At 45.1% G+C, this 57,671-nt stretch carries 42 protein-coding genes and 6 tRNA genes (1 of these 48 cut by a window edge); 24 read left to right on the top strand and 24 right to left on the bottom strand.

Annotated features, from left to right (window positions below):
* On the bottom strand, nucleotides 1-969 hold the 5' portion of the coding sequence (locus tag LZZ85_RS16265) for an efflux RND transporter periplasmic adaptor subunit (protein WP_237874148.1). It extends 234 nt beyond the left edge of the window; 969 of the gene's 1,203 nt are visible here — the first part of the coding sequence; it begins with the start codon at nucleotides 967-969; its stop codon lies off the left edge, out of view.
* A gap of 162 nt (nucleotides 970-1,131) precedes the next feature.
* Nucleotides 1,132-1,737, bottom strand: a complete 606-nt coding sequence (locus LZZ85_RS16260; protein ID WP_237874145.1) for a TetR/AcrR family transcriptional regulator — start codon at nucleotides 1,735-1,737, stop codon at nucleotides 1,132-1,134.
* A gap of 780 nt (nucleotides 1,738-2,517) precedes the next feature.
* Between LZZ85_RS16260 and LZZ85_RS16255 the strand changes: the two genes are divergently transcribed.
* The gene (locus LZZ85_RS16255) at nucleotides 2,518-3,498 is read left to right on the top strand and encodes an ankyrin repeat domain-containing protein (RefSeq protein WP_237874143.1); all 981 of its coding nucleotides are present in this window, start codon (nucleotides 2,518-2,520) and stop codon (nucleotides 3,496-3,498) included.
* Between the two features lie 79 nt (nucleotides 3,499-3,577).
* Here LZZ85_RS16255 and LZZ85_RS16250 read toward each other — a convergent pair whose 3' ends face one another.
* Nucleotides 3,578-4,306, bottom strand: coding sequence for a LytR/AlgR family response regulator transcription factor (locus LZZ85_RS16250; protein WP_237874142.1), 729 nt, complete (start codon nucleotides 4,304-4,306; stop codon nucleotides 3,578-3,580).
* Nucleotides 4,307-4,607: 301 nt separating this feature from the next.
* Between LZZ85_RS16250 and LZZ85_RS16245 the strand changes: the two genes are divergently transcribed.
* On the top strand, nucleotides 4,608-5,369 hold the full coding sequence (locus LZZ85_RS16245) for a LytR/AlgR family response regulator transcription factor (protein ID WP_237874140.1): 762 nt from the start codon (nucleotides 4,608-4,610) through the stop codon (nucleotides 5,367-5,369).
* Nucleotides 5,370-5,429: 60 nt separating this feature from the next.
* Here LZZ85_RS16245 and LZZ85_RS16240 read toward each other — a convergent pair whose 3' ends face one another.
* A complete protein-coding gene (locus LZZ85_RS16240; RefSeq protein WP_237874138.1) occupies nucleotides 5,430-6,536 on the bottom strand; it encodes a sensor histidine kinase in 1,107 nt (368 codons plus the stop codon).
* A gap of 166 nt (nucleotides 6,537-6,702) precedes the next feature.
* Here LZZ85_RS16240 and LZZ85_RS16235 point away from each other — a divergent pair, with 166 nt between their 5' ends.
* Nucleotides 6,703-8,208 (top strand): M56/M15 family metallopeptidase, encoded by a 1,506-nt coding sequence (locus LZZ85_RS16235; protein ID WP_237874129.1) that lies wholly within the window; start codon nucleotides 6,703-6,705, stop codon nucleotides 8,206-8,208.
* Nucleotides 8,209-8,267: 59 nt separating this feature from the next.
* Here LZZ85_RS16235 and LZZ85_RS16230 read toward each other — a convergent pair whose 3' ends face one another.
* The 8 genes from LZZ85_RS16230 to LZZ85_RS16195 all read right to left on the bottom strand — a co-directional run bounded on the left by LZZ85_RS16230 (nucleotide 8,268) and on the right by LZZ85_RS16195 (nucleotide 20,709).
* Nucleotides 8,268-9,329, bottom strand: a complete 1,062-nt coding sequence (locus LZZ85_RS16230; protein WP_237874121.1) for a hypothetical protein — start codon at nucleotides 9,327-9,329, stop codon at nucleotides 8,268-8,270.
* On the bottom strand, nucleotides 9,329-9,727 hold the full coding sequence (locus tag LZZ85_RS16225; RefSeq protein WP_237874119.1) for a hypothetical protein: 399 nt from the start codon (nucleotides 9,725-9,727) through the stop codon (nucleotides 9,329-9,331). The genes LZZ85_RS16230 and LZZ85_RS16225 overlap by 1 nt, the downstream gene beginning before the upstream one ends.
* A gap of 5 nt (nucleotides 9,728-9,732) precedes the next feature.
* Entirely contained in the window at nucleotides 9,733-13,296 is a 3,564-nt protein-coding gene (locus LZZ85_RS16220) for a hypothetical protein (RefSeq protein ID WP_237874117.1), read from the bottom strand.
* 3 nt (nucleotides 13,297-13,299) lie between these two features.
* Nucleotides 13,300-15,072, bottom strand: a complete 1,773-nt coding sequence (locus LZZ85_RS16215; RefSeq protein ID WP_237874114.1) for a hypothetical protein — start codon at nucleotides 15,070-15,072, stop codon at nucleotides 13,300-13,302.
* 10 nt (nucleotides 15,073-15,082) lie between these two features.
* Complete coding sequence (locus LZZ85_RS16210; RefSeq protein ID WP_237874112.1) at nucleotides 15,083-16,375, bottom strand: hypothetical protein; 1,293 nt, start codon at nucleotides 16,373-16,375, stop codon at nucleotides 15,083-15,085.
* A gap of 10 nt (nucleotides 16,376-16,385) precedes the next feature.
* Complete coding sequence (locus tag LZZ85_RS16205) at nucleotides 16,386-18,776, bottom strand: cell division protein FtsA (protein WP_237874105.1); 2,391 nt, start codon at nucleotides 18,774-18,776, stop codon at nucleotides 16,386-16,388.
* 168 nt (nucleotides 18,777-18,944) lie between these two features.
* The gene (locus LZZ85_RS16200; RefSeq protein WP_237874098.1) at nucleotides 18,945-19,661 is read right to left on the bottom strand and encodes a LytR/AlgR family response regulator transcription factor; all 717 of its coding nucleotides are present in this window, start codon (nucleotides 19,659-19,661) and stop codon (nucleotides 18,945-18,947) included.
* On the bottom strand, nucleotides 19,648-20,709 hold the full coding sequence (locus tag LZZ85_RS16195) for a sensor histidine kinase (protein WP_237874097.1): 1,062 nt from the start codon (nucleotides 20,707-20,709) through the stop codon (nucleotides 19,648-19,650). The genes LZZ85_RS16200 and LZZ85_RS16195 overlap by 14 nt, the downstream gene beginning before the upstream one ends.
* A 232-nt stretch (nucleotides 20,710-20,941) precedes the next feature.
* On the opposite strand from LZZ85_RS16195, the gene LZZ85_RS16190 reads away from it, so the two are divergent.
* Complete coding sequence (locus tag LZZ85_RS16190) at nucleotides 20,942-21,349, top strand: DoxX family protein (RefSeq protein WP_237874091.1); 408 nt, start codon at nucleotides 20,942-20,944, stop codon at nucleotides 21,347-21,349.
* 261 nt (nucleotides 21,350-21,610) lie between these two features.
* Here the strand turns inward: LZZ85_RS16190 and LZZ85_RS16185 are convergent, their stop codons facing one another.
* From LZZ85_RS16185 to LZZ85_RS16165, 5 genes are all read right to left on the bottom strand, one after another.
* Nucleotides 21,611-23,080: a RagB/SusD family nutrient uptake outer membrane protein gene (locus LZZ85_RS16185; protein WP_237874088.1), complete on the bottom strand. Its 1,470-nt coding sequence runs from the start codon at nucleotides 23,078-23,080 to the stop codon at nucleotides 21,611-21,613.
* Between the two features lie 18 nt (nucleotides 23,081-23,098).
* Nucleotides 23,099-26,161 carry a SusC/RagA family TonB-linked outer membrane protein gene (locus LZZ85_RS16180; protein ID WP_237874085.1) on the bottom strand — a complete coding sequence of 1,021 codons (3,063 nt, stop codon included), beginning with the start codon at nucleotides 26,159-26,161 and terminating at the stop codon, nucleotides 23,099-23,101.
* A gap of 203 nt (nucleotides 26,162-26,364) precedes the next feature.
* Entirely contained in the window at nucleotides 26,365-27,819 is a 1,455-nt protein-coding gene (locus LZZ85_RS16175) for a TlpA family protein disulfide reductase (RefSeq protein ID WP_237874083.1), read from the bottom strand.
* 15 nt (nucleotides 27,820-27,834) lie between these two features.
* Nucleotides 27,835-28,596, bottom strand: coding sequence for a LytR/AlgR family response regulator transcription factor (locus LZZ85_RS16170; protein ID WP_237874081.1), 762 nt, complete (start codon nucleotides 28,594-28,596; stop codon nucleotides 27,835-27,837).
* Nucleotides 28,596-30,332: a sensor histidine kinase gene (locus LZZ85_RS16165; RefSeq protein ID WP_237874079.1), complete on the bottom strand. Its 1,737-nt coding sequence runs from the start codon at nucleotides 30,330-30,332 to the stop codon at nucleotides 28,596-28,598. The genes LZZ85_RS16170 and LZZ85_RS16165 overlap by 1 nt, the downstream gene beginning before the upstream one ends.
* 339 nt (nucleotides 30,333-30,671) lie before the next feature.
* Between LZZ85_RS16165 and LZZ85_RS16160 the strand changes: the two genes are divergently transcribed.
* Genes LZZ85_RS16160 through LZZ85_RS16150 form a run of 3 tightly spaced genes read left to right on the top strand, consistent with a single transcriptional unit; the run spans nucleotide 30,672 to nucleotide 32,596 of the window.
* Nucleotides 30,672-31,454, top strand: coding sequence for a metallophosphoesterase family protein (locus LZZ85_RS16160; protein WP_237874069.1), 783 nt, complete (start codon nucleotides 30,672-30,674; stop codon nucleotides 31,452-31,454).
* A gap of 15 nt (nucleotides 31,455-31,469) precedes the next feature.
* Nucleotides 31,470-32,126, top strand: a complete 657-nt coding sequence (locus tag LZZ85_RS16155) for a hypothetical protein (protein ID WP_237874068.1) — start codon at nucleotides 31,470-31,472, stop codon at nucleotides 32,124-32,126.
* Between the two features lie 50 nt (nucleotides 32,127-32,176).
* A complete protein-coding gene (locus LZZ85_RS16150; RefSeq protein WP_237874066.1) occupies nucleotides 32,177-32,596 on the top strand; it encodes a DoxX family protein in 420 nt (139 codons plus the stop codon).
* Between the two features lie 49 nt (nucleotides 32,597-32,645).
* On the opposite strand, the gene LZZ85_RS16145 is transcribed toward LZZ85_RS16150, so the two are convergent.
* The 3 genes from LZZ85_RS16145 to cphA all read right to left on the bottom strand — a co-directional run bounded on the left by LZZ85_RS16145 (nucleotide 32,646) and on the right by cphA (nucleotide 36,820).
* Complete coding sequence (locus tag LZZ85_RS16145) at nucleotides 32,646-33,152, bottom strand: DUF6756 family protein (protein ID WP_237874055.1); 507 nt, start codon at nucleotides 33,150-33,152, stop codon at nucleotides 32,646-32,648.
* Nucleotides 33,153-34,031: 879 nt separating this feature from the next.
* Nucleotides 34,032-34,102: transfer RNA gene (locus LZZ85_RS16140), tRNA-Gln, on the bottom strand.
* A gap of 96 nt (nucleotides 34,103-34,198) precedes the next feature.
* Nucleotides 34,199-36,820, bottom strand: coding sequence for a cyanophycin synthetase (gene cphA / locus LZZ85_RS16135; RefSeq protein ID WP_237874053.1), 2,622 nt, complete (start codon nucleotides 36,818-36,820; stop codon nucleotides 34,199-34,201).
* A gap of 231 nt (nucleotides 36,821-37,051) precedes the next feature.
* On the opposite strand from cphA, the gene LZZ85_RS16130 reads away from it, so the two are divergent.
* Nucleotides 37,052-38,344 carry an aminotransferase class V-fold PLP-dependent enzyme gene (locus tag LZZ85_RS16130; RefSeq protein WP_237874045.1) on the top strand — a complete coding sequence of 431 codons (1,293 nt, stop codon included), beginning with the start codon at nucleotides 37,052-37,054 and terminating at the stop codon, nucleotides 38,342-38,344.
* A 137-nt stretch (nucleotides 38,345-38,481) separates the two neighbouring features.
* Complete coding sequence (locus LZZ85_RS16125) at nucleotides 38,482-39,798, top strand: APC family permease (protein ID WP_237874043.1); 1,317 nt, start codon at nucleotides 38,482-38,484, stop codon at nucleotides 39,796-39,798.
* Nucleotides 39,799-39,800: 2 nt separating this feature from the next.
* Here the strand turns inward: LZZ85_RS16125 and LZZ85_RS16120 are convergent, their stop codons facing one another.
* Nucleotides 39,801-40,715 carry an OmpA family protein gene (locus LZZ85_RS16120; protein WP_237874041.1) on the bottom strand — a complete coding sequence of 305 codons (915 nt, stop codon included), beginning with the start codon at nucleotides 40,713-40,715 and terminating at the stop codon, nucleotides 39,801-39,803.
* A 148-nt stretch (nucleotides 40,716-40,863) separates the two neighbouring features.
* Here LZZ85_RS16120 and LZZ85_RS16115 point away from each other — a divergent pair, with 148 nt between their 5' ends.
* Nucleotides 40,864-41,760, top strand: a complete 897-nt coding sequence (locus LZZ85_RS16115; RefSeq protein ID WP_237874039.1) for a cyanophycinase — start codon at nucleotides 40,864-40,866, stop codon at nucleotides 41,758-41,760.
* Nucleotides 41,761-41,836: 76 nt separating this feature from the next.
* Here LZZ85_RS16115 and LZZ85_RS16110 read toward each other — a convergent pair whose 3' ends face one another.
* Both LZZ85_RS16110 and tyrS read right to left on the bottom strand, forming a co-directional pair.
* Nucleotides 41,837-42,487 (bottom strand): alpha/beta hydrolase, encoded by a 651-nt coding sequence (locus LZZ85_RS16110; RefSeq protein ID WP_237874038.1) that lies wholly within the window; start codon nucleotides 42,485-42,487, stop codon nucleotides 41,837-41,839.
* Nucleotides 42,488-42,563: 76 nt separating this feature from the next.
* Nucleotides 42,564-43,841, bottom strand: a complete 1,278-nt coding sequence (tyrS, locus tag LZZ85_RS16105) for a tyrosine--tRNA ligase (protein WP_237874036.1) — start codon at nucleotides 43,839-43,841, stop codon at nucleotides 42,564-42,566.
* 358 nt (nucleotides 43,842-44,199) lie between these two features.
* On the opposite strand from tyrS, the gene LZZ85_RS16100 reads away from it, so the two are divergent.
* The 3 genes from LZZ85_RS16100 to LZZ85_RS16090 all read left to right on the top strand — a co-directional run bounded on the left by LZZ85_RS16100 (nucleotide 44,200) and on the right by LZZ85_RS16090 (nucleotide 51,644).
* Nucleotides 44,200-45,333 (top strand): putative type IX sorting system protein PorV2, encoded by a 1,134-nt coding sequence (locus LZZ85_RS16100; RefSeq protein ID WP_237874035.1) that lies wholly within the window; start codon nucleotides 44,200-44,202, stop codon nucleotides 45,331-45,333.
* A gap of 26 nt (nucleotides 45,334-45,359) precedes the next feature.
* Nucleotides 45,360-50,420, top strand: coding sequence for a putative type IX secretion system sortase PorU2 (gene porU2 / locus LZZ85_RS16095; RefSeq protein WP_237874027.1), 5,061 nt, complete (start codon nucleotides 45,360-45,362; stop codon nucleotides 50,418-50,420).
* A 138-nt stretch (nucleotides 50,421-50,558) separates the two neighbouring features.
* On the top strand, nucleotides 50,559-51,644 hold the full coding sequence (locus LZZ85_RS16090) for an acyltransferase family protein (protein ID WP_237874018.1): 1,086 nt from the start codon (nucleotides 50,559-50,561) through the stop codon (nucleotides 51,642-51,644).
* Here the strand turns inward: LZZ85_RS16090 and LZZ85_RS16085 are convergent.
* The gene (locus LZZ85_RS16085; RefSeq protein ID WP_237874011.1) at nucleotides 51,641-52,243 is read right to left on the bottom strand and encodes a riboflavin synthase; all 603 of its coding nucleotides are present in this window, start codon (nucleotides 52,241-52,243) and stop codon (nucleotides 51,641-51,643) included. The genes LZZ85_RS16090 and LZZ85_RS16085 overlap by 4 nt on opposite strands.
* A gap of 238 nt (nucleotides 52,244-52,481) precedes the next feature.
* On the opposite strand from LZZ85_RS16085, the gene rpsU reads away from it, so the two are divergent.
* From rpsU to nusG, 11 genes are all read left to right on the top strand, one after another.
* A complete protein-coding gene (gene rpsU / locus LZZ85_RS16080) occupies nucleotides 52,482-52,679 on the top strand; it encodes a 30S ribosomal protein S21 (RefSeq protein ID WP_237874009.1) in 198 nt (65 codons plus the stop codon).
* Nucleotides 52,680-52,885: 206 nt separating this feature from the next.
* Nucleotides 52,886-53,788 (top strand): tyrosine-type recombinase/integrase, encoded by a 903-nt coding sequence (locus LZZ85_RS16075; protein WP_237874001.1) that lies wholly within the window; start codon nucleotides 52,886-52,888, stop codon nucleotides 53,786-53,788.
* A 150-nt stretch (nucleotides 53,789-53,938) separates the two neighbouring features.
* Nucleotides 53,939-54,238, top strand: a complete 300-nt coding sequence (locus tag LZZ85_RS16070; protein WP_237873994.1) for an HPF/RaiA family ribosome-associated protein — start codon at nucleotides 53,939-53,941, stop codon at nucleotides 54,236-54,238.
* Between the two features lie 393 nt (nucleotides 54,239-54,631).
* A tRNA-Thr gene (locus tag LZZ85_RS16065) sits at nucleotides 54,632-54,704 on the top strand.
* 6 nt (nucleotides 54,705-54,710) lie between these two features.
* Nucleotides 54,711-54,793: transfer RNA gene (locus LZZ85_RS16060), tRNA-Tyr, on the top strand.
* A gap of 112 nt (nucleotides 54,794-54,905) precedes the next feature.
* Nucleotides 54,906-54,981 (top strand) — tRNA-Gly (locus LZZ85_RS16055).
* 70 nt (nucleotides 54,982-55,051) lie between these two features.
* A tRNA-Thr gene (locus tag LZZ85_RS16050) sits at nucleotides 55,052-55,123 on the top strand.
* Nucleotides 55,124-55,317: 194 nt separating this feature from the next.
* A complete protein-coding gene (gene tuf / locus LZZ85_RS16045) occupies nucleotides 55,318-56,505 on the top strand; it encodes an elongation factor Tu (protein WP_237873993.1) in 1,188 nt (395 codons plus the stop codon).
* 90 nt (nucleotides 56,506-56,595) lie between these two features.
* Nucleotides 56,596-56,666 (top strand) — tRNA-Trp (locus LZZ85_RS16040).
* 115 nt (nucleotides 56,667-56,781) lie between these two features.
* On the top strand, nucleotides 56,782-56,979 hold the full coding sequence (gene secE, locus LZZ85_RS16035; RefSeq protein WP_237873992.1) for a preprotein translocase subunit SecE: 198 nt from the start codon (nucleotides 56,782-56,784) through the stop codon (nucleotides 56,977-56,979).
* Nucleotides 56,979-57,566 (top strand): transcription termination/antitermination protein NusG, encoded by a 588-nt coding sequence (gene nusG, locus LZZ85_RS16030; RefSeq protein ID WP_237873991.1) that lies wholly within the window; start codon nucleotides 56,979-56,981, stop codon nucleotides 57,564-57,566. The genes secE and nusG overlap by 1 nt, the downstream gene beginning before the upstream one ends.
* Nucleotides 57,567-57,671: the final 105 nt, after the last annotated feature.

The raw sequence follows: 57,671 nt of genomic DNA, 5'->3' as shown, positions 1-57,671 counted from the left end.
TTCCTGTGGAATGGCAAGGGCTGTATTCATTGCGTGTGGGACACGAATACGGCCCGTATTCCCAGAGCGAAGCAGCCCGTCTTTATTTTCGAAAGTTGCGCGGAAGCTGATCGTTCCGCTGTTGTTATTGAACTGACCTGTTACCGTTTCAACTTTTCCTTTTAACGGATAGATCGATTCGTCCGCCATTACCAGCTCCACTGCGGGGAATTGTTTGATCTTTTCTTCCACTGTTTTACCGGCAAACTCCTGTGTAAATGAAAGGAAATCCTTTTCAGTAAAGGAGAAGTATGCATAAACATCACGTACAGAGGATACAACCGTTAATGGATTCAGCGTGCTGACGCCAACAAGGCTTCCTGTACGGAAAGGAATTCTTCCTACATATCCTTCAACCGGAGCGTGAATAGTTGTATAACCTAGATTGATCACAGCACTTTGCACGACTGCTTCCGCCTGCGCAACCTGCGCTGCTGCGGCATCATGTACAGCCTGTGCTGTTTTCAATTGAACATCTGATACGATGTTATTCTGAACCAGCGGAGCCAGTTTGGAAACATTGATCTCAGCATTCAGAAGGTTTGCTTTTGCACTTGCAAGGCTTGCACGTGCGGTATTCAATTGTTCCTGGTAAGGACGGGTATTGATCTGAAAGAGTGCCTGACCTTTTTTTACATAAGCACCTTCATCAACCAGGATCCTGTCAAGATAGCCATCCACCTGAGGACGTATTTCGATATCCTGGCTTCCTTCGAGCGAGGCATTGAATTCCTGGTAAGTTGTAGCAGGCGCTTGTTGAAGCGACACTACAGGTAATGCCGGAGCAGCTTGTTGCCCTGCTGGTGCACCGGCAGATGAATTGCAGGCGTATAATGCAGTTGCGACGATAAGGCCCCAAATGAAAATGATCAGATTCCGTGTCGCTGGAGACGCGGTGTTGCGGGTTTGGTTGTTGACTTTTTGTTGCATAACACTGTTATTAAGGAAAGCGGGGTCACTTTCCAGTTACTGAATAATTGACTAAAAAATTTGGATCTGCACCCGAGGGTGGGCGGTTGCAGGCTGGCTGACAATCAGTTATAACGTCACTATCTTTCCTAACATCGTTAACCTTTCGGGCAAAAAAAAGGGCTATCCCTTCAGGTTCCTGATAAATCCATCAATAGCATCGTCGAGTACCATTTTGTTTAATTCATCCGCAACTTCGGCGGTATTCGCGGTCATTTTTATTGAGATTAATCCGTGCATCACAGACCAGAAAGTGTGGTATTTCAAACAACCATTGATCTGCTTATTTGTATTCTCTGCGAGCAGTCTGGAGATAGGCTCCATAACTAGATCGCGGAAGGTGATCGTCCCCGGCAGGCACTTATCGGTTTCACAACAGGCGATGCCGAGACCAAACATCAACTGATAATATTCTTTATTCCTGAAAGCAAAGTTCCAGTATGCATCGGCCATTGCTTTTAATTGTTCGCCAGGTTCTTCGGTCGTTTTCTTCGCTTCTTCCATTTTACTGGCAAGAAGGTTGAAACCCTGCTTACCGAATTCCAGCAGGATGGCTTCTTTATTAGCGAAGTGATCATAGATGACGGGGACGCTGTATTCAATCGCGTCAGCGATCTTGCGGATAGACAGAGACTGCCATCCTTCTTCACGAACGATGTTCCAGGCTGTTTCCAGTATACTGGACCTTACCTCATCTTTTTGTCTTAAACGTCTTTCTGCAATTCCCATATCTCTTGTGTTTTACCTAACACCGTTAGCAAAGTTAATGTTGTTTTTAAGTCCGAAACAAATTTTTTTACAAAAATGGGGTGTTAAAAATTTGTTTAGGGACTTAAGGTATTGAAAGCTAATATAATGCCCCTTTTTTAATTTTGGGGAAACTGATACGTGGGGGTAGAAGATTTTATGGAAGTGTTTCGCAAGCCGTGACGGTTGGAGCCCTGCCGGGCCTGAATTAAACCAATTTGCCCGAAACCTTAACAGGGGGCCCTTGCCGGAGCAGTGTTTCGGGGGAGATTCTCAAAATGCCGATCTACTTTTTCATATTGATGCAAAAAAGTAGCACCCTCCTGCGCTGTGGTCGACATAGAAAAGAACAAGGCTGAGGAAAATATGGCTAGAAATGGAGAGCAAGGCGTCTGTAGAAAAAAGAATTCGCCGGAAAATATTCAGGGTTGATTGCTGTGCCGGCTAAGGCAACTTTTTGCCACTTCGCTCTTTAGTTTCCTGTATAAAGAATGGTGCACTATCGTTGCGACCGGGAAAACTTGCTTCAGGAAGCAAATTTCTAAGGTCCACTGGTTCTTGACTTTTATAGCTTCCAGCAACTTTTTGTTGACAGCTTTGCTGATTGGTTTTTCATCAAGTATTTGTTAGGCGAGGATAAATCAAATAAAACTGTTTCTGTTATTATTACCCAAGTAATGCTAAATTAGCCGTATTACAGCATTAAGGTTACTGCAATGCAAGTGTAGTGTGTCATTTTAAAACAGACCCGAAATTCAAGACATGATACAACCAAACGATTTAAAGCGGGACTTGCCAATGAAACTTTCCAATGATGTACTTTCTACCACGACAAAAGTGTGGGAAGTTTTAGCTGCAAGTAAGGTTGGTGACTTGTACACAGTAAAGAAAATGGTTGAAGAATGCCCGGAATTAATTTATGCCCAATACAACTACACTCCCCCTATTCATTTTGCTGTACGGGAAGGGCATATAGATTTAGTCAGATTTTTATTGGCACATGGAGCACATGATGCTCGATATAAAATTTATCCCTTCCAGGAATCACTGCAAGTTGTTGCACAAGATAGAGGCTACAATGAAATCGTAGCCTTATTGAATGAATATGCTGCCGACAGCTCATTGCATAAATTCAAAGGTGACAACGGAGAAATTTTTTATAACAGAACGGAAGAACAAAAAGAATTTGAAAAAGCAGTTTATGAGGAAGATTTGGAAAAGACAGAGGAAATTTTGAAACGATATCCAGAACTTGTAAATGATGAAACTTATTTTTGGGGTGAGGGGATTTTAACTTTCGCTGCAAAAGAAAACAATCGTGCAATGATTGACTTGTTGACAAGCTATGGTGCAAAAGTTCCTGACATACTTAAATGGACACAGTTTTATTATTTTGAGCATGACGACGGTGCAGCCTGCATGATGGAAAAAGGAATGAACGCTAATACAATGAGTTGGCATCATGTTACCATTCTTCATGATATGGCGCAGAAAGGAAATTCATACAAAGCGGAACTACTTTTAAAACACGGTGCTGACATAAATGCACTTGATGAAGAATATCAATCCACGCCGTTAGGAATGGCGGCAAGATGGGGATATACTGCCATGGTGCAATACTTCCTTACTCAAGGTGCTGATCCAGGCAAAGCAGGTGCAGTGTGGTCTACACCACTGGGATGGGCAAAGAAAAGAGGACATGCAGAAATTCAACAAATCCTGACAAAGGCAGGCGCAAAATAATTGAAAACTTTACCTGTGCTCACATGGGCCCCGCAAACTTTTGCAAACACCTGCAAGATCAATGCTAAGGAATGGCTCCCTAGTACATCATCTTCCTGATGTTATCCGTATAACTTTTGCTCACCTTAAATAATTGCTGCGTTTTCAATACAAGATAAGTATCACCATTCTCGCGGTATACTTCATGGATCTGATTGATGTTGATGATATGCGAACGGTGAATACGTGTGAAGTTAGAAGGATTCAATTTTTGCTCAATGATGCTTATGCCGAAATTACTCAGGTAGTTTTTGTCGTTTGTAAAGACGCGTGTATAATCCTTTTCAGCTTCAAGATAGGTGATATCAGAAATATGTATGCTGATCATCTTATTGCCGTTCTCAAGGAGGATCTTGTCATAATAAACACTGCCGGTGCTTTGTGCAAGATTCTGGATGCTTTCCGTGGAATTTCCCTGGCGAATTATTTTACTAAGGGCTTGTTCAAATCTTTCCTTTGTATAAGGTTTCAGCAGGTAATCCACTGCATTGGAGTCAAATGCTTTTAACGCATAGCGATCAAAGGCTGTTGAAAAAATGATCTGAGGTACGTGTATGATCTTTCGAAGTACCTGGAAGCCACTGCAGCCGGGCATTTGTATATCAAGAAATACAAGATCAGGTTCAACTTCATCGATGAGGGTCACTGCTTCGATCCCATTATGACATTCGCCGGCGATCTCTATCTCAGGATGATCTTCCAGGTATTGGCGGATGATCGTTCTTGATGCTTCTTCATCATCAATGATCAGTACTTTTTTTAGTGTCATCTGTCTGTTTGAATTAAAATTAACAGTACCACCCGTATGACGCGATGGTATTGTCGACGAATTGCCTTATAACCCTGCCAATCTGTGTGATCTCCTTATTTCATGATCCTGGAATTTTTGATCTCCTGATGCAACGGGTCTTTACACCATATTGTCAGGCGCTTTTTTGTTAAGAAAAACCATATACAGCGGATTTGTTTTTTTCGTCGACGAATAAAGCATTCCGGCGGAAAAGCTAAGCATTAACCCGTAGCCGATATTAAGTTTGGTTGTTAATCTGCGAAACTTAAACCGACTTCTCATGAAAGTACTTGTAATCGAAGAAGAACCATTATCTGTCCGTCGTTTGAAAGAAATGCTGGTAGAGGTTGACCATGAAGTGCACGTTGTTGATGTGATCGACAATATGGAGACCGGTACAAATTATCTGAAAGCATCGAAAGATATCGACCTGATATTTGTTGACATATCCGCTGAGCAGGATCCTCAGGTTGAAATATTCCGGGAGGCATGTACGGAAACTCCTGTGATCTTCATCAGCGCCTGCAAGGAATCCGCATTGAAAGCATTCAGATTCAACAGCGTCGACTACCTGTTAAAGCCATTGCAAAAAGATGCGCTTGAAGCTGCGATTCATAAGTACAAAAAATGGCATAGCCTGTCCAAGCCTTCACTACAGCGGGAACTGGCTTGCATACTTGATAATATCTCATCCAAGACCAGTGCAAGGGAAAGATTTCTGGCAAAGTCCGGCACAAGGTATATTTCAGTAGCAGCGAATGACATTGCCTATTTTTATACAAAGGGGAAATTACAGTATATTAAAACGAGACGAAATGAAGATCTCGTCATTGACAAACGACTCGATGAAATAGAAGCAGATATTAACGGAACTGATTTTTTCAGAGTGAACAGGCAATTCATCTTGAATTATTCCACGATAGAAAAAGTACATGCATGGTTCAGCGGAAAACTTAAGGTCCAGGTGAATCCTCTCCCGTATGAAGAGATCATTATAAGCAGGTTGCGGGCTGCAAGATTCCGGAAATGGTTAGGAGAATGATGACCGCCGTTCCTGGTATGCCACAAGCAGCAGGAATGACGATCATATCTGAAATTATATTTAAGAAACAGGGATACGGAACATTACCCTTAGCCCCTGCACGTTTCTCTTTATCTCCAGTTTTTCATTAAACAGCCGGTCAATTCTTTCAGCAGTACTTTTCAGACCTATACCTTTTTGCAGGAGGTCATCAATATTACCATCGTACCCAACACCACTGTCGCTGATTGTAATATGAACGAACGCCTCTGTTTGCCTGCAGGTAACAGATACTGTTCCGCCTTTTACAAGTGGACTAATGCCATGATTCAATGCATTCTCAATAAGAGGTTGTAAGATCATTGGAGGAACCTGGACGCAAAGAACAGATGGTTCTATGTCGTATTCGACAGTTAATCGCTCACCGAAGCGGTGATGTTCCAATGCCAGCCAGGTTTTTACAAATTCCAACTCTTCTTCCAGTGTTACCATCTGCCGTTCGCTCACTTTTAGCGCGTAACGGAATGTATCCGCGAGTTGCGCGATCAGTACCCGTGTTTTTTCAAGTGAAGGCGGAACGGACGCACTGATCGAGTTTAAGGTATTGAAAAGAAAATGAGGTTCGATCTGCGCCTTCAATGCTTTGATCTCACTCTGATAAGCAAGATCCTTCAATTCCTGTTCCCGTTTCAGCTGCCGTTTGGTCCGTTGCAAATAGTGATATGCATGGAAGATGGCGAACTGCAGACTGTAGAAAACAACACTGATATAAAAATCGACCATCATTTCATGAAATACGAATGGCGGTCTTTTGAACTCTATTGCTCTTATGCCATAGCCAAAACTATATACCCAGGCCAGCCCGAACAGGATCATGTAGATAAGATGAAACGAGATCAGGAAGCTCAATGGTTTGTTCTTCCAGACCCTGAAGACGAGGAACCAGCTTGGTATGGTCAAAAGCATCTTTATCGCAATGTCGAAGCCAACAACTACGGTCTGCTTTTTAAGATCCGGGATCTCATAGGCGATGATCAATACCAGGAAAAATAGAGAGCCCCAGAAAAAATTGTATAAAAACCAGGTTCCAAGCTCCCCCCTGCTGATTCCCCAAATAGCTTTTTTAGTCCAGTATTTTCTTAATTGCATATTCTTGGTGGTGGTAAGACTATCCGCAAAACTAGGCATCCATGCAAATTTCCCACAGCAATTCGGATGAATTGATAGATAGACCGACGAAAGTCTCAATTCGATAATTACCGGATAATTAACTAATATTTTAGTTGATAAACTAATAAAATAGTTATAGATTCGTTTCAGTGTTTGTTCGCATTGCGGATTTAAATCTTATCAAATGAAGCTGCTTATCTATATCGGTCAGGTGATCGTCCTGTCTGGACTTTTATATGGATATTATCATCTGTTTTTGCGAAACGGATCATTTAACCGGTTTAACCGTTTTTGCCTTTTAATGGTGTGCGTGCTCAGCGTACTGATACCCTGTATCTCCATTCCGCTGACATGGCCGGCTTCGGGTAGTGAAAGCCAGGGGATGGTTCGTTTGCTGGAAACAGTTTACGTCGATCCATCAGAACAACAACCAACAGGAGTTCCCTCCATATCGTTGCCCGAGCAATCGACTGTTTCCTGGTCAATGATCTTAACAGTGGTGTACGTGTCGGTCGCATTATTGTTTTTGGGGAGATTACTTATAGGTCTGAACAAACTCAGGAAGACCGCATTGTTTTACCACTATAAGCAAGTGGGAAATGTTAAGGTGTTCCTGACAAAAGAAGCAGGAACTCCTTTTTCCTTTTTCAATATTGTTTTTTGGGATGATGAGGTTGATCTGCAATCCGAGAAGGGAAAGCAGATATTTCATCATGAAATGATACATGTTCAACAGAAACATAGTTATGACGTGATCCTCACAGAGCTGTTGACGATCATATATTGGGTCAATCCATTTTTTCATCTCATCAAGAAAGAACTGCGGGTTATTCATGAATTTCTTGCAGATGAACCAGCGGCGCTGGACAATAGCAGTGGAGACTATGCTGAATTGCTATTGATGCGTTCATTAAGAACAAAACAATCACTTGTCAACCCTTTTTTTCATAATCAGATAAAAAGAAGAATAGCCATGATCACAAAAACCAGTATTACCAGATCGCGGTATGCACGTCAGTTCATGATCCTGCCTTTAGCCGCCGTATTATTCGGAATGGTTGCGTTCCGTTTGAAACCTGTTAGGGTTAATTCTCCCGGTAAAAAAGAGCTCACTGTCGTTGTGGACGCCGGTCATGGTGGGTTTGATCCGGGTGCGAAAAGCCCCGATCACAGGTTTGAAGAAGCTACGATGACCCTTGAGTTCGCCACTCTTATGCAGTCATTAGCTCCCGAATACGGGATCAAAGTGATATTGACGAGAGAAAATGAAGAAGCTATTGGAAAAACGAAGCAGGAAGATCTGATGAACAGGCTCAGGATCTCTAAAGAAGCTAAGCCGGACATGTTTTTTAGCTTTCATGTTAACTCTACAGGCAAAGCAGATGCTTACCAGGCCAATCGTTCCGGTTTTGATATTTTCATAGCGGGGAAACGGGAAGATATGGGAGGTAAAGTGATCGCTTCCGCATTGCTTGAAAAATTATCTTCAGTTTATAAAGCGGAAAAAGTGGTTAAACAGCGAAATGATGCGGGTGTGTATGTGCTTGACCAGAACAATGTCCCTTCAGTAATGCTTCAATGTGGTTATATAAACAATCAAAAAGATCTTGAGTTTTTCAATAATAAAGAAAACAGGGAAAAGGTCGTGCGTATCGTATTGGCCGTGCTGCTTGATAGTGCAGCGACATAAGGCTTATCTGTGAAGATGCGAAATGGGAGGCAATAGGATCGGACTGCTATTTCCTCCATTCATTCCATCCACTCCCATTTCGGCGCTTCCATTCCCTTTGTCCAGTTCAGTCGCAATAACCTTTCCTTGTCCGTTCGCAAAAACACATTCCCGTTAATGTTTCCTCTCAGGAATCTGTCGACATTGTTTACAGTAATGTAGCAGCTGGTTTCTGCAATTGATAAAGGGAAATCAGCCCGCCTGATCACTGAGCCGTTTGGTAACAATTCCAGCAGTAAAGCGTAGTGATTGATCGAGTCCGGCGACTGTATTTGCCTCCTTGATACCAATAACAGGTGATACTTTTCCAACTCACCTTCACCATCTACTTTTACATAATCCACCGCTCGCGGTAAACTCAACACAGCATGCCTCGCGGGTTTTATTTCCAGTGACTGCAGTGGAATATGCCATTCTTTGACTGATGAATGAAGCGATCTGTCTATGAATTCGCGGATACAAAATGCAGCCTTACTGTTTATCGTTTCAAGCGAAGGGAGGTAATGAAAATCCGCAAAAAGCGAATCATGCGCCCTGAATACACTTTCAGTAGCGAAGTATTTCGAAGGGCCGTATTGTAGCTTCTCCTGGGAGCTGAACTTTACCCAGCCATTTAATGTGTCGTGAAGATTGGTAACCGTATCTCCATATCGGAAGTATTTCCTGTTGCCTCCCGGTGAAGAGGGAGTGTTTCTTGCCCGGAACCCGGAGGTCGTGATCACATAGAGCCTGTCCGGGTTCTCCGGCTCTTTAACTGGATCTCCTGCCGCTATGGCCTTCCAGGCAAAATAACCTGCAGCAAACAGGACCAGTATTCCTATTGGAAGAAGAAGTTTTCTGAAAGAAATTCGTAGCTTTTTTTTCTTCTTATATGTTCTCTTCCATTCATTGATCTGTTTGGTTATCGCTTCTTTATCCTCGTTTTTTCGTTGAAAGAATTGTTCGAGAAACTCTACAGCTGTTTTATTGCTCGCTTTTAAATCGGCCAGCGCAATAGACAGATCCTGCTTATTTCCCCTGAAATAAAGTGTGAGGCAATAAATTGCAAAATCCTTGTCTTTATATATATTATCGTCTGTCATTACCGGAACAAATATAACAACAGATTATTGGGCGTGGCGTACGTGGAGTCCTCCTGTTGAAAGTTGAGTGATAATTGCCAGCGCCTGTTTCCTTCATGCGCAGGCAATTCTTCCCAGCTAAAATTGCCCCTGTCTGCCATTTCCTTTACAAGATCTTCCCTGTAGGCCGGCCTCCACAAAAGATTAAGCTCTTCTTCAAAAAATACCAGTTTTAAGTTTGCAGCCTCTTCCAGGATCCTGCTGGCGGGCATTTTGTTTTTACACCATACTTTAAGACTATCGCTCACCACATGGCTGATCGCAGAAGGCTTATTTTCCTGTTCCTTTTGCTTACACGCAAAGAGAAGGGTAGTGGCCGCCAGAAGAACTCCGGTCAGTGTTATTGAAAACTTGTTCATAGCTGTCAATTGAAATAATTGCTGAATGAAGCTGATCTTGCGATCAGTGTGATCGATCTTCTGATCATTGCTTTATCCTGTTCAGACCAGATATGTGTCGGGTGATTTCTCAGTTGAACATATAACGCCATGCAGCGGATCGGTTTATCCTGTTTCAATTCTCCCGTATGCATTTCGCGGTTGGAGATAATGATCAGCAGGTTCTTTCTTCTTGCGGAAGTGTCATGATCCGACTCATCTGCTGTTCCTGTTTTTGTATACAGGTAGAAGGTCTTGCCGTCAATCACCATTGTTCCCTTATTCAGTGCTACGCCGTCCTGGGCTGGCGCGTTGAATATCGAATAGGCGGTACCTCCGGGCTCTGCATTGGAAAGTCTCATACTTTCATAAACGGTGCTGCGTCTGATTCTGTATAAAGCTTCTGCATTGTTATAACCATCCTGGTCATAGATCCAGTTGATCGTATCCCGGGTTGCCCGTTGCTGCTGGATGAATTTTAATTTCAGGCTTCTATCCAGCTTTGTCATACTCACCGCCATCTGGCAGAGTGTGGCCGGCGAAACTTTATATATTTCCGCACCTACCTGCGATGCTCTGAATGTGAGGTAAGACCCTCCTGGAAGGTCATTGCGTTTTACAGAACGTCGGTCTTCCTCGTACGTAGAAAATTGTGGCAGCAGACCATCGGTAAAGAGATTGTTTGTTACGAGAATGCTGTCTTCAATATTTTCAAAGTACCATTTCTGACGGCTGTACCTTGCGCCGGTCGAATCACTATTGGTAATAGTATGGAAATTTTGCGCAAAGCCTTTCGCCATTACACTTTGGGGATTACCAAACAGTTTATCCGGATCAAGTCCATTCTGAGGCCATTTATCGAGACTACTATTAAAATGATATGTCTGGCTACCAAGGCGGACCTGCGGATAAGTTTGCAAAGTAGAAGGCCCATTATCTTTAACCAGGATGCCGGTTTGCTGCGCATCATAGCGATAGTTGGACGCGAGCGGAGTTGCCTTTAATTGCTCCTTCTCAAATGAACCAAGATAATTGATCAGCAGATGATAGCTGTTTTTTGAGAAAGCGAGGAAGTTTTTGGCAGCCAGTGAACCGTGTTCGTCGAGCGAGATAGGGAATACCTGTCTGCCGGCAAAGAACTTCACACTTTCATTCCCTTCGCTGCTTTTGGTGATATCCTGTTCATTAATGCCGGCAGGCATCAGATCCAGTTCGTTCCATCTTCCGGCAAAACCATCGATCACGGCTGCCCAGGTGAATGGTTTGATGGTGCTTCCAGGTTTTCCGTCGCTGATAAGACTGCGCCGTTGGATCAATCGGTTTGCGTTTGCGTCAGACAGTTTATAAGTAAGCGTGAACAGCTCGGAAAGCGAGGTGAAATAATTGGGATCGATCTGTATATGATCTGTACGATCTTCTTTGTACAGTTCATTTTGCGCCATTGCACGGAAGTTCGCTTCACCGTCCGTAACAGTAATACTTGCTTTTACTTTGGAACTGTCATATACAGTACTTAAAAGATTATCAAGATCTTTTTGAAGATGCACATCAAGCGTCAGCTGAACAGCGGCATCTTTCGCAGAATTCTTCATGTTATGGCTAAGCATATATGTATATAGCTTATGATTGCTTTCAGGATACAGGTACTGGTATTTACCATTTATCCAGAAAGGTCGTGCCAGCAATTCATCGGTCAGTATACCACCGTGAAAGAAAGTAATATCTCCTTTTTTTGCATCAGCTTCTACCGTGAAGCCATCACGTTCATTTACGCGAACAGCGTAAGGCTGGCTTTCGGGTTGACCATTGTTTGCATCGATCATGGCACCGGGCACATTTGCCTGGGCAAAATATACACAGGAATTATCGGCCTCTTCTGCAGGAAGCCTCCTGAAAGCTGCTGCCGGCAGCGCAAGCAGATTGACATTTGCGGCGGAACGCGTTGATTTAAAAACATCTTTTGCAGCAACCGAAATTCCATTATAATTGAATCCTCCAACAGGCCCGGAATGCTTTCCCGTATATCCGAGAACAGCGGCAGGAGATAACGTTTCCCGGTTGTTCAACGAGGCTTTTATAAAGAACCATTCATTCACTTTGATCTTCCATCCTGATTCCCGGTCTTTTTCTACAAACAGCAGGTTCGTCGGGTTGTTCTTGTCCGTATTGGTATTCAGGAATTTTTGCAGGATATCGCTTGCCGCCGGACTTTGCTGCTGCATCTCAGGGAAGAGCGCGGCAACTTCTGGATCACTGATCAGCTCACGATAGAAAGCAGGGGCGTCGAGTCGTCTGAATTTCTTTTGTTCTTCCAGGGGTAATGATCCGATCCTTGTGGAAATGCCGTCATTGAGTTTTTCAGAACAGTACACAAGGTCGCTTTTCAGCGTTTCCAGTGCGTAGTTCCCCGCGGTCTTTCTGATCAGCGAAAAACCAAGTGCGATCACTGCAAAAATTGCCAATGGCAGCAAAAAGGAAAAAGACTGGCGGATATGCCAGCGGGCGAGATTCGCATTTTCCTGGCGTTTATATAAGGTACACGCTATAGCCACTGTTCCCAGAAAAGCCAGCGTGTATGAAAGGTCATTTACGGCAAAGATGAAGTAGCTGATACCTGTAAAAGGAAAAGCATTGCTGTTGATCAGTATATCAATCCCTCCAAAACAGATCAACTGCATCAGGAAATATATGCTGAAAAGATTGCCGGCACTGTAGCCGGTTGTTTCATTATGCGCTTCTGAAACAGATCTGATCGGGAAGATCACCAGTGAAAGTAATAGTAGTATCGGCAGTGCTGTTGCAAGAAATCCGTGCTCGGCTACCATATATCTTACCGGTAAAGTATCGCTGAGCTGGGTAGCATAGTTGCTTCCTACGGAAAAATGGGGCTTTATAGCGCTTGTCCAGCCTTGTTCCGCCGCATAGTTTTCGATGAACCATCTGTTCTGCTCTGCGCGCTCCATTTCCGCAATACCCGGTGTTTTATCGCTGTTAAGCGCAGAGGATTGTGCAATGGCAGTTTCTGTTTTACCCAGAATACTGAGAAATCGGGAATGGAAAGTGTTCGTATTAACCGGTAAAGAGATCCTTTTTTCACTGCCTCCAAATTCAAAGAACAGAAATGCGTGCATCAGCAGGAAGCCTGCGATAAGGATCACGGTGCTTCCAACCGGCAGGATGTTCAACAGCCTTTTTCTATGGCGAAGTCCTGCAAGGAATACGACAAAGAACCACGATAAGGACGAACTCAGAAAGAAGACGTATGCCATCCCCATGTCCATTTTAGCGAACAGTATGGTAAACCACATGAGGATGAACAGGTGTGTATATTTTGAACGAAATCCTATTGAAAAGAAATAGTTGCGGTAATCCAGCCTGTCTGTTTCAATGGAGTCTCTCCTGATCAAAGGCTGCATCAGCAATACCACAAGCGGATAAGCGATCAGCGATAAGCTGACGATCCAACGGGTGATATTGTTGTCGCTGATGACCAGACCTGCTGCGGGGAATAACAGCAGTGCAATAACGGTTATGATATTTGCTTTTTGCATGAATCAGTTTTTTGATCGTTTCATGAACTGGAATACAAGAAACGCTCCGAGTGCCGCGCTGATCAGCAATCCGATCAGCAGGTTTGTCGAAATGGATATCCCGATAAATGATGTTTTCAAATATGACTTTTCAATAAAATCGGTGTACTCGTTTTTCGTGATCGCTTCTGTGTATGGATACGATCGAACTCTCCAGCTAAGAAACAATCTGAGCATAAAGAAATAAAGAAGGATATTAAGCATCCACCAGAAGAATACAGGTGTTCCGCTGTTATTCTCATCGGAATATTTTTTGGAATACAAAAAGATAAATCCGATTGACGCGAGTGCCACAATGATCGCCGGAAGTAATGTGTTCATGACATCGCTTCCTGCGCTTACCCAGGAGTTGTGCAGCTTCAGCAGCCATCCTGTATGCGATGGTGAAGGTGGTAAGGCAGAAAATTCTTTATCAGACCGGATCAATTGCAACTCCTGCATGCGGAGCCTTGCATTGGTAATGCTGTCACCAGCTGCGCCCGTGCTGTATTGCAGATCTGCCCAGAAATGATTGCTGTTACTGTCTGTTCTCTCGAAATTAATCGCTGGTAATATGTATCCGGTATTTCCCGCACGTTGCAGGGCAAAACGGTTATGCGTTGTTATAAACAATTCATGATTTTTGCCCCTGGTATCTGGCAGAGGGAAGATCTGCGGTTGCAGATATTTTAGCGCGAACTGATTGCTTCCGGTCAGTTCCGCAGAAAAAGCTGGCTGTGAAAGAAACTGCTTACCTGCCGCAGGTTCGTATCCAAAATAGAACCGGTCCTTATCGCCAAGAGAAATCGTTTTGTCCTGGTATTGCAAGGAAAGCAGGTCATAGGTTGCCTGCGTACTCGCTAATTGCAGCATGGACGGTTCCGGCACTACCAGTTTGGTTTGCCAGTATTGATAGGTAGGATCTTTACCATAATACCAGCATACAGGGCTGCTGTAATTTTTATTGGAGATAAACTGGATATTGGTCTTTAGCAGATACAGCCGTTGAAGTGATTGAATAACTTCATAGTTGAGGGGGAGGTTGGTATTTTCCAAAAGATCAGAGAACCGTGTGCCATAAGCGATCGTTTTATTATCAACCGTATCAATGATGCCTTTGTAAACGATCCGGAAATCAAACTGATTCTTTTCTTTTGGCAGGGCTTTCACACTGATCTCATCAGTAGTGGTGGTACCGGGCATTTGGATCCGCAGTATCTGTTCGCCGGTCAACGCTGGAAGACCGGATTGTTGTAAATGCCAAATGTGTTCGTCTGCCTGCCTGGAGATGTACAATGGATAGGGGATCTTTCTGCAGGATAGGGTGAATTGGTTGCCGGTGCTGGACAAACTGATCTCTCCTTCGAGACCTGCCTGTACGTCATTGTACATATTTCCGGTGATATAGATCGGAAAAGCGGATGAACTGGTAAAACCTTCATGCACGAGAAAATGATGGCGCGAATTATTACCAGGATCTTTCCAAAAGAACCTGCTGCCGGAAAAAGCCAGTGAGAAAAGCACGCCTGTCAATAGAAAGCTCAGTGCTAATCCTGAAAGAAGCCGCAGCATATTCTTTGACGAATGCCATTGATTCACATCCACCGAAGTAAATCTCCAGATATGATAAATGAGCCCCCACAGCGAAAACAAAAGCCAGCTGCCGGTAAGCAACCCCGGTAGCAAAACCAGGCCCGTCGCTGCCAGCAGCGTCGACGCGATGGCGATAATAAAAACAGTATGTTTTTTCCAGTTCATGTTATTGGCTTTATTCGCCCGTTTCCAGCGAGTCGAATATCGGTTGTGTGATTTTTTGATTGATCAGAACGAGGTAGCTTCCATCAGGAGCGATCTTCGTTATTTTCCGTTTCTTAAGATCTATCATGAAGTTGATGATAGGAGCGTTGCCTGCAAGGTTGGTGATGTCCAGCTCAGGATAAGTATGTTCCTGCTGCAGTACCCACTTAGAGAAATTAGGCGTGCTGAGAACACTGAATTCTTTGCTCTTATATCCCTTGATAAAATCCTGCAAAAGGAACCATGCATGCAACTGTGTGTTGATGTCAGGAAAGGATGCTGGTTTGGCAACGCTTTCCATTTTGGCGACCATCTCCGCCATTTTTTTTGTCTGGTCTTCCTGTTCCTTTTGAATGGCAGTAAGTTTACCTAGGTCATCTTCCAGCTTTGTGATCGCCTCTGCTTGTTTCTTTTTTTCTTTTTCCGTTTTATCGAGTGAAACTGTGGCTGTCTTATGTTTTGCTTCCAGATCAGCCACTGATTTGCTTAAGCTTTCCGTTTTTTTAGCAAGCGTTTCCTTTTCCTTTTCAAGAGTATCCTTTTCTTCCTGAAGTTTAGCTTTGAGTTCGTCAGCTATTTTTTTATCGTCTTTTGCTTTCCTGAGCTCTTCAGAGAGTTTTTTGGCTTTCTTGTCCGTATCCGATTTTGTTTCAGGCTCTACTGCCAGCAACTGGTTATTGGCCTCTTCCAATTCTGCAAGACGGGTAGATACCTTTCTGGTCTTTATAATGGTTATGATAATGGCTATCGCTGCAATAATAATTGCTGCTAAGGTTACATATCTAAGGATCGATATAGAAGTATAGGCAGCATCTACATCCTTCTGTAAAACGTTAGATATTGTAAACCCGGGCTGAGTACTTGTTGTGTCTTTCGGAGTTATAAGATCGTCGATTGCTGAGGAGAACGATAACTGTTTGCTCACGCCTGAGGAATCGAAATGACTCGAAAGTTTTTTCCAGCTTTCGGATTTGATCGTCGAGTCTTCCTGTACTGTAATAAGCAGGCTGTCTTTATACTTGTAGTATAATTTCTTTTGTTCATTTGGCGTAAAGCCATAGAACGAAAGAAATAGTAACCGTCGCCCGTCTTTTATTTTGGTTTCGCCGCTTTCTTTTTTCACGAATGAAAGCGTCACTTTTTCAAAAGCACTGTCTGGCAGATTTTGACTGATACCCTGTTTACAATAAAGCAGTAGTGGTAGCGCCAGCAATAGAAAAAGGAGCCTGGCGCCGGAATTCCCCGGATTGGATAAAAACTTCATAAAGGTTTTGTTAGTTGTCAATTTCATCTAAGTAGTGAACGATGCGTGATATGTCGTTATCATTTACATTCGGGAACTGTGAGATCAGCGTAAATGATTTAGTATGGTCATTTTTCATTTCATGTTCTGGCTCATACTTGAAGTTTTCCTTCACAGCATTGTTGCCGTTTTGTTTATGGCTGAAGCGATACTGCAGGCCATCGAACCAGAGACGATATTCTTTCTTATCCTGGATCGATCCGTTCTGCGGCTTTTTCAATTTATGACTACCACAAATAATGGGGTGATCAAAGCGGAAGGTCCATTTGTCCGAACGTTGAATAAAGTCAAAACTTCCTGCATCAAACCCATTGTTGAATGACTTGAAAGAACCGGTGAAATTGATGAGGGCCGTATCCAGAATGCCATTATTGCTTTTCAGCATCTTGATATTGCCGACTCCGTCGATCGATGCAGATTTCCAGGAGATCGGATCATTGATGCCCGGGTCACTGAAACTATTCTCCTTAGCTACAGAGCGTTTGATCAATTCTGCTTTAAGGAAAGATCTGAACGGATTGAATAGCATGCCTCTTCCTGATAGCTTGATCTGGCTGATGGAAAAATTCGCCAGACCATAATCTCTATGGTGCGTATTCAGGCGCTCAAGCGGCGTGTACAAACATTCAAAGAATGCTTTCAATAAATGTTTCGTGTAATACGGGTTGAAGCTGATCGTTCCTTCATTTGGAGAAGCGTCCGTGTTATAAAAGGTGTCGGCACTGATAGCGGCGATCAGGTTCTGCGCAAAGAGTGATTCATCCCGCGTATTCAGAACGGCTGCGAATTCGGGAAGCATAAACCTGTCGAGCTCCTCAAAGCTGTACCGTGCCATTCGGATCTTTGCCCGCTCAATATAATTCCAGAAATTCTCACTTTGGATATAACCATTTCTGATCTCTTTCAGGAATTTCTCCAGTAATGAGTTTTTGATCTTTCCATTCTCAATAAAGTTGGGCGCATATCGAAGGGTATAGCTGTGAAGAATGCCAAGTCCTGCCGAGAACGTGAGGAAGTTGCCTGCTACCGGAAGCCCGGTACGCATTAGCCTGAATGCCGTGGGTTTATTATAATAGTACACACCCATATCAGTTGTTCCTTTGCCACAGTCAATACACAGTACAATGCTTTTGTCTTTCAGGTTTTCTTCGCGGCTCAGATCTGACAGATAGGTTGCGTCGCTTTCCGGAAGAGCATTTAGCTCGAAACCCTTAAAGTTTGCCGGCTTTTCTGCCGGGGAAAGATTCACCAGGTTATAGTGAAGTTCATTCAGGATATATGTGATCGTGAACTGGCTGAGTGTATTTGGAAACAATATATGAATAGAGGTCAGCACATTCTTTCTTGGATTGTCTCCGCAGATCTCACCGATCAGGACACGGCAATAAGAGCAAAGGATAGATGCAGTCAGCCTTAGCAAAGTCTTCCTTAATCCAAGATTGTACCGGCCTGTATCGGGACTGTTGATGGATACATGCGCGCTTTCAGACTGACTCAATAGTAGTTTAAGATAGGGCAGCAGTAATTGATAGTCTCCCGGATTTCCTGGTGAAGCTGTAATTCTTTTCAGGTAGAGCAATACATCGTTGTCGGAAAATGTAGATGCATGCAGGACGTTATCGTTCTTGCCAATATTGTTCTCTGAATAATAGATCCGTGTTTTGATCAGGTTATTTCCGCCGCCGTCACGCTGGAAGAAATCATTGTCGTTAACGCCGGACATTCCATACATTTTTTTGAAACTCTGGAATATGTCTCCATGCACCACTTTTGTTACGTTGGAGCTGGAATCAAGGATCCCGTATTGGGAAGCTTCAGAGCCGAAATCAAGCCATGATTCGAAATACAATGAATCTTCTGTATGAAAAAAGAACCGGAGGTTCGCACTATAGGTTTGGCCATTTGCGGCATAGGTAAGCCTGATGTCAAGAAAAGCCTGCTCGGGAGCTGAGCTGATCGATAATTTCTTGCCGGTGCTGTCCAGCAGCAGCAATGACGCATCGGTATTGATTGCATGGACACCGATGAGTTGACTTGGCTTAGCGGTAGTCTTTGCCGCACTTCCCTCAATTTGCAGGGAAGGGTTGTCTACTGTCTCATTTGCTCCTACCGGGAACAGGAAATTGCTTTTTTTAGCATGATCGAAATCGGAGATGTCCAGCAGTTCCATCGGGCTGCTGGTGTCCGAAGACTGATGTATAAAACTGTACCACGGGATCTGCTGACTACTGCGGCTCGTCTCTTTGTCATTGATGAGAAAGATGAAAAACGGCCGCTGACTGCAGATCTTTCCGAGGCAAAGCCAATAATCAAACGTGCCGTTGAGGCTATTGTCAACGTTATCCTTTAAAATCGAAAGCATTAGGGGTAATTTTCAGTCTCAGTGAACGAACAGAAAATTAAAAATATTGCTTTTAATCTGAGAGGAAAAAGGGAAAAAGGAGTTAAAAGTGATTAAGGGTGAAGAATGGGGGATAAGAGGGGTGGGTGGTGAGTCATAAAGAAATAGTTTGGGATTTATTTAACAGCTTCAAAGTGGTTGACTGAGAATGGATAGTACCAGTTCTTTATAGCTTCTCCCGATCGGGATCACCTGGCTGTTGATCTCCACTTCTCCCGCACTGAAAGCGCTCAGTTTCTCCCTTGCTACCACAAAGGAGCGGTGGATCCGGATGAATTTCTTCCTGTCAAGCAACTCTTCAATTTCGCTGATCTGATATTTGGTCAGGTAGCTTTTTGATTGGGTTACGATGTTGACATACTCTTTCCTGCTTTCGATATAGAGGATCTCGTCAAAGAAAACCCGGATCCGCTTTTTGTTAACATTGATCAGCAGATGAGGCCGCTCATTCGCAACAGGCGCGGAAGCTGGGGATGCTGGAGAAGCAAGATTGATCTCTTTGATCTTATTGACCGCCATCAGGAACCTGTTAAAATGAATTGGTTTTAACAGGTAATCCATCACATTCAGCTCATAACCATCCAGGGCATATTCACGATATGCGGTTGTCAGGATGACCTTTGGTGGATGTTTAAGCGTACGAATAAAATCCAGGCCTTTAAGGCGTGGGAGATGTATGTCAAGAAATAGCAGGTCGATCCGTTGCTGCTGCAGCACTTCGAGCGCATATAATGCATCGCTGCAGGTCTTCTTCAGGTCAAGAAATGGAACCTGTGAAATATAGTCAATAAGTATTTCCGCCGCCAGGGGTTCGTCTTCAATGATCATGCAACTAATTCTTTCCATAGCTGTGAAGGTTTAAATAAAGATTTACGCCAAAAATGTTTTCCCTGCAGTTCACGTCAAGATGGTATTCTTTGTATAGAAGCTCAAGCTGCCTGCGAATATTGTTCAACCCGATACGATTCTGATCTGTTGCCTCTTTGGGGTTCTCAAACGAATTCTCAATGAAAAACCGGAAATCACCCTGTTCCTGTTTCAGCTGTATTTTGATAAAAGAGTCATAACGATTCTCTCCCGCGCCATGTTTGAATGCATTTTCCACAAGGGGCAGCAGCAGTAAAGCGGCAATCGGCTGATTTGGATTTTCGATCTCTTTTTCAAAGGAGATATTCAGACGCTGATCATAACGGATCCGTTCCAGGGAAATATAGTCCTCAAGAAAAGCAAGTTCCATACTTACCGGGATGGTTTCTTTGCTTGATTCGTATAACATGAAGCTCAGAAGTTCTGATAATTTAAGTACTGCTTCAGGAGCGAGATCAGATTTTTTTCTTGTCAGTGCGTAGATATTGTTCAGCGTATTGAATAGAAAATGCGGATGAAGCTGGTTCCGCAGCAATTGTAACTCTGTGTTAAGCTTTTCACGCAACAGGTTCTTTTCTCTTTCTTTTGCTACCAGTTGATTGCGCAACATTTTTATTGAAACGGATACGCCTGCGGCGAAGCCCATAAAGATGATACTGCGGGAGATGATCAGAGGGTCGAAGATATGATCCTGCGCCATCCGGCCGTTGTAAACTACATGGCCTAGTATATAATAGGTGACCAATCTTACCAAAACAACGCCTGCTATAAATACTGCCGTGATGATCAGGAAATTTATGATCTGGGAGCCTTTCTTTCTGATCAGCCGGTCAAATCCATAATACATCATAAAGTAAGAGAAAAGGATCTCCGGGATGGAAGTTCCTACCGCCACAATGATCATCCCTTGCAGTAATGCGCCGGTAGAAAGACCAGGTATTGCTCCTTTGGCCCACATATATTCCGTTGCCATGCAAAAAAGAATGTAAAGGCTCCAGAACCCGACATGCAGTAACACACGTTTCATGGTTCTAAAATCGGCTAAAAATGTGTAGGAGACAAAAAAGAAGCGGGTGATCCTGATCTACCCATGAATAGCTGAAATCTACCTCCCAATGATAGATCTTTTACGATAAGCCAGAACAATCCAAAACCAATGTCGCTCAATTCCTGCCAAACAGGTTTTACCAGCCCGGACCATGCTTTTATTTTTAGATGGATTTTGAATGTTCCTGCAAAAGAATCTATAAAACTACTTTATGAAAAGGATTTTTCCTTTTGTCTCCGCTTCGGTCATGCAACCTGTGTTGCGCTGTTCCCTGGCACTTGTTTTTTTTCTCCACGCAGCTGTAAGAATAGCCAATCATACGATCCCGCAGTTCGCCGGATTTCTGGAAAATGCCGGGTTGCCGTTTGGTAAAGCGATCGTCATCGCGATCTCTGTATTCGAGATTGCGGGAGCTGTCTTGCTGGCGATGGGTGTGTGGGTGCGTTTGATCTCTGCCGGATTGTTTGTGCTTCTGCTGATTGGGATTATCCTGATCCATTGGGCAAATGGATGGTTTGTAGGAGAACATGGTGTCGGTGGAATTGAATACAGTTTTGTGTTGATGGTTGGGTTGATGGTGGTGGCTGCGGGAGCTAGGGAGACCACGAACCGCAGATGATCACTTGAGGTGAAGTGTCTTTACAAAATTTAATTGGCGTAGAAGTATCGCGAAGAACGCGAAGGGCCGCTGAGAACACAAAGATATTATCCGTTAAAGACAGACATCTTTGCGTCCATAGCGCCCCTTCGCGCTCTTTGCGATACTCCTACGCTGTGCAGTTCTCCAGCCTGTGTTTTACAATTTCTCCTAAGAAAAAAGAAGCCGGTATAGAAATACCAGCCGTACTTCCAAATGAGAAAGCGGTTCAGCATATGGCTGTTAATATCCTTTATTTTGGGTCAGTACTCCTTTGCTCTTGTCGATCTCAGCTTGTGGAATTGGCATAATGCTTTTATCCGAGCCAAAGATCTGCACTGGTAATAGTGTCACTCCATTGTTGTCATACTTATTAGTCACATTCCCTTTCACTCTCAGAATATCCCACAGCCGGTGGCCTTCGAATGCAAGTTCAATGCGCCGTTCGCCAGCGATTGCATTGATAAGTTCATCTTTTGTTGTGAAAGAAGCTACTGTATATGCCGGGGCGCTTACCCTTGATCTGTCTCTGACAAGATTTGTTGCAGCAATGGCATCGGCGTCAACGCCTGTTGCAAGACGCGCAGTTGCTTCTGCATAGGTCAGTAGTATTTCTGCATAGCGGATGATCGGCGCCCAATCTGCCCGCGTTTGCGGATCGGTATATTTTGTGGTAAAGAAGTATCCGGGAAGAGCAGCGCTTTCTATGAGCATCGTTGTTCTTCGCCTGTCATCAGTAGCGAAGTAGGGGTTGGTCACGGTATTGGTAAAACTTTTTGACACGGCGAGGTCTGCTCTTCCGGAACGGTTATAATGTTGAGGAAGGGAGTTGTTGGTGTTAGGGTTGTCGTTTACACTATTCGGAATGCTCCAGATCGTTTCGCTGGTCTGGAAGTTGCCGGTTCCAAACGCCCCATTCGGTGTTGGCTGCAGCGCGAACGTTCCATATAGTCCGTCAATGATCTGTTTGCTGAGGGTCTTTGCATTTGCATAGTCATTCTTGTATAAATACGTTCTTGCCAGTAATGCGGTAGCTGAAGCTTTGGTTGCTCTTGTTTTTGTTGAATAAAGATCATCCTGCTGAACCGGCAGATCTGTTAATGCCTCCTGAAGGTCTTTGATGATCTGTGTATACACTTCTGCAACGGTTGATCTTGGTTTGTTGCCCGCTGGATCATTGCTTGAAAAACTTTGCAGGATGAGGGGTATACCCGCATGAGAAGCTTCGGGTGTGAAAACAAATGGCTGTGCAAAGAAGTTGACAAGATAGAACAGGCTTACTGCCCTGATAAATTTACTTTCCGCAATCAGCACTTTTATACGTGCAGATGTAAGAAGAGAAGCATTAGCTTCAATACCTGCTATGTTACGGTTTGCTGTAGCGATCGCACTGTAACCGGCATTCCATACTCCCGCGGGGATGCCATTGTTGGAAAGCATATTGAATCGCGGCAGATCGCCAAAGAAGTTTCCCCTGTCGAAAATGTCTTCTCCCTGAAGATCGATATAAACCAGTGCGCGTCCCGACAGGAAATTCAGGTCCTGCAGAGAGTTGTACCCTCCCGCAACGGCACTCTCAATTTTTTGGGTGGTTGAAAAAGCAAGATCAGATGACACGCGGTCATTGGGTATTACGTTGTCTGTTACTTTCTTCTGGCAGGATGTTGCTCCAAGAAACGTGACGATACTTAGTGTATATAAAAACTGTCTCATGATTTTTTGTTTGAATGATTAAAGACCGATGTTTACTCCAATAGTATAAGTTCTTGGCAATGCGGGCCTGAAGAAATCAACACCCAGACCAAGGTTTACGTTGCCATTGGCATTAGCTTCCGGATCCATCCCTTTGTAGCCCGTGAAGGTGAAGAGGTTCTGGGCCTGCGCATAAATGCGGACGCGGGTCAATTGTACTTTTTCCAGTAATGCTTTTGGAATGCTATAACCTAACTGGATATTTCTGATACGCACAAAATCTCCTTTTTCAAGCCATCTTTCTGATACCTGGGCAAACTGGTTATCTCCGAAATAAAGACGTGGCACATCAGTCTGATCGCCGGGTTTTGCCCAGGCATCAAGAATATGTACACTTTTGTTCCTCGTTGAAGTAAAAGACATCAGGTTTTGCAAGGTTGAGTTATATACATATGAACCAAATGAGTACTGCAGGTCAACAAGCATATCGATATTCCTGTAGCGAAGAGTTTGGGAAAGACCGCCAAATATTTTCGGATAAGGCGTTTTGTCATTCATTAATACGCGGTCTGTTGCGGTAACAGCTGTTGTGACGGTTCCATCTTTTACAGTGGTCCACCGGCTGGCTGCTGGTTTGGAATGATCATACTGCTTTCGTTCGCCGTTCTTATCTAGAAATGTCGGTAAGCCGTTATCCGGATTCACACCTCCCCAACGTATCAGGAAGAATGCTCCCAGGTTATGACCTGGTCTGATTATAGCATTGCCGCCAAGGATATCGTCGTTATTACTGTTCGTTGAGATCACTTTGTTTTTATTCCAGGCGGTATTGAAGTTCAGGTCCCAGGTGAAATTCTTTGTAGCGAAGATTGGTGCGCTGACAGATAATTCAAGTCCCTGGTTCCTGATCTGACCAATATTTTGTGTGATCACGTTTCCCGGGAAGCCCAGCGTTGCCAGCACCGGGTTTGCCAGGATCAGGTCTTTTGTTTCTTTGTTGTAGTAGTCGAATGTGATCTGCAATCCTTTCCGGAGTGTCATATCGAAACCAATGTCCAGCTGCCCTGTTTTTTCCCATTTCAGTGATGTATTGCCTGGATTGCTCAGATTACTGGAAGGGATGTCTGCATACTGCGTTGGAATAAATGTGGCAAGTGCCGGGAAGTCGCCGATGTTCGAATTGCCGGTTATCCCATAGCTGGCGCGAAGCTTCAGATCTGCAATGGAAGAAACGGATTCCATGAACGTTTCCTTGCTGATCCGCCACGCTATTGCTCCTGAAGGAAAGTATCCCCACCGGTTATCCTTTCCGAATCCTGAATACGCGTCAGCGCGCAGGTTGAATGTTGCAATATATTTACTCTTGAAGCCGTAGTTTATTCCGCCGAAGTACGATGCCAGGCCATTGTTCTCGGTATTGAAGTTTTGCAGGTTTACGCTTGCATAATTTGCCGGGTCAACCAACCGGAGTGAAACATCGTTGATCCCTATCCCTAACGCGTAAAATCCGGTTCCGTTCCTTCTTGTGTACTCCGTTCCAAGCAAAACGTTGAAGTCGTGATCGCCTGATTTTTGAACATAGTTCAGTGTATTGGTCCAGCTCCAGATCCGTTTTTCGTTTGCGACAGTTTGCGCGATACCCGCAGATCCGTTCCCATCACCGACCGAAGGATCCCAGTATTGATCAGTATAAGCAGAAAGCTGATCAACGGCATACTGTGATTTGAAGCGCAGGCCTTCAATGATCTTTGCTTCACCATAGATAGTTCCGAGGAGACGCCGGGTATCGCGATTATCATAGTTCAATGTTTGTACTGCCAGAGGGTTGGGTGTATTGTTTAATGGAGAATTACCGCCATTCCCGATATAATACGACCCATCATCATTGTAAACCGGCACATTAGGGTAGGCGGTCAGCGGTCCGAAAGGAACACCGCTTAAAGATCCGCCCGTACCGCTTCCCAGGCCAAAGGAGTTGGTTTGGGAGTACTGCATTTTGATACCGGTTTCCAGCCAGTTTGTTGCCTGGGTGGTAAGATTGAGTCGTGCAGATGAACGTCTCAACCTGTTGACCATGATATAATTTTTAAAATCATTGTATCCGATCGATCCGTAGTAGGTTGTTTTCCCGGAACCTCCGCTGATGCCGACCTGATGATTTTGTGTGCCGCCATTTCTGTATAATTCGTCCTGCCAGTTCGTACTATAGGCATCTGGCTGACCGTCGCCATCGTAATCTCCATAAGCGGCGTAAGGCGGCGAACCACTGTTGGTGGCAAGCTTGTTGATGACAGTGTTATATTGCTCGCCATCCAGCACTTTCATCATTCGGGATGCGTTGCTGAATCCCGTATATCCATCATAAGACACCGTGGCTGTTCCGCTTTTGCCCTTTTTTGTTGTGATCAGCAATACTCCGGCAGATCCACGGCTGCCATAGATGGCTGCTGCAGAAGCATCCTTCAGTACTTCCACGCTTTCGATATCATTCGGGTTAATGTCCGCCAGTGTATTTACAGGATTATACAATTGCTGGTCATTACCCTGGGTGACAGGAACTCCATCGATCACGATCAATGGCTGACTTCCCGAGGAAATGGATGCGGCTCCTCTGATCCGGATGAGGACGTTGTCGCCTACAAGCCCGGAAGACGTATTGACCTGTACTCCGGCTGCCTTACCGGTTAATGCCTGATCAAAACTCATCACAGGGCGATTGGCAACTTCCTTGCCATCCACTCTTGCAACCGCCCCGGTGAGATTGGCTTTCCGTAATTGCTGATAACCGACCACAACCACCTCTCCAAGATTTCCTGCAGTGGCTTTAAGTTCGATATTGATCTCCGTTTGTGATCCTACAGTGACTTCATTTGATTCAAACCCCAGCGAACTGATAATGAGGATTGTTTTATCATTGGCAATGATAGAGAAGCTTCCATCACTACCCGTAACTGTACCAGCTTTCGTGTTTTTGATCCTGACGGAAGCTGAGCTGACAGCTTCACCTTTTTCATTTGTTACCCGTCCCTTAACAGTACGATCTTGCGCCAGCAGGCTGCTCATCGATGCCAGGAAAAGGCATAGCAACAGAACTTTTCTCATGATAATCAGTTTAGGTTTAACCAGCTCATGCTGGCAGTTCCAAGATCACTGAAATTGAGAAGTCGCTGCAAGCCAAAAATGGCAATTCAACCGGCGAAGCGCTGCGCTGTACTAACAGTGCTTTTCGTGGTAATTAAGGCGTTGGTATAAGGCTGAATGAATTTGGAGCATTGTTATGTTACTCCTGTATTGGTCCGCTGGCATTACTTTACCTTCAGCAGTTTGTTGATCGCCTGTAAAAACTGATACCCTTCAGATGGCCGGGGAGCAGTTCTTGTAATAAGTTTACCCTGCCCATCAATCAGCATATAGGTTGGAAAACCTCCGACCTGGTACATTCCCATGAACAGTTTTGATGCATCATCGTCAAGGAAATAATTTTCTCCCTGCAGATCTTTCCTGCTCACAAGGTCTATCCAGTTTTGTTCGGTTGATTGAAGACAAATATTGATAAATACAATTTTACTGGTATCTGTTTGCTTTTTTAATGCCGGTGTATATTCCATTTCCTGCAGACAGGGGACACACCAGGTTGCATACACATCCAGGTAAATGATCTTTCCCGGATAAATGCGCTTAAAATGGTTGAAGATCTCCGTGCGTGCAATTCGTGTCTTTCCTTTCTTCCTGTCAAGGAAAGTCAGGCCCTCAATTGACCTTTCGGTCAATGAAGGATGTCTCGCTGTACTGGATGCATTCAGCAAATATTTGTAGGCCAGGGGCGTGGAAAAATAAGATGCTGTGTTTGGGATCGAGTCAAGCAAGAACGGCGAAGCTTCCAGGTAGCTGTTGAGAGTGCTGAACAGCATGTAATCCCTGGTTATACCTTTTGGCTCCCGCATGATCAGTTGGATGGCTTTTCCCGCTGCTGCTTTGTAGTTTCCCTTCAATTTATTTATCCGGATCGTTGTGTCGGTTTTAAGCAACGTAGTTGAGTAATTCATCAGGTGATAAGGAAACATCATCGACTGGAAGCCGTTGGATGAATACTGATCAAACAAGCTGTCCCTGTAAAGCGCATGATTGTAATGGAGCTTTCCGGAAGCACTGTCTTTTGTTGTCAGGTAACCGGCGGCGAAATAGGAAACTGTATATTTCAGATCGTTCAACGCCCATTGATATGTTGCTGTTGACATTCCCCTGGCTTTTGAAAAACTATCCAGCACCTGAATGTATTGCTGATAGCAACGCCTGACGCTGTCTTTCATGTTTTCAATTGATGATGCCGGTCCGAAATCTTTAAAGTGACTGGTGTTGAAATAATGGTGCCATTGATTTACTTCTGTGCTTATTTGCGCATTGTCGCCGCTGATAGTAAGCCAGTCGAAGTTCTCCTTTTTTATTTTGCTTCCATCGATTTCGAGATGTACTGAATCTCCTGGTTTAACCAGTAGATTGATAAAACTGCCGTTGTACTGCACCGTCATATTTTGCCTGAACAACATTTCTCCGGTTATCTTCAATTGGTCTCCTCCTTCAAACGATGCACTTTTCCTGGTCCGGATAAAAGGGTTGAGGAAATTAAAAACCATAGCACGCGGAGTGGTGCTGTCGGCTTTTATTAATGTTGCTGTAATTGTTACTTGTTTGGCTTCTTGTCCTGATGTTGTGGCAAGGCAATGCCATGCCACCAGGAACACTGATAGTTTACGCAGCATAAGAGTTCTGATTGATCAGGGATGAATAATGTTGTTCAGCGATTTTTTTACGGGATCAAGGTATTGCCTGGAAATGGGTACTCGCGTTTTATCCAGCAAGAGCAGATTTCCGCCATCTTCTTTCAGCAGGCTTTTTATGAACTTACTATTTACGAGGTGAGATTGGTGCGTTCGGATAAAATGATGAGGTTTTAGCAGATCCGCATACTCCTTCAAGGTGCGGCTCACAAGTATTTTGTCGCCACCAGACAGAAAGAACGCGGTGTAATTATCAGATGCCTCACACCGTACAATATCTTCCAGCTTCACATAATGCGTTTCCTGTAATGTAGGCAGCGCAATCCTGGGAGATTCCTGTTTTGGTGTTTGAAGGTATTTCAGAAGATTGCTGATGTTTGTATTCTGTTGTTTGGCTTCGATCTTTTGAATGGCTTTGTTCACCGCTTTTTTCAGATCTTCCACATCGATTGGTTTTAGCAGGTAATCCAAAGCAGAGAATTTGATGGCCTGTATGCCATATTGATCATAGGCTGTCACAAAGATCACCTCAAAGTTGACGGATGCCAGGCTACGGAGCATATCAAATCCATTTACTCCCGGCATTTGAATATCCAGGAATACAAGATCAGGCTGCGTGTTTTGGATCAGGCGTCTGCCTTCTTCTCCTGAACCTGCACTTCCAACCCTTTCCAGCGAAGGACAGTTTTGAGTAAGCATAAAACTGAGATTCTCAATGTTGTTAAGTTCATCGTCTATAAGTATATAGCGGATACTCATTACAGCCAGTTTTTTAAAGTGATCGTTACAATCGTTCCATTGTTATCAGACAGGATCTGCATGCTGAATGGTTTATCAGCATAAATGGTATTCAGTAATTCAAGTCGTTCTTTGCTGAGCCTGATACCAAACCCGGTTTGATCCATATTGGCATCAAAGCCTTTCCCATTATCTGTTATGTACAATACAAGGTCTTTGCCGGAAGGTTTGGCGGACACAAATATAGTTCCCTCTTTTTTTGCGGCAATTCCATGCTTTACAGCGTTTTCGATCAGTGGCTGCAGCAGCAGGGGAGGTACTTCAATAAGGGAGGAATTTAATGTTCCATCCATTTGCAGATCATAGTGGAAGCCAAAACGGAGTTGTTCCATTCTGAGATAATTATCAGCAATGGCCCATTCCTGCTCAAGGCTGATCATATCCTGTGCGCTGCTCTCCAGTGTGGAACGGGTAAGCAAAGCGAATTTGTTCAGGTAATGATTTGCTTCCGGGATAGCCTGTTTGTTCATCAGGTTTTGTATGGAGGAAAGTGCATTGAAGATAAAATGCGGGTTCAGTTGTGATTTAATACTGTTCAGCTTCAGCGTTGCCATTTCTTTTTGAAGCTCCATTTTTTTCAGGTGCTTTCTCATCGTTCTTCGGTAGATCCAGAAGGAAATCAGCAGAGCAATGATGGTGATCAATATGCTGATCAGCAATTTTTTTGCGATCGCGGAGTTGGATGGCGTGGCAATGACTTCAAACGGGATCCGGAGTAGTTGATCTTCTTCCCACGAGGCTTTTAAGGTTTGCCGCTGGAATATGATCTCATATTTCCCGGCTTCACGGATCTGGTCTCCATCAAGCGTGAAGTATCCGTGGTTATCGATCAGGCCAAGTTTTGAAGTGTCAGTGGTTTTATCGGTTTTGGAGATCAGGTATGCCGCGGAGAGTAATGTTCCGCTTTTCTTGAATTGGAAAATAAGATTCCGGATACTGTCTGCAGGCAATCGCATATCATCAGGTGCGCCCGTTATTTTATTGAACCGTGTTGCATATTGCCGGTTAACGGATGGATGAAGTATGTTGAAATAATTTCCGGGCACTTCTGCTATGATCTGTTCAAGCTTTGGTTTGAGATCGGTTCGCCAGTCGAAGACCACGCCTTCCCGCGTTCTGTAATCTTTTACATTGTATACTTCCACCACAATCCATTTACCGGGATGATTGAATTTACCGATCAGCGCAAATGGTTCTTTTGCTCCGTAGTCTTTTCGAAGATCAGTGACAGGGCTCCAGGGAACAAGCTCTACGCTGTCATTTTGCACAACATGATACCGGAAGTCCTTATAGTTGGATGAATTGATACCCATGGCCACAAGGATTGCTTCAGAACTGTCCTGTATCAGGAATGAATAATATTCCTTCGAGATAGACCCTACTGTAGCAGAGAAGTAGTGTTTGAGTGATGGGTTCAATTTTACGCCCAGTATAATTGCGCTGGCGGGAGACGTTGCGGTGAGGCTGGCGGCATTGCGGTCATTGATCCGTTCAAAGATCTGGTAGATGGCGGTATCGCTGATCGGGAAATAGACGGGCTGGCGCACCATGTGCTGCTTTTCCGTCGTGTTCATATTGAACAGGAAGTAGTTGCCAAAGCGACCATCGCTGGAATCCTTGCTTTGTGACCATCCCTCAACCGGGCGGCCCAGCACCAGCAGAATAATTATGAAGAGATATATGCGGCTGTTGATCATGATGCAAACATATCCAGAAAATGATTATTGGTAAGTCTGAATGAGTAACCGGAGGAGGCCGCCGAGGAATGGGAGGGAAGGGGGGTAAAAGTTTAAAAGTTTAAGAGTTTAAAAGTTTAATAGGTTGGTGGTTTAGAAGTTGTGAGGAGACTGCGTTTCGCCCCAGGGCTCTTAAACTCTTAAACTCTTAAACTTTTAAACTATTAAACTTTTAAGCTCTCACACCGTTATCCTTCCACAGGTACATCAATTCTTCTAAAACGACAAATTTTGGGGCGTTTTTGACATTTTTCTACACAGGCGTCCTGAATAATTTTGCAGGGTAAAAGAATGAGGCGTATGAAGACAACAATACTACTATTGGTGGTGTTGTGCGTTGCCGGGTGTAAGATGCAATATCATCCGAGTGAGGTGCGACCAGACCACACAAATTTAAATGTAACCAATATTGACAGGCTGAAGAAAGATGTTGTTGGTGATACATTTTCCTTCATCCTTGTGGGAGATACACAACGGTTCTATGAGCAACTGGATGACTTCGTGAGTCATGTAAATGGTCTTCCTGATATTCGCTTTGTTCTGTTGAATGGGGACCTGGTTGATTTTGGTCTGAATAAAGAATACAACTGGATCGCGCAGCGATTGCTGAAGTTGAAAGCCCCGTTTGTTGCAACTATCGGCAATCATGACATGCTTGCCAATGGCCGTCTGATATATGATAAGATGTTTGGTCCTGAAAACTTTTCCTTCTACTATGGTAACAGCAAATTCATAGGATTGAACACAAATTCAGAAGAAGTGGGATTCAATGGTTCTCTTCCTGATCTGAATTTTCTGGCCGGCGAAATGGCTGACACAACTGCACGAAATATTTTTCTCTTATCACATGTAAGTCCATCTTCTGCAGCGTTCGACAGAAATCTTGAAATGAACTGGGTTGAATTACTGCAGTCCAATCCCCGGACAAGGATCTCCATGCACGGACATGATCACCAGTACAAGTTACTGGAGCCCTATGAAGATGGGATCGATTACCTGCATGTAGGTGCAACAGGCGCACGGAACTATGCAAAGATCACTGTTAAAGGAGAGCATTATACGATAGAAGAACGTTATTACTGATGAAACGAGCGACTAATGAAGTGGTATTATTTATTTTTGATAGGCTTTCAATGCCTGAGTAGCCTTGTATTTGCACAATTTAATAAAGGCAGTAGTTTGTTACCCCACCATGCCCAGGTTCAATATGCCGGGAATATAGGTTTTGTTTCGGCTGGTATCGGGTACGCTACAAAAAATGAAAAGTTGCAGGCAGATGTTTATTATGGCTATCTGCCTAAAAGTATCGGAGGTACAACTATACATTCTATTACGGGAAAATTCACCGCAAGTCTTGTCGATAAGAATTATAAGAAGGCAGATGTTTCCTTTTTAAATCTTGGGTTCCTGGTGAACTATGCATTCGGAGCTCAGTACTTTCTGTTCTCACCAGAAAATTATCCCTATAACTATTACCGGTTCCCAACGGCTGCATTTGTTGGGCTTGTTGTTGGAGGATCATATAAAAAAGGGCCTTATCGTTTTTATTATGAAGTGGTGGCGGCAGACAGAGATATGATCAGCTTTGTCAACAACTCCTCTTCTATAAGATTTACAGAGATCTGGAGTTTTGGAGCCGGGGTGAAGATGAAATTGAGAAAGGATAAAGGAAAACAGAAAGTATTGGTGGGGAAGAATGTTCCATCCGTGTCAGGATCACCGGAAGAGATAGCCGCGTATTCCTGCAATTGGTGACCTTTATGGATTGATGATGCCTGTGGTACAGGATTTGAGTTCTTTGTTGTATGAAAGAGGTACAAACAACCAGATCTCAGAATATCGCACGTGTTGTGCTGGGGCTGTTTATGCTGCTGGCGGGTGTAGGGCACCTGACTTTTCAGCGGCAGGAATTCCAGGCCCAGGTTCCCAATTGGGTTCCTATGGGAAAGGACAACGTGGTCGTTCTGTCCGGGCTTGTAGAGATCTCCCTTGGCCTGGCTATGCTGCTTGCCAGGAAGTACAGGGCGCAGACAGGAATTGTACTCGCAGTCTTTTATGTGCTCGTTTTTCCCGGAAACATCGCGCAATACCTCAATGGAATTGACGCATTTGGTTTGGATACGGATGGAAAACGTTTAGCCCGGTTGTTTTTTCAGCCAGTATTGATAGCGTTGGCTCTTTGGAGCACTGGCGCGTTTGTTTATTGGCGAAACAGGCAGAAGTGAAGGCGCCCCAATGAACTATTGAATGAAAGTATCGTGGACTACACAATGTTCATGGCTTTTGTATCAGCTGACAAAATTTCTCCGGTAAATTTTTTCCCGTTATCACAAGCTGGTCATATTCGTCTATGCGGATCAACCAGTCATATTTTTTTGATACGAAGTAAATGTCTTTTATCGCATTGGTCATTTCACTGATCGCCCTGACGATCTCATCTATAAATCCTTCACAGCACCAGAATTTTTGATGATCGTCCGTCACAATCAACCAAAGTTTTTCATTGCTGTCCAGGTTCTGAGCCGCGCGATCGAATGGATCGTTGCCTGACAACGTATACGCTTCCTGTTTGAGTGGATCTCCAAAACAAGCCGGCCTGTGGGTGGGATGATCAGGTTTAAAGAAAGTCTCGCAGACCTTCTCTTCGATCGCTTTCCAGTTTTCCTGAATACCTAAAACCCTGAGACGATCCTTGTCAAATTGCAGATCCTTGATGACCTGGTCGATCCCGGCCTGGGTGCTGTTCCTGCCTTTCGAAAGGATATGACGCTCTTTTTTCATTTTCGGCGAAATTTGATCAGGTCTTTTGATCGCGTGATCTGTTCACTGCTTTTCAGTGGGTAAAAGGTAAGCGAGGTTTGTAGGTGTATTGAAAAAATGGGTGAGTTTCCCGGAATCCCGGGGTGAGCCTCCCGAAAAGCGCTTATGAACGGTGCTTTCTCCCCGGATCCTCCTCTTTGCCTCCTCATTGCCTTCCCGGATCATCCTCTGTTGGTCCCCGGGCGCCGGCGTACCAATGAGGTAGAAAAAGAAATCAAACCGATGGTAACATAAACGGGCTTTAACAGATCAGGACTGATTTGGGATCATGTTGAAAAGTTGGGATGGTCTACAAAATGGCTTGGTTTGAAATGTTCCGGATGAGCATCGCTCGCATAAACTTCTGGCGGCCCTTCCACCGTATCGAAGCGGAGGAGGGAACCTCCGCCAGTCGCTCAAAAAATTTATCGCCCTCCGCGTGTCAGCTTGTCACCATTTTTCACTGCTTAAAACCCCGTCGAACTTTGGACGGCCAAAGGACGACCAAGAGACGAACTAACGACGACTAACAAGCATTTCAAAAACACGCGAAGTTTGACCTTGAATGATTATCATCAGTCAACACATAGCTGGCTTCTCGTGCCAGAATGTCGTATCTGAGAAGTATATATCGCTTCAGGGCGTGCTCCCGTTTTTTGTGCCCGATCAGACAGCTATCGCTTAAAAACCTGTAAGTAGACAAGTGATAATGCAAAAACTTTAAACTTTTAAACTATTAAACATTTAAACAACCATCCCACAGCTTTTACGCTTGATCCCTGATTTGCCCGGCACTTCGCGGCCACTTTGTTTACAAAATGACATAAAAAAAAGGAAGGTTATGAAACCTTCCTTTTTGTGTTGACCCATAAGGATTCGAACCTTAACAAACAGAACCAAAATCTGCTGTGCTACCGTTACACCATGGGTCAATCCGGTATCCCGTTCCTTTCGGATTTGGGAGTGCAAAAATAGGGGATCGTATCTTTTCTCCCAAATGGTTTTGAAAAAAATATTTGGAAGAGTTTTTAACGGCCGTCTTCCCTGTCTTTCAACTCCTTGATCTTGTCCAGCGCGCCCGCTACCACATCGCACATGATCGTGTACAGGGCGCCTGTTTTCGGGTTTGCATAAATGTATTCGAGGGCCTCGTTTTCATTGGCAATGACCATTGTAGGCAGTGCAGGGTTTACCTTTTCGATCCCCTCTTTTAAAAGCGTGATGATCTCCTCAGCTGTGCGCCCGCGCAGATTTTTGTCGCACCGGATGATGATCTCGTCAAAATACTGCGCCGAGATCTCGCCAAGTGCGCGGATATCCTCGTCGCGGCGGTCACCGGTTCCGGAGATAATGCCGATTTTGGTCGGATAATCAAGCTTGCTGATAAAGTCACATAACAATTTTAATCCATGTGGATTGTGTGCAAAGTCAGCCAGCATGTCATAATTCCTGAAATGGAAGAAATTCAGACGGCCGGGCGTTTGCGTCGAAGAAGGGATAAATGAACTCAGGGCTGTCCGGATATCTTCAATGGTGATATCCCGGAACAGATAAGTAGCCAGTACAGACGGCAGACAGTTCTGTATATTATGCATTGCTTTTCCTTCATAGGTCAGCGGAATATCCTTCACCGGCATTACGCGGATCTTCCAGGTGCCCTTCATAATGCTGACGTATCCATTTTCAAAAACGGAGGCCAGTCCTCCTTTGGCACAATGCTTTTTGATCCGCGGATTATTTTCGTCCATACTGAACAGGGCTACATTGCAATCCAGCCCCTCTTTCATTTTATAAACGAGATCATCGTCTGCGTTAAGGATGGCATAGCCATGAGGAAAAACAGTTTCCGGAAGTACGGCTTTTACCTTGGCCATTTGCTCCAGTGTATGAATGCCGCCGAGGCCCATATGATCAGCCGCAACATTGGTTACGATGGCCACATCGCAATGCTGGAATGAAAGTCCTGATTTAAGAATACCACCCCGCGCACATTCGAGTACGGCAAAGTCAACCGTAGGGTCTTTCAGTACAAATGCTGAACTCACCGGCCCTGTGCAATCACCTTTCATCATCAATTGGTTTTGGATATATACTCCATCACTGGTAGTATAGCCAACCTTTTTACCTGAGTTTTTCGCGATATGTGCCGTTAGTCTTGTCGTCGTGGTTTTTCCATTTGTACCTGTAATGGCAATGATCGGGATACGGCCGGCACTTCCCTTTGGAAAAAGCATATCCACCACAGGTTCCGCAGCATTGCGCGGCAGGCCTTCAGATGGTTCGATATGCATGCGGAAGCCCGGTGCTGCATTCACTTCGAGAATAGCTCCGCCATTTTCGGTCACCGGTGTACGAAGATCTGCAGCCATGATATCTATACCGCAAATATCCAGGCCGATGATGCGCGCGATCCTTTCACACATAAAGATGTTTGCGGGATGCACTTCATCTGTAACATCGGTAGATGTACCGCCGGTAGAAAGATTGGCGGTTGGTTTTAATAGAACGAGTTCGCCTTTTGCTGGAACTGTTTCAAGTGTATAACCTTTCTCATCGAGCATCTTTTGCGTGAAGTTGTCAATCGTGATCTGGGTCAGCACTTTTTCATGACCATAGCCACGGCGTGGGTCTTCATTGATTTTATTTACAAGCGCCTGGATCGTACTAATGCCATCGCCAATAACAGAAGCCGGTGTACGAAGTGCGGCACAGATAAATTTATAGTTCACTACCAATATGCGAAAATCAAAACCGGTAATGTACTTCTCCACGATCACACTACGGCCATACAGCTTTGCTGCTTCCAGTGCTTTTACGGCCTGTTCCCAGGTGGTGATATTGGTGGTGTTTCCTTTGCCATGATTTCCGTCGATCGGCTTGATCACGAGGGGAAAGCCAAACTTGTCAATGGCTTCCTGCAATCCTTCTTCTGTGCGGATCACGGTGCCCCTTGGTACCGGGATCTCCGCTGCCTGCAGCAGGCTTTTGGTTTCTTCTTTGTCACACGCAATATCCACTGCTATATTGGATGTAGTGGAGGCAATAGTTGCCCTGATCCTTTTCTGATTTACGCCATAACCTAATTGCACAAGACTTTGCTTGTTCAATCGGATATAGGGAATTCCGCGTTTTGCCGCTTCGTCCACGATGCAGCCGGTAGAAGGTCCAAGCCTCGTATCTTCCCTGATCTCCCGCATTGCCTGGATATCCGGCGCGATATCATAGGGTTGATCATTGATCAGTGCTTCTGCGATCCGCACCGCTGACCTTGCTGCGTATATGCCGGCATCTTCTTCGATATAATCAAAGACCACAGAGTAAACGCCTTCGCGTTCGCCCGTGCTGCGTGTGCGTCCGAATCCGCAATCCATTCCAGCGAGCGTCTGGATCTCCAGGGCGATGTGTTCGATAACGTGCCCCATCCAGGTGCCTTCATCCACGCGGCTGAAAAAGCCGCCGGCCACGCCTTCACTGCATCTGTGCTCGTATAATGTCGGGATCAGTTTTTCCAGCCGTTCCCTGAACCCCGCGATCGTATTGGTCGGTCGCTGTTCCAGTTCTTCCAGGTCCAGTTTCATCTGGATAAGCTTTGGCCGTCGGACACTCCAGTAGTTGGGGCCTCTCAGCACTTTTATTTCGAGGATCTGCATGCGTGATTGTTTTGCTGGAAGATAGGGCTTTTTCGTTGTCCGTTGACCGTTGTCCGTTGGCAGACGCATCTTTATATTGTACAACCTGCCCGGACCGGGAACCATTAACACTGAGTAATAAATGCGGTCAACGGTCAACGGACAACGGTCATCGGCCATCGGTCATCGGCCATCGATCAACGATCATCCTTTCTGCCGACTAAATTGTACATTTAACAAAAACCAACTGCAATGAGTGACCGCCGAAAATTCCTCCGGAAAGCAACTGCATTGTCTTCAGCAGCTTTGCTTTCATCTGTGCCGATCTGGGCACGTGATCTTACTGTAGCACTGCAATCGTCAGAAGGAATTTCCGCAGATAAGATGGCTACGGAGGAAGAATTCTGGTATTACATTCAGCAGGCTTTTACAGTTTCCCCGGGCATCATAAACCTGAACAATGGAGGCGTGTCTCCCGCGCCGAAAACGGTGCAGGATGCCATGAAACGGTATTATGATCTGTCCAATGAAGCCCCCAGCTATTACATGTGGCGGATCCTTGACCAGGGAAGAGAGCCGCTTCGTGCCAATCTCGCGAAAGCAGCAGGTGCCAGTACGGAAGAGATCGCAATCAACCGCAATTCTTCCGAAGGACTGGAGACCGTCATCTTTGGGATACAGCTGAAAGCTGGTGACGAAGTGGTATTGTCCAAACAGGATTATCCTAACGTGATCAATGCATTCAGGCAACGGGAAAAACGCGATGGGATTAAACTGGTTTGGGTAAATCTTGAACTGCCAAGTGAAAACGAGGACTACCTGGTCTCTCAGTATACCAAAGCCTTTACCGCCCGAACGAAGCTGGTGAATGTGACGCATGTGATCAACTGGAATGGCCAGGTGTTGCCTGCAAGAAAGATCGCTGATGAAGCACATAAGAAGAATATCGAAGTGTTGGTTGATGGCGCCCATAGCTTTGCGCATCTTGATTATAAAGTGCCTGATCTGGGAGCTGATTATTTCGCTACCAGCCTGCACAAATGGCTATACGCACCTATCGGAAGCGGAATGCTCTATATAAAAAAGGAGAAGATCAAGAATATCTATCCAATGTTCGCTGCCGCCGACGATCCCCTGAAAGACGATATCCGGAAATTTGAGGCGTTGGGAACACGGCCTTTCTTTATTGAACAGGCGATAGGTAAAGCGATCGAATTTTATGATATGATCGGCAGTGAACGGAAGTTCAAACGGCTGCACTATCTCAAAAATTACTGGATGGAGCGCGTAAAGGACCTTCCCAACGTCAGATTCAACACCTCACTTTCTCCCAAATGGAGCGGAGCCATCGGCAATATCGGCTTTGACGGCCGCAAACCGGGTGAACTCGACGCATTCCTGATGGATAAATACAAGATCCACACGACCACTGTTGTATGGGAAAATATCCATGGCGTAAGAATTACGCCGAATATCTATACAACAATTAAGAACCTTGATGTGTTAGTGGAGGGTATTACGGCTTTCGCGAAACAGGCTCGTTGATCGTTGTCCGTTGTCCGTTGTCCGTTGACCGGCCTTGTCCGAAGCCCGATTGCAGGTAATCTCCGCTCGACGGACAACGGTGAACGGACAACGGACAACGACGATACAGTAAAATAACAAACCAAAACGATTCCACAGTGTCCACACAACTCAACCGGCGAATCACCCTACTGCAGGCTACCTCTATCAATATGATCGATATGGTGGGGATCGGGCCGTTTGTGGTGATGCCGTTTGTGGTGAGCCAGTTTCATGACGGGCTTTTTTTGTGGGCATGGATCTTTGGTGCATTTACCGCCTTTGTGGATGCGATGATCTGGAGCGAACTCGGCGCGAAATATCCGCTGGCAGGTGGTACATACAATTTCAACAGGATTGCATTCGGTGAAAAGAATGGCCGCCTGATGAGTTTCCTGTTCGTCTGGCAAACAGCCATACAGGCGCCCCTGGTAGTAGCGTCTGCAGCCATCGGCTTTGCACAATACCTTACTTATATCGTAGACCTGGAAGTATGGCAGCAAAAAATGGTTTCCGGGGGATCGGTCCTGTTTATTTTCTTCTTGCTTTATCGCCGTATTGAAGCGATCGGAAAGATCTCAGTGGCCATGTGGTCAATTGTGATACTGACGGTTTCGTGGATAATTTTCAGCGGGCTTTCACATGGTACACAGGAAGTGAAGCTGCTGCCTGAAGGCCCTTCAACTTTCTTTTCATTTGCATTCTGGGCAGCAGTAGGGCAGGGGTCATTGCAAACGGTTTACAGTTACCTCGGATATTACAATGTTTGTCATCTTGGAGGCGAGATCAAAGAGCCCGGCAGGAATATTCCCCGGAGTATTTTTATTTCCGTTCTGGGTATTGCAGTATTATACCTGTTGATGAATACGAGCGTAATGCGTGTGGTCGACTGGCATTCGGTGCGTGAAGACGAGAAATACCTGGTGAGCCATTTCATGCAATTGGTCTATGGAAAAACAGCGGCCGTTGTGGTGACGATCCTGATCCTTTGCATTGCGTTATCTTCTCTTTTCGCTATCGTACTGGGGTATTCACGTGTGCCGTATGCTGCCGCGGTGGATGGGAATTTCTTTAAGATCTTTGCAAAGCTGCACCCTACCAAAAACTTTCCTTATATCTCACTGATCGTTCTCTGCTCAATAGGTTTTGTTTTCAGTTTATTTATGAAAATGAGTGATGTGATCAAAGCGATACTCGCCATGCGGATCCTGGTACAGTTCATCGCCCAGGCTGTGGGTGTGGTACTGCTGCGGAAAAAGCATGGCACGGAAGGCCTTCCCTTTAAAATGTGGTTGTTTCCGGTTCCTGTGATTCTTTCGATTCTGATCTGGTTATTCCTGTTTTACTCTACAGGCAAATTCGCGTTGTGGGGAATGCTTATTGCCGCGATTGGAATTTTAGTATACAACATCATTAATAGGAAGAAAAGGAACTAGTTCTATTTACTCAGGATCTTTATTTCCACCCTTCTGTTCAGTGTTCTTTCTTTTTCAGTCCTTTCGTACGGATACAATTTCTGCCGGCTGCCAAAACCTTTATATGATAATCTTGATTTCCTGATGCCTTTATCGATGAGGTAGCGATAAACCGTTTTTGCTCTTTCTTCTGAAAGGTTGTAAGTGCCGAGATCTGCGTCTGGGCCATCTGCTCCCGTATTGATGCAGCAGATATGTCCCTGGATCTCGATCTTCAATGTTGGGTGATCTTTCATCACTTTCAATAATTCTTCGAGATTTGGCATCGACCAGCTGAGCAGCACATGACGCCCGGGTTGAAAATTGATATTATTCAGAATGAGCTGATCACCTACTTTGATATTTTCATAAGCAGTTGGATCAAACAATTGTCCGATGACGGTATCCTTTACCGGAGCCGGCATTTCTTCCACTTCAGTGGTGTCTGCCGCTGCGGGGGCAGGAGGGGCCGGCGGCGGGGGGGGAGCTGGAGCAATATGAAGGATTATCTCTGCGCGTCTGTTCATCGCCTGGTCCTCAGCACGCTGGTCTGTATTCAGCAAGGCCATTTCGCCGAGAGCCTGTTTTGTAATAGGAATTCCCGCAGCCAGACCATTTGATCTAAGGAAAGCCTCTACAGCGGTAGCCCGCCGGTCAGACAATGCCAGGTTATAAGCTTCCGTTCCCCGCCCATCGCAATGTGCGGCGATCTCTATTTGCGTTACATTTCCGGCAGATCTTAATGTTTGCAGAAGCTTTTGCAGTGAATCTTTCGCGTCATTTCTGATCAGGGATCTATCCGAGTCGAAATAGACCATCAACCTGCTGTTTTCCTGCGTATGGCAATGATAAGTGCAGGTAAGAAGGATACACAATAATAAAAAAACTGGTTTGGACATGCTGAAGTATTAGCTTCAAACGTTTAAGTATAGATCGCTAGTATGTGCATTGGTTTTCATGTAAGTCTGATCGAAGATGATCAGTATCATTAAATGAAAGCCTTGTTAGCGGTTTTGATTATTTTTGCGTTATATCAAACCCCAATGAATGAGTCATCCTAAGGGAAAACTGATCGCCGTAGGCGGTGCGGAAGATAAAGGCACCGATCTGGAAAAAGGAGAAATACACAGAAGTAACCTGAACTTCTTTGAGCTTGGCATTCTGCGCCGTATTGTGGAAGAGATCGGCGGTCCTTCATCAAGAATCGAGATCATTACCACTGCATCGATGATCCCCACCGAAGTAGGCAATCACTATATGGACGCTTTTGGTAAGATGGGGTGTACGAATGTAGACCTGATGCATATCCGTAATCGTCAGGATGCTGCCCGTCCGGAGTATATTGAGAGGATCCGCCGATGCGATGGAGTAATGTTCTCAGGAGGTAATCAATTACGTTTAAGTGCCATATTTGGAGGAACGGAAATCCTGCGGGTGATGCTGAACCGTTATTCGGAGGAAAGTTTCACTATTGCAGGGACAAGTGCCGGCGCAATGGCTATGAGCAATACCATGATCTATGAGGGAAATGCGATGCGGGCGCACCTGAAAGGCGAAGTAAAAATGACCACCGGTCTTGGTTTCATAGATGATGTGATCATTGATTCGCACTTTGAAAAGCGCGGAAGATTTGGTCGCCTTGCCCAGGCAGTTGCCACCAATCCCCAGGCGATCGGTATTGGACTGGGTGAAGATACCGGTATGCTGATCACCGAAGGCGGCAACAAAATGGAAGCGATCGGCAGCGGGCTTGTTGTGATCATCGATGGCTTTGATATTGGTCATTGCAATATCGCTGACATTCCCGACGGAAACCCGATCAGCATCGAAAACCTGAAAGTACATTTCTGTGAAAAAGGAAATGGATATATTCTCGATGAACGCAAATTCCTGCCTGAAGCGAGGGAAGGAGCAGTGGTCAGAAAACAGGTGAGTGTGGAGTGACCAGGCTGAGAATTAATGGGCGTAGGAGCAACGCAACGCAAAGGACCGCAGTGGACGCAAAGAATATTTAATCAGGCTAAACCTTGCGGTCCGTGGTCAGTTGTTTCAGCAAAACTGAAATCTCCGCATGCTTATCCATCGTCATTGTATGACTTCCGCCATCAATTATATAATCAGCCTTGATATATTTCGCACGGAAAAGCCGGTCGCCCGTACCGTGGATCTGAACAATGTTTGAGGGAGCGACGGAACTTTCCCAGTTCATAATGGCCCCGAGAGCCCATCTTACGAAAGGTATATCCGCATCTTTGATGATCGCATACAGGATCTTCTTTTGTTCAGGATCCTTTACTCCAAAGGAATAGGTGTAAAGGCTTTGCATATTTTTCATAACTACCCCCGGTATCCATTTGTACAGCGGAAAATAGCGGAACATTTTCAGGTAGGAAGGAAATTCATTGCTGGTTTTGTTGCTGGAGATCAGGATCGATTTCACCCGGGGATCTGCTTTCGCGATCTCAGTGGCCAGCATGCCGCCCAGCGACAGGCCAACTATTACCGGAGCCTCTTCGGGGATCAGCGCACGCATTTTCGCGGCATAGGTCGCAAGTGTATCTGATGGATCGGGCGTTACCCAATCCAGGAATACCGGCTCACAAAAGGAGAGGTCCAGCAATGAAAATACGCGCCTGTCTGCGCCAAGTCCGCTGATAAAATACATTTTCATTACTGGATCTTTCATAATAATTCATCGTGCCTTTGTTGCCCGGGGACAAGAAATGGCAAAGACCTGATTTTGTTTATTAAATAGCTTTTACAAGATAAAAATTTCTTTTTCCTTTCTGAATTAGAATATATGTGTTGTGTAAAAGCAATTTCTGATCGACACTCATTTGAACTTCTTCAACCTTATTCCTGTTGATGCTCACACCGCCACCCTGTACGAGTTTTCTTGCTTCTCCCTTGCTCGGGAAAATGCCTGTTTCAGCAAGAAAGCTGACAACATCAACCCCGGCTATGATCTTTTCTTTTGGGTAGTCTGATTTTACCACACCATTCATGCCTTCCAGGTCTTCAATGCTCAGACTTTCCGCCGGTGCGGTTGCATTGGCAAACAATTTGGTGGTAGTTTCAATGGCTTTCTGGTATTCTTCCCGTCCGTGTACAAACACGGTGATCTCTTCCGCGAGTTTTTTCTGTAACAGGCGCTGCCCGGGATCTTTTGCATGCTCGGCCAGCAGTTGATCCACTTCTTCCTTTCCAAGGAAAGTGAAGATCCTGATCCAGGAGCTGGCGTCCGCATCGGTGGCATTCAGCCAGAACTGGTAGAACTGGTATTGGGAAGTACGGTTGAGATCAAGCCAGATATTGCCCGATTCCGTTTTCCCAAACTTGGTTCCGTCTGCCTTTTTGATCAACGGGCAGGTAAAGGCAAAAGCTTCGCCATTGGCCTTGCGGCGGATGAGCTCGGTGCCGGTGGTTATATTGCCCCACTGATCGCTACCGCCCATCTGGAGCTTACAGTTCTTGTTTTCGTAAAGCCAGTAGAAGTCGTATCCCTGCATCATCTGGTATGCGAATTCTGTATAGCTAATGCCGGTATCGCCTTCGATCCGTTTTTTTACACTGTCTTTCGCCATCATGTAGTTGACAGTGATATGTTTACCGGTATCCCGCAGAAAATCAATGAAAGAGATCGTTTTGAACCAGTCATAGTTATTCGCCATTTCCGCCGCATTTGGCTTTGAAGCATCAAAGTCGAGGAATTTTTCCAGCTGAGCTTTTACGCCTGCCACATTGCGGTTCAGCGTCGCTTCATCAAGCAGGTTCCGTTCTTCGCTTTTCATGCTCGGGTCGCCGATCATCCCGGTAGCTCCGCCAACGAGCGCAATGGGTTTATGTCCTGCCTTTTGCAAATGGACGAGGAGCAGGATCGGCACGAGGCTGCCGATATGAAGACTGTCTGCCGTAGGGTCAAAACCGATATAGGCAGTGGTCATTTCCTTTTTCAGTTGATCTTCTGTGCCGGGCATGATGTCCTGTATCATACCTCTCCAGCGTAATTCCTCAATGAGATTCATCCGTTAACTTTTTATGACGTTCAAACTTGGACCGGCCCGGGCATCAATAACTACCCTGTTCGGTTTCACCGCTTTACACGGCGGTGAGGTTCGCGAAATTACACCAGAACGGGGAAGCTTCGCCTATAAAGCAATATTTTTCTAATCCGTTCGTTTTCAGCATCCGGATCAGCGCAGAAAAGTTTAAAAGTTTAATGTTTCAACGGCTTAGGAGTTGACCCCGGTACAACTTCTGAACTATCAAACCTTTAAACCTGCAAACTATGATTTACACGGTCGAATTGCTACTTTTACAGTAACGTTTTACCCTAAGATCAAGCAGCCATTTTAATTGCTTATTAGAAAACAATCTATCCTGATGAAATCGTGCCGTTTATACCTGTTGGTGATTTTATTCTCCCTGCCTTTTGCTGCAACAGCACAGTTCCGGAAGTATTCCAATGAATTTTTGAACATTGGCGCAGGCGCACGAGGGCTTGCGATGGGAAGTGCCCAGATCGCTTCTGTTGCGGATGGTACGGCCGGCTACTGGAATCCCGCCGGCCTGGTTGGTGTGAAGGATAACCCACAGGTCAACCTGATGCATGCCGAGTACTTTGCAGGTATCGGCAAATACGATTTCGCCAGCGTTGCGTTTCCATCGGCTAATAACAAAAGAACTTTTGCGGTAACAGGTCTCCGCTTCGCGGTAGACGATATCATGAACACGCTATTCCTGGTAGAACCGGATGGTTCGATCAACTATAACAATATTCAGTCGTTTTCCTCCGCTGACTATGCCTTCCTTCTTTCATTCGCACAGCGCCTGAAAGACACGGAAAAAAAGAAGGTACAGTTCGGGATCAATGCCAAAGTGATCCACCGGAACGTGGGTAAGTTCGCCAAAGCATGGGGTTTTGGTATCGACGCCGGCCTGCAGATCCATCAGGGGAAATGGCGGTTTGGCATTACGGGACGGGACATTACCACCACATTCAACGCATGGACGTTCAACTTCACTGAGCGGGAAAAAGAAGCGCTTTATTTAACCAATAACGAGATCCCTGTAAAATCCACGGAGATGACGGCGCCAAGACTTGTTCTGGGGATCGGTCGCGAATTCAAAGTTGGCCGCAAATCGACCATTCTCGCGGAAACGAATATCGACCTCACATTTGATGGCAGGCGGAACACGCTTGTCAGCGCTGACCCCGTAAGTGCTGATCCTAAACTTGGCCTCGAGTATAACATGAATAACGTGTTCTTCCTGCGCGCAGGCATTAATAATTTTCAGAGGGCGCTGGCCGATGAAGACACGCTGAACCAGAAAAAAGTGTGGATCTATCAGCCAAGTGCCGGTGCCGGTTTCAAGATCCAGAGTGTTACGATCGACTATGCATTTACGAACCTGGCCAACCAATCCAATCCGCTGTTCACACACGTTTTTTCCCTCCGGTTGGATCTGGCAAATAGTGATAAGAATAAAAGCAAGACCAGGAAAAAGAAAAAATAACCGTACTACTACATAAACACCGTTCAATGAAGAGATTTTTACTTGTTTGGTTGACCGCTTTGTCGCTGACTGCCGGAGCCCAGACTTATAATAACGAATGGATCGACTACTCCAGGACTTATTATAAATTCAAAGTAGGCGCAACGGGACTTCACCGTTTGCCACAATCCCTGCTGAGCCAAATGAACCTTGGATCAACCAATGCGGAGCATTTCCAGCTTTGGAGAAATGGTAAGCAGGTACCGATCTATACATCTGTGCAGACAGGTGTGCTGGGGGCTGCCGACTATATCGAGTTCTGGGGTGAAATGAATGACGGAAAGGCGGATAATCCGTTGTACAGGGAATCGGACTACCAGATCAGCGATCACTGGAGCCTTCAGACAGATACAGCTGCCTACTTTCTGACAGTGAACGGTGCCAGTGCTAATTTCCGTCTTTTACCCACTGCTAATAATGTAGCATCCAATACTCTTCCCGCTGAGCCATATTTTATGCATGTTGAAGGACGCTATCCGCGTGCGCAGATCAATCCGGGACGTGCGGAACAGGTGCTGACCAGTACAGTGTTTTCATCTTCTTATGATTATGGTGAAGGCTGGACGGGTGGTTACATCGGCCCACAATCAAGTGAGTCTTACATGTTAAGCGGTCTTAATGTATATTCAGGAAGCGGAGCCCCCTCTGCAACATTCAGAATCAATATGTGCGGAGCAATCATGAATGAGCGTCGCTACAGGATCCGTTTAAATGGGGATTCTATTCTGGGAGCTTCACTCGATTATTTTGAATATACCAAAACAGGCAAGATCTTCCCGGTTTCTGCCATTGCCAGCGGCACAGCGAATATTGAGGTTACCAGCTTCAGTGCATTCTCCAACGACCGCATGACCGTTGCGCAACTGGAACTCACGTACCCTCACCGGTTTGACTTCAGCGGTGCTGCAAATTTCTCATTCACCCTTCCCGCAAATGTTGCCGGTAATTATCTGGAAATTTCAAATTTCTCCTATTCAGGAGGTGCCCCTGTATTATATGATCTGACCAATGGGCGAAGATACGAAATGAATACAGCTACGCCTGGATTACTCAAAGTATTATTGCAACCTTCATCTGTAGAAAGATCGCTCGTACTTGTAAGTGAGGCTGCCACCAATATCAAGGTGATAAGCGAAATGGAACGTCGCGATTTTATTGATTATTCGTCCACAGCCAGTCAGGGAGATTTCCTGATCATTACGAGTTCGCTATTGACAGCAGCATCCGGTGCCGGAGACCCTGTTGAAGACTATCGCCAGTACAGATCTTCTGCCGCTGGTGGTGGATTTACGTCAAAAGTATATTTGATGGATCAGCTGATCGATCAATATGCATTTGGTATAAAGATGCACCCGCTTTCTATCCGCAATTTTGTCCGCAGGGCAAGAGAGAAAAATACGATTAAACCCCGCTACGTTCTGCTCATCGGGAAAGGGGTGACCTATGCCTCGTACCGTAATGGAGAATATCTCGCAAATATGGCGAAGTTGCAATTGGTGCCCACTTTCGGTAATCCCGCTTCGGATAATCTGCTAACAGCTCAGGGTAACAGTTCAGTTCCCCTTGTGCCGATAGGCAGGTTAGCTGTTATCAATAAGGCTGAGATCACCGCTTACCTCGAAAAGCTTAAAACGCACGAACAAATAGCAAAACAGACAGCGCCCGGCGTGGCAGATGCCGGCTGGAAAAAAAATATCATTCATGTTACCGGAGCCAGTGATGAAGAAACATCAAGGCTGCTGGCCGATGCACTCAATGGTCATAAACGGATCATTGAAGACACCGCCTACGGGGGAAATGTAAGCACATTCACCAAAACTTCCGCTGACGCTGTGCAGCAGGTCAGCTCTACGCAGATCTCAAATCTTTTCCGCGCAGGCGTAGGCATACTTACCTATTTTGGCCACTCCTCTGCTACAACACTGGAGTTCAACCTGGATAATCCGAATGCGTACGATAACTCAGGGAAGTACCCCATCTTCATTGTCATGGGTTGTAATGCGGGTAATTTTTATCTCTATAATGAAGCGCGACTGGTAGTCAAAGAAACGATCTCGGAAAACTATGTGCTGGCTCCGGGAAAGGGCGCCGTCGCTTTCCTTGCGAGTACCCACCTTGGAGTTGTTCACTACCTGGATATATATAATACCCGGTTCTACCGGGCGATGACTTCAACGCATTATGGTCGCGCCCTTGGCGATATCATGGATGAAGCGATTACCCAGATGCTGAGCTCTACCGGCAGTGAAGATTTCTATGCGCGTTTCCAGTGCGAGCAATTCACCCTTCATGGTGATCCTGCGGTAAAGCCATACAGTTTTGAAAAGCCTGATCTCGCCGTTGAAGCACAAATGGTGAAGGTTACGCCGGCATTTATTCCTATTTCAGAAACGGAATTCAAGGTCGTCGCCCAATACGCGAATCTTGGTAAAACCGTAAATAAAAAGTTTATTGTGTCCCTGAGAAGGACCTATCCCGATAATACAACCGAATTGATCAGAAGAGATACTGTCGTTCTTCGCAAGTATGCAGATTCACTGACATACACTATTCCGATAGTGGCCTCCAGGGATGTTGGACTTAACAAACTTACTGTTACACTGGACGAAGCGAATGAGATAGATGAGTTGTATGAGACGAACAATATCGTCACCAAAGACTTTTATATCATTGAAGATGATGTGCGACCCGTCTCCCCGTTCAACTATACGATCGTTAATGAAACAAGTCCTACGCTTGTAGCTTCATCTGCCAATCCTTTCGCGCCCGTCCGGAACTACCGTGTGGAAGTAGACACCACGCAGGCGTTTAATTCGCCATTGATGACGACAAGCAATGCGACATCCGCTGGCGGGGTCTTTGAATTTCATCCACCCATGAGCCTGACGGACAGCAGCGTCTATTACTGGAGAGTTGCACCAGCAAACATTGCCGGCGAACCCGTCTGGAACTACTCTTCCTTCCAGTATATCGCCAATGGCCAGCCTGGCTACTCACAAGCGCACTACTATCAGTTCCTGAAAAATAAGTTTGACAAAATTCGATATACCGAAGACAGGAAATTCAGATTCACTGAATCAGTCAGCGATATAGACGTTAAGACCGGGGTCTACCAGGCCGGACATGAGACAGGTAACTATTCACTGGCCATAAACGGTGTGAGGGCACAGGCAGGCTTCTATTCCCCGCTTGCAGTGAACGCTAACTCCATCCGTTTTTACGTAATTGACAGAACTACAAACAAACCATGGAAGAACGTTTCCCAGGGAGCTACCGGCCTGTACGGAAGTTATAATCCCACTCCGCTTAACAGCACCGTTCTGCCGGGGTTTTTCCTGTTTGACCTTGCCGGTACTACCGGAAGGCAAAATGCTATGAATTTTATCGACCAGATACCTGACGGGAATTATATCATTATGACCAATAGCGGTTATGGTTCCACTATTTTACCTCCTGTATGGTTGAACGATACAATGACCCTTGGTTCGGGCAAATCTCTGTATCATAAGATTCAGTCTTTAGGTATTACGCAATTGCCAGCTATCACATCATATGTTCCATTCATTTTCGTAGTAAAAAAGGGTGATACACAGCCTATCAAAGAGATCGTATCATCGTACCAGTATGAATTGCCCGTAGCGATCTTTGAGATCCGCGGTGTTCAACCAGACGGCTCAATGGAGTCAGACCTGATAGGACCTTCAACAAGATGGGAGACATTGAAATGGAACGGAAGCTCCATTGAACCATCTACATCTGATCATCCGGAGATCAAGGTACTTGGTGTGCGGACCAGCGGTCAGGTAGATACCCTGGTAACCGTTACAGAAGGAAACCTTACGGCTTCACTCGCCTCAATAGATGCAGCCGTTTACCCTAATATAAAACTTCGACTGCACACAAGAGACTCTGTCAATTTCACGCCATTCCAGCTCAAATACTGGATGGTGACCTATGATCCTGTTCCCGAAGGTGCGATCGCTTCCAATACATTTTTGAACATAAAAGATACTGTGGATGTTGGCGAGCCGCTCAATGTAGGGATCGGCTTCAAGAACGTCAGCAATATTCCTTTCGACAGCATTAAGGTCAATATCTCTCTTACAGACAGGCATAATGTGGAGCACCTGATACCGGTGCCGAACCAAAAGCCGCTGAATAAGGGCGAAGTCCTCCAGGTGAATATACCGATCGATACAAAAAACTTCGCCGGAGACAATACACTGTACATCAATTTCAATCCGGATAGAACGCAGCCAGAACATTATGTGTTCAATAACTATGCATTCAAGACGGTGTATGTAAGGCCGGATACACTGCAACCATTACTTGATGTTACGTTTGATGGAATTCATATCCTTAACAGTGATATCGTATCTTCCAAACCATCTATACTGATCAAATTGAAGGACGAAGCTAAATGGATGCCACTGGATGATCCAAGCCTCGTGTCAGTTCAGGTGAGATTCCCGAGCGGAGTTACACGCAGCTATTCATTTGCCAACACGGACACATTGCAGTTCCATGCAGCTAACCAGGCGCCTAACACAGAAAATTCTGCAAGTATCGACTTCAAACCGTTCTTTAACGAGGATGGGGATTATGAACTCCTGCTGACGGGTAAGGATAAGAGTGAAAATTCAGCAGGCGGAGTAGCCTATCGGGTTAACTTCAAAGTGATCAACAAGCCAATGATCTCAAATATGCTGAACTACCCCAACCCGTTCACCACATCTACGGCTTTCGTATTCACGCTGACAGGCTCGGAAGTGCCGCAGAATATACGGATCCAGATCCTGACCATTACGGGTAAGATCGTTCGGGATATTACGAAAGAAGAATTGGGCCCTCTGCATATAGGACGGAACATCACAGAATTCAAATGGGATGGAACTGATCAGTACGGACAAAAGCTGGCAAACGGTGTGTATCTCTATCGGGTGATCACCAATCAGCACGGCAAGGCACTTGATAAATACAAAGCCGATAATGATAACACTGATAAATTCTTTAATAACGGTTACGGTAAAATGTACCTGATGAGATAAAACAGTTCATAAAAGCCCCGGATCAAATCCGGGGTTTTTTATTAAAACAAATTATTTTCGCCGGGCATGACGGGCAACCACTGCAGTCAGCCCCGTTTCACTAAGCGGCTGCATTTATCCGACAATCAAAGATGGCTGATGACGAGAACCAATTATTTTCCTCAACTTGATTCGGTAAGAGGGCTATCGTTTTTAGCGATCTTCTTTTTTCATGCAGTCCATCCCGAACGCGGAGAATCTGTTCTGGCTAAATTGTTCCTGTATTATTATGATCAGTTGCCGCTGGCGATCGATGTGTTCTTTATTCTTTCTTCCTTTTTACTCACCTGGCTTGGGGTAAAAGAATTTCAAAAGCAACAGAGAGTTTCATTGGGTAAATTTTTTCAACGGCGCATCCTGAGGATCTGGCCGCTGTATTTTCTATTGCTGACCATTTCATTTCTTTTACTGGCTCCGGTTGCGGCGCGCGCAGGCCACCCGATGAGTATGCCTGATCCATTTTATTATTATTTCTTCATTGCTAATTTTTATAAAGCCGAACAGGTGTTCTTTCTGCAGATCCTGTGGACGATCTCGGTAGAAGAACAGTTCTATATTTTTCTCGGCCTGGTCATGCGATTTTTCTTCAGATACCTGCGGGTCATCTTTGTGGTACTGACCATCGTCAGCCTTGGGTTTTCCATCTATTGCCATCGATCCGGGATCAGCCATTACTTTCATACGCTGACCTATTGTGTGGATTTTGCTATGGGAGGATTGGCTGCCTTGCTGTACACTGGCAGATCATCATTAATAACCTGGACGGAAAGACTCAGAGGAGGGAGGCTGAAAGTATTTTATCTCTGGCCCCTGATCCAGCTAACGGTTTTCTTTTTTATCCAGCTGAAGGTGGAAACGGATCTTTTAAATTTATTGAACAGATTTTTGTTTATCACATATCTCTGCCTGTTGCTCATTGAGCAGTTAGGAAATGAAAACCGTACCGGCATTCTGCAGCGAAACCGGTTTTTGATATTGACCGGTCGTATATCATTTGGGCTTTATTGTTTTCACGGGATCAGCATCACCGCCTTTGAGCAGTTTATCGTTCATTCAGGAACAGTCATTTCTCCTTTGCTGGTGGTGCCGGTGATCTTTGCTTTCAACTTTTCAGTAGCCTATCTGAGCTTCCGTTACCTGGAAACGCCGTTTCTTCGTTTGAAAGACCGTCTTCGGGTGATCTAGGGTTTCAGTGCGGGATTAAGCGAGATATGCCGCTGGATATATTTTCCAAGGATATCGAATTCAAGATTGACAACGCTTCCCGTTTTCACATCGCAGATATCGGTGTGAGTATAAGTGTAGGGGATGATGGCAACGGTGAAACGGTTTTCCTTTACATTGAATACCGTTAGGCTGATCCCATTCAGGCTGATCGATCCTTTTTCGATGACCAATGCGGCAAACTCACGGGGGAATTCAATGTCAAATTCCCAGCTTCCCTGTTTATCGGTTTTGGCGACGCAGGTGCCGGTCGTATCAACATGGCCCTGGACGAAATGACCATCCAGGCGGCCATTAAACGGCAGGCACCGCTCGATGTTTACGATCGAGTTGCTGACCCAGTTATTCAGATTTGTCTTTTCAAGGGTTTCGCTTATCGCGGTCACCCGGTGCATTCCGTCTTTGACCTCCTCTACGGTGAGGCATACGCCGCTATGGCTCACACTCTGGTCTATTTTGAATTCCGGAGAAAGGGGCGATTCCACCCAAAAGGTACTGTTTGTGCCGTTATGTGTTATTTCTTTGATCCTTCCTGTTGCTTCAACGATTCCTGTAAACATGGTGCAAAGCTATGAAAGGAATGCGAAAAGCGGATCGTGGACGGCAGACCGGGGACGGTCGCCTGCAGGTGTGAAGGCCCTCATCACCAGGCTGTTCCAAAACGGAACACAAGGCAGGCTTCACCGAAGGTCCGCGGTCCGTTAATGCCGTTAGTAGTCTCTCTAAAAAGTTTCTCTTTTTCAAAAAACCTTCCTATCTTCGCCGCTCCTAAAAAAACATACCAAGGAGGTATTTAACATGCTTATTATTGATTCTAAAGATTGCGAAAACATCGACAAGGCGCTGAAGAAGTACAAAAAGAAATTCGAGAAATCGAAGACTTTGTTGCAACTGCGTGAGCGTCAAAGTTTTACCAAGCCTTCAGTGAAGCGCCGTGGTGAGGTTTTGAAAGCAATCTACAAGCAAAACATAGCAAGCGGAAAGATCGACGTTTAATCGTTCTGATCATCATCAATAAGAGCATAGCTGCGGGACTGTCGTCCAGCAGCTATTTTTTTAGCTAAGAGGGAAGGAGTGGAAAGAGGGCAGAGCGGATAAGCGATCCGGAGACTTTTGAAATCTTCCAAATTTCCCCAACCGCCCAAACTTCTCCCAACCGGCCCGGCCTTCTTCATTTCTTTCTTTGTAGCTTTAAGGACTTCATGCAAGAAACAGACCTGCGCATACAACCCTTTCTGGATTATCTAAAATATGAGAAGAGGTATTCTCAGCATACGATCATTTCTTACCAGACCGATCTGGTTGATTTCTGGTCCTTTATGGATAAGGAGTATAGTGGGCTGGGATTAAAGGAGATCACGCATGGCTTTATCAGGACCTGGCTGGCCGGGTTGAAAGAGTTAAAGCTTAGTTCGAGGACGATCAACAGGAAGATCTCAAGTCTGCGTTCTTTTTTTAAGTACCATCTGCGGCGGGGTGAGATTGGTGTGTTGCCGACGGCAAATGTGATCTCCCCAAAGATCAGCAAGCGGCTGCCGGTGTTTGTGAAGGAGTCAGAAACAAGGGAGTTGATCAGTTCGCTCAGCCAGGCTTCGGAGGACTGGAAAAGTCTGAATGCGAAAATGCTTATCCTGATGTTTTATGCGACGGGGATGCGGTTAAGTGAGCTGATAGGGTTGAAAGAAAAGCAGCTTGACCTGGGCCGTCAGCGGATCAAGGTGCTGGGAAAAGGGAATAAGGAGCGGATCATCCCGGTCAGTGAGGATGTGGTGAAAAGCATAAATGACTACCGGGAGTGGAAGAAGAAGGAGTTTGAAGCGCCGGAGGAAGGCTTTCTGCTGGTAACGGAGAAAGGGAAGAAGCTATACCCAAAGTATGCCTGGATCCTGGTAAATAAATATCTGGGGCAGGCAAGTACGCTTGATAAAAAAAGCCCACACGTTTTGCGGCATACCTTTGCCACCCATCTGATGAATAACGGGGCCGACCTGAATGCGGTTAAAGAACTGCTTGGTCATGCCAGCCTGGCGGCGACCCAGGTGTATACGCATACAACGATCGAGAAGCTGAAAGACGTACATAAAAAAGCACATCCGAAGGCATAAAAAAATGCCTCCTTACACAATATTATTTTAAGAAAAAATTTGTTGCAAAAGCGTTCTGTTTACAGTAACTTCATAGGAGTCACTGGAGGTTGACTACAGTGGCGATCAGTTCTTTATTTTAATTGTTTCATGTTTTAAAAAAAGACGACTATGAACGTAAACATTCAGACAGTTCGCTTTGATGCGGATGCAAGGTTAGTTGAGTACATCAACCGAAAATTACAAAAACTCAACACTTTTCATGATCGTATCATACAGGTTCAGGTGTATCTGAAATTAGATAACGTGGTTCATACGATCAAAGACAAAATTGCTGAGATCAGAATTCATGTTCCGCGCCACGAATTTTTTGTAAAGTCAACCAGTAAATCATTTGAAGGATCATTCGACAATGCATTTGATTCTATCGTAACACAGATAAAGCGAAAAAAAGAAAAGCAAGCTGCCTAAAAACAGCAAAGACCCGGGTAACCCCGGGTTTTTGTTTTTTAGTAACCGCTGTCGGTACGCATTGTGCGTTGACCGTTGTCGGTTGTCCGTTGTCCGATGACAGGGAGCTTCGCGATTTGAAAGTTTGTAATGTTTTTGAAGCCATCTGATGTTAGAAAATGCCATCGCAAAATTACCTTGTCGAATGGCGAAGCACCCGGCCAACGGCCATGGGGCATCAACCATCGTAAGAATTGAAACTATCCGCAAAAAAAAGTTGATTTTCAACAGAAATTTCTTTCACAAATTTTTTCTCGTATTTAATTTCCCTTACCTTTGCCTTCCCAAAAACGGGGAGTAGTTCTTTAACGTTTTCTGTCTTAGTTAACCAGCAGACAGATTTTTGGGACACAAGCCACCTTAGCTCAGCTGGTAGAGCAACTGATTTGTAATCAGTAGGTCGCCAGTTCGATTCTGGCAGGTGGCTCTGGATGGGCAGATGGCCGAGTGGCTAAAGGCGACAGACTGTAAATCTGTTCTCTCACGAGTACGGAGGTTCGAATCCTTCTCTGCCCACACCCTTCGGGGAAGACAGTTTTAAGGTTTAAAGGTTTAATAGTTCAGATAAAACATTTAAACTTTTAAACCTTTGAACGCTTAATTGAGAGTTCTTAGAAAAGGAACAAAAGCGGGAGTAGCTCATTTGGTAGAGCGATAGCCTTCCAAGCTATAGGTGGCGAGTTCGAGCCTCGTCTCCCGCTCCACAGAGATCACAGACAAGAATCGACCAGCTGGATTGAACCAGCAACAACGGCTTGTCTACTTTGGGTGAAAGCCGTTGTAGCTCAGTGGTAGAGCACTTCCTTGGTAGGGAAGAGGTCGTGAGTTCGATTCTCACTAACGGCTCATTGAGTCTTATCAATGGGCTCAGGTCCGACGGGCGACCGGGAAGGTGGTGAGTTTAAAAGCTCACTAGCGGCTCTTAAGCCAGATCAATGAGGAAGGAGTGAATCGAAGATGGGAAGAAAGCGGCTAATAGTGATATTACCGCTCATTATAAGAAACAATAATTGGGTAAACACAACTAAAAACAGATAACAATGTCAAAAGAGACCTTTAAGAGGGACAAACCCCACGTAAACATTGGTACGATTGGTCACGTTGACCATGGTAAAACCACATTGACTGCCGCGATTACAGAGATCCTTGCAAAAAAAGGTCTTGCGACAGCGAAAAAATATGACGAAATCGACGGTGCTCCTGAAGAAAAAGAAAGGGGTATCACGATCAATACTGCACACGTAGAATATCAAACTGACACTCGTCACTACGCACACGTAGATTGCCCGGGTCACGCTGACTACGTAAAAAACATGATCACAGGTGCTGCTCAGATGGATGGTGCAATCCTCGTAGTAGCTGCTACAGACGGTCCTATGCCACAAACAAAAGAGCACATCCTCCTGGCTCGTCAGGTAGGTGTTCCTCGTATCGTGGTATTCATGAACAAGGTTGACCTTGTTGATGATCCTGAACTGTTGGATCTCGTTGAAATGGAAATCCGTGATGAGCTGACTAAACGTGGCTTTGACGGTGACAATACTCCAATCATCAAAGGTTCTGCTACTGGCGCACTCGCTGGTGACGAAAAATGGGTTGGTGCTATCACTGAACTGATGGATGCTGTAGATACTTATATCCCACTGCCTCCACGTCCGGTTGATCTTCCGTTCCTGATGTCAGTTGAAGACGTATTCTCTATCACTGGTCGTGGTACTGTTGCTACCGGCCGTATCGAAAGAGGTCGTATCAAAACTGGTGAAGGTGTTGAGATCGTAGGTCTGATCGAAGCTCCTTTGACTTCAACTATCACAGGTGTGGAAATGTTCCGCAAGATCCTTGATTCAGGTGAAGCTGGAGACAACGCAGGTCTGCTCCTCCGCGGTATTGAGAAAACTCAGATCCGTCGTGGTATGGTAATCTGCAAACCAGGTTCTATCACTCCACACACAGAATTCAAATGCGAAGTATACGTACTGAGCAAAGATGAAGGTGGCCGTCACACTCCGTTCTTCAACAAATACCGTCCTCAGTTCTACTTCCGTACAACTGACGTAACTGGTGAAGTTGAGCTGAACGCAGGTACTGAAATGATCATGCCTGGTGATAACACTTCATTGACAGTTAAACTGATCCAGCCTATCGCGATGGAAAAAGGTCTGAAATTCGCGATCCGCGAAGGTGGCCGTACAGTAGGTGCAGGTCAGGTGACTGAAATCATCAAATAAGCAATCTATTTCCTCCCAAAAAGAGGACTTACGACAAGCTTTATATACATTTACAAAGTACTTGGGTACATCCCGGGTACTTTGTATTATACGGGCATAGTTCAACGGCAGAATAGCGGTCTCCAAAACCGTTGATGGGAGTTCGAATCTCTCTGCCCGTGCAAACAAAGGTTTAAAAGTTCAAAAGTTTAAAGGTTTAAAATGCATTTTAGGCCTGGAATTTAAACTCTTTCACTTTTAAACCTTTAAACTTTTAAAACTCTTAACTTTAAGAGCATGAACAAGATATCAACCTATTTCAAAGAGTCTTACAAGGAACTGACGGAGAAAGTGACCTGGCCGAACTGGGCTCAGCTCCAGCAGTCTACCATGATCGTTCTCGCAGCAACGCTCGTGATCACTGCCCTTGTTTCTCTGATGGACCTCGGTGCCGGTGGCGTACTGAAATTAGTTTACAACGAACTGTTTAAATAATGGAAGCTACTACGGCAAATACTACAGACAACGCACAGCAGCAGGAGACAAAGTGGTTTGTGCTTCGTGTCGTGAGCGGAAAGGAAAGAAAGGTAAAAGAATACCTCGACAGGGAGATTTCACGCGGCGGCTGGAGCGAAGTTGTAAAGCAAGTATTCCTGCCAGTTGAAAAAGTATACAAGGTTGCCAATGGAAAGAAGGTTGTGCGTGAACGCAACTACTATCCCGGTTATGTAATGATCGAGGTGCTCGATGGCAAACTCAATGACGATCTTCGCGATACTATCAAAAACACCAATAGTGTTATCCACTTCCTCGGAAAAGATAACCCTATCGCTCTCCGTAAAGCCGAAGTAAATAAAATGCTCGGTAAAATGGATGAAATGGCCGAAGCCGGTGGCGTAAGCGTTAGCGAACCATTCATCGTAGGTGAAACCATCAAGATCATCGAAGGTGCCTTCAACGACTTCAATGGTGTCATCGAAGAAGTAAACGACGAGAAAAAGAAACTCAAAGTTACCGTTAAGATCTTCGGTCGTTCAACTCCGGTAGAACTGAACTACATGCAGGTTGAAAAGATCAGCTAAAAAGATCCCCATAGATAATTTGTCAAAGCCATTCCGAAAGGAGTGGCTTTGCGCTTTCCGGGGGGGAGGGGGAGTTTAAAAGTTTAATAGTTTAAGGGTTTAATA

This window comes from Terrimonas ginsenosidimutans (genome assembly GCF_022012415.1).
Taxonomy (GTDB): domain Bacteria; phylum Bacteroidota; class Bacteroidia; order Chitinophagales; family Chitinophagaceae; genus Terrimonas_A; species Terrimonas_A ginsenosidimutans.
This window is presented reverse-complemented; position numbering and strand designations above follow the sequence as displayed.

Coding starts and splice junctions, on each gene's coding strand:
- LZZ85_RS16250 (WP_237874142.1), bottom strand. CDS start 4,306: ATGACACTAAAAAAAGTACTGATCATTGATGATGAAGAAGCATCAAGA.
- LZZ85_RS16190 (WP_237874091.1), top strand. CDS start 20,942: ATGAAAAGGATTTTTCCTTTTGTCTCCGCTTCGGTCATGCAACCTGTG.
- LZZ85_RS16240 (WP_237874138.1), bottom strand. CDS start 6,536: ATGCCTAGTTTTGCGGATAGTCTTACCACCACCAAGAATATGCAATTA.
- tuf (WP_237873993.1), top strand. CDS start 55,318: ATGTCAAAAGAGACCTTTAAGAGGGACAAACCCCACGTAAACATTGGT.
- LZZ85_RS16115 (WP_237874039.1), top strand. CDS start 40,864: ATGAGTCATCCTAAGGGAAAACTGATCGCCGTAGGCGGTGCGGAAGAT.
- LZZ85_RS16130 (WP_237874045.1), top strand. CDS start 37,052: ATGAGTGACCGCCGAAAATTCCTCCGGAAAGCAACTGCATTGTCTTCA.
- secE (WP_237873992.1), top strand. CDS start 56,782: ATGAACAAGATATCAACCTATTTCAAAGAGTCTTACAAGGAACTGACG.
- LZZ85_RS16205 (WP_237874105.1), bottom strand. CDS start 18,776: ATGCTTTCGATTTTAAAGGATAACGTTGACAATAGCCTCAACGGCACG.
- rpsU (WP_237874009.1), top strand. CDS start 52,482: ATGCTTATTATTGATTCTAAAGATTGCGAAAACATCGACAAGGCGCTG.
- LZZ85_RS16195 (WP_237874097.1), bottom strand. CDS start 20,709: ATGAAACGTGTGTTACTGCATGTCGGGTTCTGGAGCCTTTACATTCTT.
- LZZ85_RS16170 (WP_237874081.1), bottom strand. CDS start 28,596: ATGAGTATCCGCTATATACTTATAGACGATGAACTTAACAACATTGAG.
- nusG (WP_237873991.1), top strand. CDS start 56,979: ATGGAAGCTACTACGGCAAATACTACAGACAACGCACAGCAGCAGGAG.
- LZZ85_RS16220 (WP_237874117.1), bottom strand. CDS start 13,296: ATGCAAAAAGCAAATATCATAACCGTTATTGCACTGCTGTTATTCCCC.
- LZZ85_RS16155 (WP_237874068.1), top strand. CDS start 31,470: ATGAAGTGGTATTATTTATTTTTGATAGGCTTTCAATGCCTGAGTAGC.
- LZZ85_RS16120 (WP_237874041.1), bottom strand. CDS start 40,715: ATGTCCAAACCAGTTTTTTTATTATTGTGTATCCTTCTTACCTGCACT.
- LZZ85_RS16175 (WP_237874083.1), bottom strand. CDS start 27,819: ATGCTGCGTAAACTATCAGTGTTCCTGGTGGCATGGCATTGCCTTGCC.
- LZZ85_RS16215 (WP_237874114.1), bottom strand. CDS start 15,072: ATGAACTGGAAAAAACATACTGTTTTTATTATCGCCATCGCGTCGACG.
- LZZ85_RS16210 (WP_237874112.1), bottom strand. CDS start 16,375: ATGAAGTTTTTATCCAATCCGGGGAATTCCGGCGCCAGGCTCCTTTTT.
- LZZ85_RS16145 (WP_237874055.1), bottom strand. CDS start 33,152: ATGAAAAAAGAGCGTCATATCCTTTCGAAAGGCAGGAACAGCACCCAG.
- LZZ85_RS16070 (WP_237873994.1), top strand. CDS start 53,939: ATGAACGTAAACATTCAGACAGTTCGCTTTGATGCGGATGCAAGGTTA.
- LZZ85_RS16235 (WP_237874129.1), top strand. CDS start 6,703: ATGAAGCTGCTTATCTATATCGGTCAGGTGATCGTCCTGTCTGGACTT.
- LZZ85_RS16160 (WP_237874069.1), top strand. CDS start 30,672: ATGAAGACAACAATACTACTATTGGTGGTGTTGTGCGTTGCCGGGTGT.
- LZZ85_RS16255 (WP_237874143.1), top strand. CDS start 2,518: ATGATACAACCAAACGATTTAAAGCGGGACTTGCCAATGAAACTTTCC.
- LZZ85_RS16185 (WP_237874088.1), bottom strand. CDS start 23,080: ATGAGACAGTTTTTATATACACTAAGTATCGTCACGTTTCTTGGAGCA.
- LZZ85_RS16090 (WP_237874018.1), top strand. CDS start 50,559: ATGACGAGAACCAATTATTTTCCTCAACTTGATTCGGTAAGAGGGCTA.
- LZZ85_RS16100 (WP_237874035.1), top strand. CDS start 44,200: ATGAAATCGTGCCGTTTATACCTGTTGGTGATTTTATTCTCCCTGCCT.
- LZZ85_RS16110 (WP_237874038.1), bottom strand. CDS start 42,487: ATGAAAATGTATTTTATCAGCGGACTTGGCGCAGACAGGCGCGTATTT.
- LZZ85_RS16260 (WP_237874145.1), bottom strand. CDS start 1,737: ATGGGAATTGCAGAAAGACGTTTAAGACAAAAAGATGAGGTAAGGTCC.
- LZZ85_RS16230 (WP_237874121.1), bottom strand. CDS start 9,329: ATGACAGACGATAATATATATAAAGACAAGGATTTTGCAATTTATTGC.
- cphA (WP_237874053.1), bottom strand. CDS start 36,820: ATGCAGATCCTCGAAATAAAAGTGCTGAGAGGCCCCAACTACTGGAGT.
- LZZ85_RS16245 (WP_237874140.1), top strand. CDS start 4,608: ATGAAAGTACTTGTAATCGAAGAAGAACCATTATCTGTCCGTCGTTTG.
- LZZ85_RS16200 (WP_237874098.1), bottom strand. CDS start 19,661: ATGGAAAGAATTAGTTGCATGATCATTGAAGACGAACCCCTGGCGGCG.
- tyrS (WP_237874036.1), bottom strand. CDS start 43,841: ATGAATCTCATTGAGGAATTACGCTGGAGAGGTATGATACAGGACATC.
- LZZ85_RS16180 (WP_237874085.1), bottom strand. CDS start 26,161: ATGAGAAAAGTTCTGTTGCTATGCCTTTTCCTGGCATCGATGAGCAGC.
- LZZ85_RS16150 (WP_237874066.1), top strand. CDS start 32,177: ATGAAAGAGGTACAAACAACCAGATCTCAGAATATCGCACGTGTTGTG.
- LZZ85_RS16225 (WP_237874119.1), bottom strand. CDS start 9,727: ATGAACAAGTTTTCAATAACACTGACCGGAGTTCTTCTGGCGGCCACT.
- porU2 (WP_237874027.1), top strand. CDS start 45,360: ATGAAGAGATTTTTACTTGTTTGGTTGACCGCTTTGTCGCTGACTGCC.
- LZZ85_RS16165 (WP_237874079.1), bottom strand. CDS start 30,332: ATGATCAACAGCCGCATATATCTCTTCATAATTATTCTGCTGGTGCTG.
- LZZ85_RS16075 (WP_237874001.1), top strand. CDS start 52,886: ATGCAAGAAACAGACCTGCGCATACAACCCTTTCTGGATTATCTAAAA.
- LZZ85_RS16085 (WP_237874011.1), bottom strand. CDS start 52,243: ATGTTTACAGGAATCGTTGAAGCAACAGGAAGGATCAAAGAAATAACA.